The organism is Mixta mediterraneensis (assembly GCF_030283135.1).
Classification (GTDB): domain Bacteria; phylum Pseudomonadota; class Gammaproteobacteria; order Enterobacterales; family Enterobacteriaceae; genus Pantoea; species Pantoea mediterraneensis.
The window spans coordinates 1-57,671 of the sequence record NZ_JASUAZ010000011.1 but is presented as its reverse complement, the minus strand read 5'-3'; the positions used below and the strand labels follow the sequence as shown (position 1 = coordinate 57,671).

General features: G+C 52.0%; 50 protein-coding genes, 2 pseudogenes and 1 riboswitch (1 of these 53 running past the window's edge). Of the genes and pseudogenes, 30 read left to right on the top strand and 22 right to left on the bottom strand.

Annotated features, from left to right (window positions below):
• Positions 1-1,948: the 5' portion of a putative bifunctional diguanylate cyclase/phosphodiesterase gene (locus QRY16_RS09495; protein WP_289776403.1), read on the bottom strand. Its footprint begins 158 nt before the window's first position; only the first 1,948 of its 2,106 coding nucleotides appear in the window; it begins with the start codon at positions 1,946-1,948; the stop codon falls past the left edge of the window.
• Positions 1,949-2,487: 539 nt separating this feature from the next.
• Here QRY16_RS09495 and QRY16_RS09490 point away from each other — a divergent pair.
• The 5 genes and pseudogenes from QRY16_RS09490 to QRY16_RS09470 all read left to right on the top strand — a co-directional run bounded on the left by QRY16_RS09490 (position 2,488) and on the right by QRY16_RS09470 (position 7,696).
• Positions 2,488-3,020 (top strand): annotated as a pseudogene (locus tag QRY16_RS09490) (spore coat protein U domain-containing protein).
• 22 nt (positions 3,021-3,042) lie between these two features.
• The gene (locus tag QRY16_RS09485) at positions 3,043-3,552 is read left to right on the top strand and encodes a Csu type fimbrial protein (protein ID WP_289776402.1); all 510 of its coding nucleotides are present in this window, start codon (positions 3,043-3,045) and stop codon (positions 3,550-3,552) included.
• A gap of 24 nt (positions 3,553-3,576) precedes the next feature.
• Positions 3,577-4,275 (top strand): fimbrial biogenesis chaperone, encoded by a 699-nt coding sequence (locus tag QRY16_RS09480; protein ID WP_289776401.1) that lies wholly within the window; start codon positions 3,577-3,579, stop codon positions 4,273-4,275.
• Positions 4,276-4,286: 11 nt separating this feature from the next.
• Positions 4,287-6,725 carry a fimbria/pilus outer membrane usher protein gene (locus QRY16_RS09475; RefSeq protein WP_289776400.1) on the top strand — a complete coding sequence of 813 codons (2,439 nt, stop codon included), beginning with the start codon at positions 4,287-4,289 and terminating at the stop codon, positions 6,723-6,725.
• Complete coding sequence (locus tag QRY16_RS09470) at positions 6,722-7,696, top strand: Csu type fimbrial protein (protein ID WP_289776399.1); 975 nt, start codon at positions 6,722-6,724, stop codon at positions 7,694-7,696. Before QRY16_RS09475 ends, QRY16_RS09470 begins: the two co-directional genes overlap by 4 nt.
• Here the strand turns inward: QRY16_RS09470 and tcuC are convergent.
• The 3 genes and pseudogenes from tcuC to exbB form a co-directional block, all read right to left on the bottom strand.
• A pseudogene (gene tcuC / locus QRY16_RS09465) lies at positions 7,693-8,996 on the bottom strand (tricarballylate/proton symporter TcuC). The gene QRY16_RS09470 and the pseudogene tcuC sit on opposite strands and share 4 nt — an antisense overlap.
• 200 nt (positions 8,997-9,196) lie before the next feature.
• A complete protein-coding gene (gene exbD, locus QRY16_RS09460; RefSeq protein ID WP_193406405.1) occupies positions 9,197-9,619 on the bottom strand; it encodes a TonB system transport protein ExbD in 423 nt (140 codons plus the stop codon).
• A 6-nt stretch (positions 9,620-9,625) separates the two neighbouring features.
• Positions 9,626-10,354, bottom strand: coding sequence for a tol-pal system-associated acyl-CoA thioesterase (exbB, locus tag QRY16_RS09455; protein WP_289776425.1), 729 nt, complete (start codon positions 10,352-10,354; stop codon positions 9,626-9,628).
• 360 nt (positions 10,355-10,714) lie between these two features.
• Between exbB and QRY16_RS09450 the strand changes: the two genes are divergently transcribed.
• From QRY16_RS09450 to QRY16_RS09430, 5 genes are all read left to right on the top strand, one after another.
• Positions 10,715-11,692 carry a TRAP transporter substrate-binding protein gene (locus QRY16_RS09450; RefSeq protein WP_289776398.1) on the top strand — a complete coding sequence of 326 codons (978 nt, stop codon included), beginning with the start codon at positions 10,715-10,717 and terminating at the stop codon, positions 11,690-11,692.
• A 49-nt stretch (positions 11,693-11,741) separates the two neighbouring features.
• A complete protein-coding gene (locus QRY16_RS09445; RefSeq protein ID WP_193406403.1) occupies positions 11,742-12,248 on the top strand; it encodes a TRAP transporter small permease in 507 nt (168 codons plus the stop codon).
• Positions 12,249-12,260: 12 nt separating this feature from the next.
• Positions 12,261-13,544: a TRAP transporter large permease gene (locus QRY16_RS09440; protein ID WP_289776397.1), complete on the top strand. Its 1,284-nt coding sequence runs from the start codon at positions 12,261-12,263 to the stop codon at positions 13,542-13,544.
• A gap of 132 nt (positions 13,545-13,676) precedes the next feature.
• Positions 13,677-14,867, top strand: a complete 1,191-nt coding sequence (gene metC / locus QRY16_RS09435) for a cystathionine beta-lyase (protein WP_289776396.1) — start codon at positions 13,677-13,679, stop codon at positions 14,865-14,867.
• A 106-nt stretch (positions 14,868-14,973) separates the two neighbouring features.
• On the top strand, positions 14,974-15,636 hold the full coding sequence (locus QRY16_RS09430) for a DedA family protein (protein ID WP_193406400.1): 663 nt from the start codon (positions 14,974-14,976) through the stop codon (positions 15,634-15,636).
• 21 nt (positions 15,637-15,657) lie between these two features.
• Here the strand turns inward: QRY16_RS09430 and QRY16_RS09425 are convergent, their stop codons facing one another.
• Positions 15,658-16,566 carry an AraC family transcriptional regulator gene (locus tag QRY16_RS09425; protein WP_289776395.1) on the bottom strand — a complete coding sequence of 303 codons (909 nt, stop codon included), beginning with the start codon at positions 16,564-16,566 and terminating at the stop codon, positions 15,658-15,660.
• 204 nt (positions 16,567-16,770) lie between these two features.
• On the opposite strand from QRY16_RS09425, the gene dkgA reads away from it, so the two are divergent.
• A complete protein-coding gene (gene dkgA / locus QRY16_RS09420) occupies positions 16,771-17,598 on the top strand; it encodes a 2,5-didehydrogluconate reductase DkgA (RefSeq protein WP_289776394.1) in 828 nt (275 codons plus the stop codon).
• Between the two features lie 36 nt (positions 17,599-17,634).
• Here the strand turns inward: dkgA and ftsP are convergent, their stop codons facing one another.
• From ftsP to parC, 3 genes are all read right to left on the bottom strand, one after another.
• Positions 17,635-19,065: a cell division protein FtsP gene (gene ftsP / locus QRY16_RS09415; RefSeq protein WP_289776393.1), complete on the bottom strand. Its 1,431-nt coding sequence runs from the start codon at positions 19,063-19,065 to the stop codon at positions 17,635-17,637.
• A 141-nt stretch (positions 19,066-19,206) separates the two neighbouring features.
• Complete coding sequence (locus QRY16_RS09410; RefSeq protein ID WP_289776392.1) at positions 19,207-19,944, bottom strand: 1-acylglycerol-3-phosphate O-acyltransferase; 738 nt, start codon at positions 19,942-19,944, stop codon at positions 19,207-19,209.
• A 46-nt stretch (positions 19,945-19,990) separates the two neighbouring features.
• Entirely contained in the window at positions 19,991-22,264 is a 2,274-nt protein-coding gene (parC, locus tag QRY16_RS09405) for a DNA topoisomerase IV subunit A (protein ID WP_193406396.1), read from the bottom strand.
• Positions 22,265-22,688: 424 nt separating this feature from the next.
• Between parC and QRY16_RS09400 the strand changes: the two genes are divergently transcribed.
• The 8 genes from QRY16_RS09400 to QRY16_RS09365 all read left to right on the top strand — a co-directional run bounded on the left by QRY16_RS09400 (position 22,689) and on the right by QRY16_RS09365 (position 29,081).
• Positions 22,689-24,251 carry a BglG family transcription antiterminator gene (locus QRY16_RS09400; protein WP_289776391.1) on the top strand — a complete coding sequence of 521 codons (1,563 nt, stop codon included), beginning with the start codon at positions 22,689-22,691 and terminating at the stop codon, positions 24,249-24,251.
• A gap of 18 nt (positions 24,252-24,269) precedes the next feature.
• Positions 24,270-24,740: a PTS sugar transporter subunit IIA gene (locus QRY16_RS09395; RefSeq protein WP_289776390.1), complete on the top strand. Its 471-nt coding sequence runs from the start codon at positions 24,270-24,272 to the stop codon at positions 24,738-24,740.
• Positions 24,741-24,761: 21 nt separating this feature from the next.
• Positions 24,762-25,076 (top strand): PTS fructose transporter subunit IIB, encoded by a 315-nt coding sequence (locus tag QRY16_RS09390; RefSeq protein WP_289776389.1) that lies wholly within the window; start codon positions 24,762-24,764, stop codon positions 25,074-25,076.
• An 11-nt stretch (positions 25,077-25,087) separates the two neighbouring features.
• Positions 25,088-26,179: a PTS fructose transporter subunit IIC gene (locus QRY16_RS09385; protein ID WP_289776388.1), complete on the top strand. Its 1,092-nt coding sequence runs from the start codon at positions 25,088-25,090 to the stop codon at positions 26,177-26,179.
• A gap of 8 nt (positions 26,180-26,187) precedes the next feature.
• Entirely contained in the window at positions 26,188-27,039 is an 852-nt protein-coding gene (locus tag QRY16_RS09380) for a class II fructose-bisphosphate aldolase (RefSeq protein ID WP_193406392.1), read from the top strand.
• 86 nt (positions 27,040-27,125) lie between these two features.
• Positions 27,126-27,986 carry a ketose-bisphosphate aldolase gene (locus QRY16_RS09375; protein WP_289776387.1) on the top strand — a complete coding sequence of 287 codons (861 nt, stop codon included), beginning with the start codon at positions 27,126-27,128 and terminating at the stop codon, positions 27,984-27,986.
• A 173-nt stretch (positions 27,987-28,159) separates the two neighbouring features.
• Positions 28,160-28,741, top strand: a complete 582-nt coding sequence (locus tag QRY16_RS09370; RefSeq protein WP_193406390.1) for an NAD(P)H-dependent oxidoreductase — start codon at positions 28,160-28,162, stop codon at positions 28,739-28,741.
• A gap of 31 nt (positions 28,742-28,772) precedes the next feature.
• The gene (locus tag QRY16_RS09365; RefSeq protein WP_193406389.1) at positions 28,773-29,081 is read left to right on the top strand and encodes a putative quinol monooxygenase; all 309 of its coding nucleotides are present in this window, start codon (positions 28,773-28,775) and stop codon (positions 29,079-29,081) included.
• A 97-nt stretch (positions 29,082-29,178) separates the two neighbouring features.
• On the opposite strand, the gene QRY16_RS09360 is transcribed toward QRY16_RS09365, so the two are convergent.
• The 6 genes from QRY16_RS09360 to nudF all read right to left on the bottom strand — a co-directional run bounded on the left by QRY16_RS09360 (position 29,179) and on the right by nudF (position 34,709).
• The gene (locus QRY16_RS09360; protein WP_289776386.1) at positions 29,179-30,078 is read right to left on the bottom strand and encodes a LysR substrate-binding domain-containing protein; all 900 of its coding nucleotides are present in this window, start codon (positions 30,076-30,078) and stop codon (positions 29,179-29,181) included.
• A 173-nt stretch (positions 30,079-30,251) separates the two neighbouring features.
• Positions 30,252-32,147 (bottom strand): DNA topoisomerase IV subunit B, encoded by a 1,896-nt coding sequence (gene parE, locus QRY16_RS09355; protein ID WP_193406387.1) that lies wholly within the window; start codon positions 32,145-32,147, stop codon positions 30,252-30,254.
• A gap of 48 nt (positions 32,148-32,195) precedes the next feature.
• Positions 32,196-32,777 carry an esterase YqiA gene (yqiA, locus tag QRY16_RS09350; RefSeq protein WP_289776385.1) on the bottom strand — a complete coding sequence of 194 codons (582 nt, stop codon included), beginning with the start codon at positions 32,775-32,777 and terminating at the stop codon, positions 32,196-32,198.
• 3 nt (positions 32,778-32,780) lie between these two features.
• Positions 32,781-33,608: a 3',5'-cyclic-AMP phosphodiesterase gene (cpdA, locus tag QRY16_RS09345; RefSeq protein WP_289776384.1), complete on the bottom strand. Its 828-nt coding sequence runs from the start codon at positions 33,606-33,608 to the stop codon at positions 32,781-32,783.
• Between the two features lie 43 nt (positions 33,609-33,651).
• Positions 33,652-34,077 (bottom strand): DUF1249 family protein, encoded by a 426-nt coding sequence (locus QRY16_RS09340; protein ID WP_289776383.1) that lies wholly within the window; start codon positions 34,075-34,077, stop codon positions 33,652-33,654.
• The gene (gene nudF, locus QRY16_RS09335; RefSeq protein ID WP_289776382.1) at positions 34,074-34,709 is read right to left on the bottom strand and encodes an ADP-ribose diphosphatase; all 636 of its coding nucleotides are present in this window, start codon (positions 34,707-34,709) and stop codon (positions 34,074-34,076) included. Before nudF ends, QRY16_RS09340 begins: the two co-directional genes overlap by 4 nt.
• A 214-nt stretch (positions 34,710-34,923) precedes the next feature.
• On the opposite strand from nudF, the gene tolC reads away from it, so the two are divergent.
• The 3 genes from tolC to QRY16_RS09320 all read left to right on the top strand — a co-directional run bounded on the left by tolC (position 34,924) and on the right by QRY16_RS09320 (position 38,371).
• A complete protein-coding gene (gene tolC / locus QRY16_RS09330; RefSeq protein WP_289776381.1) occupies positions 34,924-36,390 on the top strand; it encodes an outer membrane channel protein TolC in 1,467 nt (488 codons plus the stop codon).
• Between the two features lie 142 nt (positions 36,391-36,532).
• Positions 36,533-37,201 (top strand): DUF1190 family protein, encoded by a 669-nt coding sequence (locus tag QRY16_RS09325; RefSeq protein ID WP_289776380.1) that lies wholly within the window; start codon positions 36,533-36,535, stop codon positions 37,199-37,201.
• A 9-nt stretch (positions 37,202-37,210) separates the two neighbouring features.
• Positions 37,211-38,371: a glutathionylspermidine synthase family protein gene (locus QRY16_RS09320; RefSeq protein ID WP_289776379.1), complete on the top strand. Its 1,161-nt coding sequence runs from the start codon at positions 37,211-37,213 to the stop codon at positions 38,369-38,371.
• 31 nt (positions 38,372-38,402) lie between these two features.
• Here QRY16_RS09320 and ygiD read toward each other — a convergent pair whose 3' ends face one another.
• Positions 38,403-39,188: a 4,5-DOPA-extradiol-dioxygenase gene (gene ygiD / locus QRY16_RS09315; RefSeq protein ID WP_289776378.1), complete on the bottom strand. Its 786-nt coding sequence runs from the start codon at positions 39,186-39,188 to the stop codon at positions 38,403-38,405.
• Between the two features lie 194 nt (positions 39,189-39,382).
• On the opposite strand from ygiD, the gene zupT reads away from it, so the two are divergent.
• Positions 39,383-40,150, top strand: a complete 768-nt coding sequence (gene zupT / locus QRY16_RS09310) for a zinc transporter ZupT (protein WP_289776377.1) — start codon at positions 39,383-39,385, stop codon at positions 40,148-40,150.
• A gap of 223 nt (positions 40,151-40,373) precedes the next feature.
• Here the strand turns inward: zupT and ribB are convergent, their stop codons facing one another.
• Positions 40,374-41,030: a 3,4-dihydroxy-2-butanone-4-phosphate synthase gene (gene ribB, locus QRY16_RS09305; protein ID WP_289776376.1), complete on the bottom strand. Its 657-nt coding sequence runs from the start codon at positions 41,028-41,030 to the stop codon at positions 40,374-40,376.
• Positions 41,031-41,138: 108 nt separating this feature from the next.
• A riboswitch (FMN riboswitch) is annotated at positions 41,139-41,288 on the bottom strand.
• A gap of 183 nt (positions 41,289-41,471) precedes the next feature.
• On the opposite strand from ribB, the gene ubiK reads away from it, so the two are divergent.
• Positions 41,472-41,780 (top strand): ubiquinone biosynthesis accessory factor UbiK, encoded by a 309-nt coding sequence (ubiK, locus tag QRY16_RS09300; protein ID WP_289776375.1) that lies wholly within the window; start codon positions 41,472-41,474, stop codon positions 41,778-41,780.
• A gap of 40 nt (positions 41,781-41,820) precedes the next feature.
• Here ubiK and hldE read toward each other — a convergent pair whose 3' ends face one another.
• The 3 genes from hldE to QRY16_RS09285 form a co-directional block, all read right to left on the bottom strand.
• Positions 41,821-43,245 carry a bifunctional D-glycero-beta-D-manno-heptose-7-phosphate kinase/D-glycero-beta-D-manno-heptose 1-phosphate adenylyltransferase HldE gene (hldE, locus tag QRY16_RS09295; protein ID WP_289776374.1) on the bottom strand — a complete coding sequence of 475 codons (1,425 nt, stop codon included), beginning with the start codon at positions 43,243-43,245 and terminating at the stop codon, positions 41,821-41,823.
• A gap of 76 nt (positions 43,246-43,321) precedes the next feature.
• Entirely contained in the window at positions 43,322-46,168 is a 2,847-nt protein-coding gene (gene glnE, locus QRY16_RS09290) for a bifunctional [glutamate--ammonia ligase]-adenylyl-L-tyrosine phosphorylase/[glutamate--ammonia-ligase] adenylyltransferase (protein ID WP_289776373.1), read from the bottom strand.
• Positions 46,169-46,193: 25 nt separating this feature from the next.
• A complete protein-coding gene (locus tag QRY16_RS09285) occupies positions 46,194-47,504 on the bottom strand; it encodes a CYTH domain-containing protein (RefSeq protein WP_289776372.1) in 1,311 nt (436 codons plus the stop codon).
• Between the two features lie 271 nt (positions 47,505-47,775).
• Here QRY16_RS09285 and QRY16_RS09280 point away from each other — a divergent pair, with 271 nt between their 5' ends.
• A complete protein-coding gene (locus QRY16_RS09280; protein WP_289776371.1) occupies positions 47,776-48,396 on the top strand; it encodes a TIGR04211 family SH3 domain-containing protein in 621 nt (206 codons plus the stop codon).
• 160 nt (positions 48,397-48,556) lie between these two features.
• Positions 48,557-49,789, top strand: coding sequence for a multifunctional CCA addition/repair protein (locus tag QRY16_RS09275; RefSeq protein WP_289776370.1), 1,233 nt, complete (start codon positions 48,557-48,559; stop codon positions 49,787-49,789).
• A 16-nt stretch (positions 49,790-49,805) separates the two neighbouring features.
• Here QRY16_RS09275 and bacA read toward each other — a convergent pair whose 3' ends face one another.
• Both bacA and folB read right to left on the bottom strand, forming a co-directional pair.
• On the bottom strand, positions 49,806-50,624 hold the full coding sequence (gene bacA / locus QRY16_RS09270; protein WP_193406370.1) for an undecaprenyl-diphosphate phosphatase: 819 nt from the start codon (positions 50,622-50,624) through the stop codon (positions 49,806-49,808).
• 192 nt (positions 50,625-50,816) lie between these two features.
• Positions 50,817-51,176 (bottom strand): bifunctional dihydroneopterin aldolase/7,8-dihydroneopterin epimerase, encoded by a 360-nt coding sequence (folB, locus tag QRY16_RS09265; RefSeq protein ID WP_193406369.1) that lies wholly within the window; start codon positions 51,174-51,176, stop codon positions 50,817-50,819.
• Positions 51,177-51,284: 108 nt separating this feature from the next.
• Here folB and plsY point away from each other — a divergent pair, with 108 nt between their 5' ends.
• Positions 51,285-51,890 (top strand): glycerol-3-phosphate 1-O-acyltransferase PlsY, encoded by a 606-nt coding sequence (plsY, locus tag QRY16_RS09260; protein WP_289776369.1) that lies wholly within the window; start codon positions 51,285-51,287, stop codon positions 51,888-51,890.
• Between the two features lie 28 nt (positions 51,891-51,918).
• Here plsY and tsaD read toward each other — a convergent pair whose 3' ends face one another.
• On the bottom strand, positions 51,919-52,932 hold the full coding sequence (tsaD, locus tag QRY16_RS09255) for a tRNA (adenosine(37)-N6)-threonylcarbamoyltransferase complex transferase subunit TsaD (protein WP_193406367.1): 1,014 nt from the start codon (positions 52,930-52,932) through the stop codon (positions 51,919-51,921).
• A 278-nt stretch (positions 52,933-53,210) separates the two neighbouring features.
• Here tsaD and rpsU point away from each other — a divergent pair, with 278 nt between their 5' ends.
• The 3 genes from rpsU to rpoD all read left to right on the top strand — a co-directional run bounded on the left by rpsU (position 53,211) and on the right by rpoD (position 57,502).
• Complete coding sequence (gene rpsU / locus QRY16_RS09250; RefSeq protein WP_001144069.1) at positions 53,211-53,426, top strand: 30S ribosomal protein S21; 216 nt, start codon at positions 53,211-53,213, stop codon at positions 53,424-53,426.
• A gap of 118 nt (positions 53,427-53,544) precedes the next feature.
• A complete protein-coding gene (gene dnaG, locus QRY16_RS09245) occupies positions 53,545-55,290 on the top strand; it encodes a DNA primase (RefSeq protein ID WP_289776368.1) in 1,746 nt (581 codons plus the stop codon).
• Positions 55,291-55,660: 370 nt separating this feature from the next.
• On the top strand, positions 55,661-57,502 hold the full coding sequence (gene rpoD, locus QRY16_RS09240) for an RNA polymerase sigma factor RpoD (protein ID WP_289776367.1): 1,842 nt from the start codon (positions 55,661-55,663) through the stop codon (positions 57,500-57,502).
• Positions 57,503-57,671: the final 169 nt, after the last annotated feature.

Genomic DNA, 57,671 nt, shown 5'->3' with positions numbered 1-57,671 from the left:
CTTCGGTTTCGACACCTTCTGCCACCATGCGCAAATTCAGGCTCTGCGCCAGCGTGAGCATTGCGCTGACTACGGTGGCATCCTCGCTATCCGCCCGCAGACAGTTAATAAAGTTGCGATCGATTTTTAGTTCGCTGGCTTCGAGATGTTTCAGGTGCAGCAGGTTGGCGTAGCCGATACCAAAATTATCAATGGCTATTTTGACGCCCAGCTGTTGCAGCTCACGGATGCGTTGCTGGCTAAACTGCGGATCGCGCATCACGATGGCTTCGGTGATTTCCATCATAAGCGCGCCACGCGGCAAATGATGATGCGCCAGAGTCTGCGTTACGGTATCGAGCAGATCGCGTTGATGAAACTGCAGCGCCGACAGATTTACCGATACCGTCCAGTTGCTGTTGCCCTCATTGTGCCATTGTCTGAGCTGACGACAGGCTTCATTAATTACCCAGTTGCCCAGCGCCACAATCTGGCCGGTTTTCTCGGCTCTTGGCAGAAACAGATCCGGCATTAGCAACCCACGCGTCGGATGCTGCCAGCGCAGCAACGCTTCAAAACCGATCAGCTCGCTGCCGCTGGCACGAAACTTCGGTTGATAAAACAGGCGCATTTCCTGGCGTTCAATCGCTTTCCACAGATCGTTCGCCAGCTCCAGCTGATGCTGCGCGCTGGTGCTCATTGCGGGCTCAAACAGGCTCCAGCCGTTGCGGCCTCTGTGTTTAGTGTGATACATCGCGGAGTCAGCATTGAACATCAGCTCTTGCCTGTTGCGGCCGTGCTGTGGGAATACGGCAATGCCGACACTCAACGAAACGTTCAGCAAATAGCAGTCCAGCTCAAACGATGCCTCAATCACTTTCACAAGTTTCTGCGCCAGTTCGCTGGCACGTTGTTCATTACCGTTCTCGAACATCAGTACAAATTCATCGCTGCCTAATCGCGCCAGCATCATCCTGTCCGTGAGCTGACTGCATAGACGTTCTGCCACCGCAATCAATAAACGGTCGCCGACATGATGTCCCCACGTGTCGTTTACCGCCTTAAACCCATCGAGATCCATGTACATCACTGCAAAGTTGCCATCGTGCAGCGTTGCCTGTTTAATCGCGTTCTGCAGTTGCTGCTCAAGCATTACGCGATTGGGTAAAGCAGTAAGGTTGTCGTGCATTGCCAGCTGGTGAAGTTCGCGATTAGCCCGATTAAGTTTGGCTGCAAGGCGGGCAGCCCGCAGTTGCGCATCCAGCATTGAACTCAATAAGGTCACGCCGAGAATCGAGAGCGTAATGACGGTCACCCATACTGCCAGCCCCTCGTTGCTGACGCCGTGCCTGTGCATACTGCTGGCGCTATTAAATTCTGCCGCCGCCATGCCGACGTAATGCATTCCGGCAATAGCCACGCCCATCACCAGCGATGCCAGCCCACGCATCAGGAACAGATTTTTTTCTCCCTGACGTAGATGAAAAGCCAGCCACAGCGCCGCGCCCGAAGCGATAAATGCAATCAATACGGATAACGCCACCAGCGAATAATTCCAGTGCGGAGCGGGATCGATTAATAGCGCATGCATGCCAAGGTAATGCATTGTTACCACGCCTGTGCCAAGGATCAGGCTGCCACGCAGTTGACGACGGCGCGTTAAGTGATTTCCATTAACCGTCTGGCCGAAAGCCAGTATCGAGGCCACAATAGCTATCGCCAGCGAAATTGCCGTAAGCCGCACGTCATAGTGCATATCCATGGGCATCATCATCGCCAGCATACCAATGAAGTGCATTGCCCAGATGCCAATCCCCATTGCCGTACCACTCACCACCAGCCATAAGCGCGCCAGCCAACCGCGCGAAACGGCTACGCGTCCCGCCGTATCAAGGGCTGTAAAAGAGGCAATAAAAGCGACGATCAGCGAAACGCAAATCAGAACGCCGTCCCAGGTGACTAACAACATATGCAACTCCTCACCACCTGCTACGCGCAGGTGCTGTGTGTGTCTTAAACGGTCAAACTAAAAAAACACCGCGAAGGTGAAAATGTTTCGCTTCCGGGTGATAAGCGCTTACAGGCCAGTCAAAGCTGTCCTTCGATTGCAGGACTTTTTATTTACATTGCTTATGGCCACTCAGGCAAATTGTAAAAATGTCTGATAGGTATACGAACATATCACCGAAGCCGTCAGGGCGGTAGTAGGCTAAATAATTCTGACTTTACTTTTCTTTCCTCCTTGCAATACCCTGTGATTACTGAGTTATCAGCGGCAACGCGTAAGAGATTAACGAAAAAGCCTCACTGAATTTCACATGTGCGATTTCACTGATATATAGTTAATAAAATTGATGTAAACTAATCAACCCATGACTAAGAATTTTCTTATCACAACAGCGCCATTCAGGAAAGTTAACACGGATTTCTCATTTTCTTTTGGTTTTTATTATTAAGCAGCACAGGGTAAAAAAATCATCGGCACTGGATAATCAATAAGGACTAATGATGAAATTCAAGCGCTTTCTACTGGCTGCTACTCTGGCCACAGCCACTCCGTCGGTGGCATTAGCGGCCACCACTACCGGCACCATCAACGCTACGCTGACTTTAACCACCGGTTGCCTGGTGAATGGCCAGTCGGCCACCACTGGCGTTAACTTCGGTACGTTAGACTTCGGGAGTAGGGCGGCCACCTTTGATACGCTGAATGCCACCCTGGTTGGTGCATCGGGAAACGGTAAGTTCAGGTAACCAGCAGCAATAATGCGCCGGATACTGTGTATGGCACGGTTTCAGCATCGCCCCGCTATCTACTACTCGGGTCGGATAATACCCAGGGCATCGCTTACACTTTGTACAGCGATGCCGCGCTCAGCACCGCTATCGCTGATAATACTGACATCGCTCCCAGCGGAACCACCGATGCCACGCTTGGCACGAATTATGCCATTTACGGACAGGTGGTCGGCGGCGACTTTAACCCGGTTATTCCAGCGGGAACCTATACCGATACGATTAATGTCGCTGTGAATTACTGAGCCGCACTTTGAGTATGGTTAGGTGACCGCCTTTGCGATCGCACGTGGTTTGTCGCTGTTGTTGTGGAGTGCTGGAGCCTGGGGCATTACCACCAGCTCAACCACGTTTCAGGTCTCTGCGTCTATTGTGGCAGGCTGCGTGATTTCTGGTACGACGACCGGCGAATTTGGCACGCTTGATTTCGGTACGCAACCCGGCGTAGCGACCAACAGCGTTAGCGCCAGTTATGTTCAAAGTAGTACCCTTAAACTTGCCTGTACGCCGGGTACCGCGCTGAGTATGTCCCTCAATGGCGGCAACAATTACACCTCTACACGTAACATGAAGCTCACCAACAGCACCAGTACCGTGCCCTATTACCTCTACACCAATGCGGCTCATACCAATGCCATTCCGGTTGGGCAAGCCGTGGCACTGACCTATGACGACGCCAACAACATAATCTTACCGATTTACGGCTTACTGCAATTGCCTGGCCCGACGCGCGCCGGGTTGTATACCGATACGCTCACCGTCACGCTGACCTGGTGATGCAAAGTGCTAAGGAGCTTTATCATGCGTTTACCACGCGCCCTGTTTTTGTTATTCACCTTAATGCTGATCCCACAAACGCAGGCAGCCAATTCAGTGATGATTTGGCCAATCGATCCCACGATCAATCCCGATGATAAAGCCAGTGAGCTGTGGCTGGAAAATCGCGGCAACGCCACCACGCTGATGCAGGTCCGTATCTTCGAATGGCAGCAAGTCAATCATAAGGAACAGTATCAAACCCAGCAGCAGGTCGTTGCCAGTCCACCGCTGGTGCGCATTGAGCCAGGGCAAAGGCAGTTAATTCGCCTGATCAAACAAACGCCTCCTGCCGCCGGTAAAGAGCAGGCATATCGCGTGGTGTTAGATGAAATTCCCACCCCGCGCTCCGCAGGGGATAACCAGGCCGGGCTGAATTTTCAAATGCGCTATTCAGTGCCCCTTTTTGTGTATGGTAATGGCGTAGACCGCGACAGTACCAAACCAGACCTTAGCTGGCAGGTGGTGACTGTGGGTAAAGAGCGCTATCTGCAATTAACCAATCGCGGCAACGGCCACGCGCGGCTCAGTAATCTGGCTATTGGTGGACGCAAACTCGGTCACGGCTTGTTTGGTTATGTACTCGCGAACAGCAGTAACCGCTGGCCGCTTAACACAGCTGTCAGCGGCGAACTGACAGCCGGGATGAATAAAGGCCAATGGCGTAGCGCTGCCAGCCGCTAAAAAAGCTGACAATGCGTTTTTCACCTCATCCGCTCGCGCTGGCTATTAGCCTGTTTTATCTGACACCCGGTTCACTTCGGGCGGAGACGTTTTCGTCGCTACCGCCGCCGCCCAGCCTGAATAACAGCGCCAGCGGTCAGCAGTACATGCTGGAATTAATCGTTAATCAGCAAGCACGCGAGGATATTGTGCCGGTTGAACAGCGTAACAATCATTTCTATTTGCGGGCCGGGGACTTACAGCGCGCGGGCATTCCCGCTGAAAAATTCCGGGGCCAGCAACAGATCGATGTGAATCAGATGACAGAGGTGAAAGTCGAATACGACGCAAACCGCCAGCGCCTGCTGCTCAGCGTACCGCCCGGTTGGCTACCGAGTCAGACTCTTGGCGAATCCCGTAATAGCCCACGTTATCCGGGCCGCACCAGCACCGGCGCGCTAATGAATTACGATCTCTACGTCACACGCACGGATTCCTCCGGCACGCGGCTTTCCGCCTGGAACGAATGGCGTTTTTTTGGCAGCGCTGGCCAGTTTTCCAGCAACGGCGTCTGGCAACAGCAGATTGAAGGTGGGAAGCGCTATCAGAATGACGGTTATATCCGCTACGACACCTGGTGGAGCAACGAATATGAAAACGCCATTGTGAGCTGGCGGGCAGGCGATTTGGTAACCGACGCGCTGTCGTGGAGCAGCAGCGTGCGTCTTGGCGGATTGCAGGCTGGTCGTGATTTCAGCGTGCGCCCCGACTTAATCACCTATCCGCTACCCGCCTTTTCCGGTCAGGCGGCAGTGCCTTCCACCGTCGATCTGTTCGTGAACGGTTATCGCTCCAGCCAGGCCAATGTCCAGCCGGGTCCATGGTCACTGACTAATGTACCTTTTGTGAATGGTGCAGGCGATGCGGTCATTACCACCACCGACGCCGTAGGCCGCCAGGTTGTCACTACCCTGCCTTTTTATGTCTCCAGCAGCCTTTTGAAATCGGGCCTGACTGATTATTCGTTCTCGGCGGGTGCGGTGCGTGAAAACTACGGTATCAAAAATTTCGATTATGGCGCAGCGGCGGCAAGCGGCTCATATCGCTACGGTTTGACTGACTGGCTGACACTGGAAAGCCACGCCGAAGGCGGTGACAATCTGGCGATGGGCGGCATAGGTACGCTGTTTAAAACCGGTAGCTGGGGCGTGGTAAACAGTGCGGTTGCACAAAGCCAGTATGAAGGCAGGCCGGGCACACAATATAGCTGGGGGTATCAGTACAACAACCGCTGGTTTAGCCTCGGCACCCAGCACATCATTCGCAATGCAGACTTCGGGAATCTGGCGTTATTAAGTAATCAGAGCGGTAGCAATACGCAAACCCGTTACAGCCTGGCCCGCCGCACTTCACAATACAGCGCCAGCCTGTCGCTCAAACGCTATGGCAGCATTGGGGCGGCTTATATCGACATCGCCAGTGGCGATGATGAACGCACGCGCCTGTGGAATCTGTCGTGGAGTAAAACCTTGTGGGAAAACGCCAGCCTGTATGTTTCGGCCAGCCGCGATCAGGAGCAAGGCGAATGGAGCGGCGCGGTATCGCTGGTGATCCCGTTTGGTGAGCACAGCAGTGCTTCGGTCAGTATGGAGCGCGATCAGCAAGGGCAAAACAGCCAGCGCGTTTATCTGTCACGTGCGATGCCGAGCGATGGAGGAATGGCATGGGATGCCTCCTGGGCTAATCAGGGCGTTGACAGCGGCGATTATCGTCAGGGCAGCCTGCGCTATCGCAACAATAAAATCGATACCTCCGCTGGGTTTTATGGCGATGAGGACAACACGACGCAATGGGCAGATTTAACGGGCTCGCTGGTGTTAATGGATAAGCAGGTCTTTGCCGCAAACACCATTAATGATGCCTTTGTGGTGGTGAAAACCAATTATCCTGACGTCAACGTGCGTTATGAAAATCAGTCAATGGGACGCACCGACAAAAATGGCTATCTGCTGGTGCCCTCAATCAGCAGTTATTACCCGGCCAAATATGACATCGACACCCTGGATTTACCTGCCGATATGACCACGCCAAAAGTAGAACAACGCTTTGCCGTGAAGCGTCAGAGCGGCTTTGTGCTCGATTTTCCTGTTGAGCGTTTACGCGCCGCCAGCGTGATCCTCCATGACAGCGCGGGTAATGCTATTCCTGTATCCAGCCAGGTGCTACGCAAAGGGCAAGCCACGGGCTATGTCGGTTTTGACGGCATCGCGTGGATGGAAAATTTAACCGCTAATAATCCTGTCCGTATTGAAACACCCGATGGCCGCACCTGTGATACCAACCTGATTATTGCTGACGGACAACCGCAGGCGTTGAAAACTTATGGCCCGCTGACCTGTCCGCTCCCCCCTGCGCCATCGGGTACGCCGGTGGCTAATCCTGATAACGCTACCTCTGGAATTACGCCATGAAAAAAATACTGTTACTGCTGGGATGGCTGCTGTTTCCCTGGTGGGGATACGCAGCCTGTAATTTGCCCGCCTCTTCTGCCAGTTTTGGTTCGGTAACAACGTTTGTAGCAAACACCACGGTGAGCTCGACCTCGACTAACGCTAACGTTAACTGCGGCGCCGGTGCGGCACTGTCGTTGTTATCCGGTAACCAAATCACTTTTCAGCTAACCGGCGCGAGCAACAACAATGGTACACGCGGCACGTTGAAGCGCAGCGGTGACGCCGGCACCGATAACATCCCTGTACGTCTGTGTACCGATAGCGCCTGTGCCAGTGAGTTAACCCTTGGTGGCGCCGCTTATGCTTATAACTCTACCACCCTGATTAACCTGGCGGGTTTGCTGGGAAGTTTAAACTTCGCTATTCCGGTTTATCTGCGCACCGTGGCTGGACAAACGGTTGCTGCCGGAACCTACACGCTGACGCTGAACATGGCGGTAACCTATAATGTTTGTACCAGCATTGGGTTGCTTGGCGCCTGTCTGACGCCGCAAACTGGCAGTGGCGTCATCCCCATCACCGTAACGGCGATTCTGAGCAACGACTGTACCGCCATCACCGCGCCAAATATCAGTTTCGGCAGCGCACCGCTGGTAGGCAGTTTCTCCGCCGTATCTCAGACGATTAATGTGCTTTGCAGCAAAGGCAGTACCTATACGGTAGGATTAAGCAATGGCAACTACGCATCAGGTAGCGTAAGGAATATGGCGAGTGGCACTCAACGGCTGAGCTATGAGATTTATAAAGGTTCCACCAGCGATCGCTGGGGACCGAGTGGCTCTGAACGCTGGAGCAGTGACGCTTCAACCAGCGTGACGAGCGATGGATTAACGCGCGGTTTCAATTACACCGCGCGCGTTTTAACTACGCAAAGCACGCCGCCAGCGGGCGACTACACCGACAGCGTGGTGGTGGATCTCGCCTTCTAAGCGTTAACGGGCGCGCCGCTGTGGCGCGTCTGATATTGCTTCACCATCCGCCCAATCAGCAATGTCCCGATCAATCCGCACACTGCCGCAAACGTCAGCCAAACGCCGGGCATGGCTTTATTGCCAGTTGCGTGGATCAGGTAGCTGGAAACCGCGGGCGTGAAGCCACCAAACAGCGCGGTCGCCAGACTGTACGCCAGCGAGAAACCCGCCGCGCGTACCTCAGCAGGCATGATTTCTGCCAGATAAACCACCATCGCCCCGTTATAGCTGGCATACAGAAACGACAGCCACAGTTCGGTTTCCAGTAAATGGGCGAAGCTGGCAGAACCCACTAACCAATGCAGCACTGGCCAGGTTGTCACAATCATCAAAATAGTGAAAAGGATTAACAAAGGGCGACGGCCTACCCGGTCCGACAGCGCCCCCATCAGCGGCAGCCAAATCAGGTTAGAAATGCCGACGCACAGCGTCACGAGGAAGCTCTGCTTGTCAGTCATCATTAATACGGTTTTACCGAAAGTTGGGGTAAAAGCGGTAATCATGTAAAACATCACGGTCGTGGTCACGACCATGAGCATCCCGGCCAATACCAGCGCCCAGTTACTGGCGACCGAACGCATAATTTCGCTCATGCTGGGATGGTGTTTGCGCTGGCTGAAAGCTTCAGTTTCTTCCAGCATACGACGAATCCAGAACAGGAACGGCACGATCATACAGCCTATAACGAACGGGATACGCCAGCCCCATTCGGTTACGACCTCTTTGCCAAACAGATGATTAAGCAGCAAACCAAGCAGCGCAGCAAAGATCACCGCCACCTGCTGACTGCCGGATTGCCAACTGACAAAGAAGCCTTTGCGCCCTTTTGGCGCCACTTCCGCCAGATAAACCGACACACCACCCAGCTCGACCCCCGCCGAGAAGCCCTGCAATAAGCGCCCCAGCAAAATGAGTACCGGAGATAGCGCGCCTAACGTGGCATATCCCGGCACCAGCGCGTACCGAACGCCATCAGACCCAGCGTCAACAGTAAACCTTTACGGCGTCCATGATGGTCAATGTAAGCGCCGAGAATAATTGCGCCAAGTGGACGCATCAGAAAACCCGCGCCAAACGTCATTAGCGTGAGCATTAATGAGGTAAAGGGGTTATCGCCAGGAAAGAAGGTTTTGGCGATCGCGCTAGCATAGTAGCCGAAAACCATAAAATCATACATTTCGAGGAAATTACCGCTGGTCACGGTAAAGATGGTGTGTGCTGCACCTTTAGGTTTTTGTAAAGACTGGCTCCGACTCATTATTCGCTCCCTAGGTTTTTTATCCCTTTTTAGCGCAGTTACCGGCTATTTAACGTGACCTAACTCACCATTCCAATTTACAAAAGTGTGTTTATAAGTAACAAAAAATTAACACGAAAAAATTTATGCCGATGAATCGCCGCGTTGGATTAAAACAAAAAAGGGTGCCCAGCGGCACCCTTTCCTTACGTTTCGAAACGTTACTTCTTCATAGTTTCCATACCCATTAAGCCAATCTTCAAATAACCCGCGGTACGCAATTGATCCATCACGCTCATCAGTGTCTCGTAATCCACGCTTTTATCGGCCTGGAAGAAGATGGTGGTCTCCTTGTTACCTTCCGTCTGGCTGGTCAATACGCTCACCAAATTTTCTGGCGTGACCTGATCGTTACCGACATACAGCTGTTTATCCGCTTTAATTGACAGGTAAACGGGTTTCTCCGGACGCGGCTGCGGGGCACTGGTGGAAGCAGGCAAATTGACCCGCACATCCACGGTTGCCAGCGGCGCGGCGACCATAAAGATAATCAACAAAACCAGCATCACGTCGATAAACGGCGTCACGTTGATTTCATGCATTTCACCGTCGGTGTCCAGGTCGTCATTTAATCGCATCGCCATAAGAACTTATCCTAAGCGCAGTTTCTGAGCAGCAGCAGGACGAGCAACCTCAGGCTGAGTAGTCACGTTTCCCAGATCAATAGCGCGGCTTTGCAACAGCAGGATTTGTGCAGCAACGTCACCCAGCGAGGCTTTATAGCTGGCAATCATACGCGCAAAGACGTTATAGATCACAACGGCAGGAATAGCGGCGATCAGGCCAATTGCCGTTGCCAGCAGCGCTTCTGCGATGCCCGGCGCAACCACCGCCAGATTAGTCGTTTGAGTTTTAGCAATGCCGATGAAACTGTTCATAATGCCCCAGACGGTACCGAACAGGCCGATAAACGGCGATACCGAACCGATAGTGGCGAGGAATCCATTACCGCGTCCCGCGTGACGGCTGAAGGCGGCAACGCGACGCTCCAGGCGAAAGCTGGTGCGATCTTTAATACCGTTGGTATCATCGGTGCCGGCGGAAAGCGCTAATTCGTTTTGCGCATCATTCAGCAACACGCCGCTGTGGCTGTTGCTATTGAACTGTTGAGCTGCCTGCGCGGCGTCATGAAGATTCCGGGCTTCGCCCAGCGCTAATTGTTCGCGTTTCAGACGACGTTTTGCAGCGCTCAGTTCGGCGAATTTACCGAAGAAGATAGCCCACGTCACAACTGAGGCCAACAACAGGCCGATCATCACTACCTTTACCACGACATCGGCATGTTGATACATGCCCCAAACGGAGAGATCCGTTTGCATCAAATCACTGGCTACCACGCTGCTTCTCCAACTCATGTGCACGGATGCGGAACAAGGGCGAATAATAGCAAAAAACAAGCGAATTGATAGTAGTTCTCATTACTATTTACAAATGAGAGGAGATTTTTTTCATTTCAGGCTGTTCGCTTTCACACCGGTTTAGGCAATTGTTTTAAAATTGTGATATTGGATATGAATTTATTAAAACAACATTTTAAAATGTGAGCTAATTCATTCAATCGTAATCGTTTCGTTTTCCCCCGCCGCAATTTCTCTATGCTGGCTCCACGCGGCCACTTCTTCCTGCCCCTGATAATCAATGCGCCGCCCCTTCCTGCCCCTATTTGCTGGAGAAACAGAATGACGCTGAAAAAATTACTACTCGCAGTTTCGTTATCTTCCGCTGCGGCTTTTTGCCCTGCGGTGGTTTCCGCCAAAGTGATTAAAGTGGCTGAAGTTCAGCCAGCAGGTTATCCCACTGTAGTTGCGCTTGAAAATATGGGCGAGAAACTTAAAAAAGCAACCGACGGGCGCTTAGAGATGAAAGTTTATGCGGGCGGGGTGCTGGGCGATGAAGATCAAACCCTACAGCAAGTCCAGCTCGGCGCGATCGATATGATCCGCGTCTCGCTCGCTCCCGTCACCACTATCGCGCCAGAGACCAGCGTTTTAACTTTACCGTATGTGTTCCGCGACGAAGATCATATGCATAAAGTTCTGGACGGCGCTATTGGCAAGCAGATCGTCAATAACTTCGACAACGATCCCAACGCGCGCATGATCTTCCTGGGCTGGACCGATGCGGGTGTGCGCAACATGATTACCAAAAAGCCCATTAAGAAACCTGAAGATCTGAAAGGCATGAAGATCCGCGTACAAAACAGCGCGATTTCACTGGCCACGCTAAAAGCGATGGGAGCAAATCCGGTCGCGATGGGCGTGAGCGAAGTATTCAGCGCCATGCAAACCGGCGTGGTTGATGGCACCGAAAACAACCCGCCAACCTTTGTCGCCCATAACTATCTGCCGGTTGCTAAAAATTACACGTTGACGGGCCACTTCATTCAGCCGGAAATGATCCTGTATTCCAAACCGTTATGGGATCGTCTGTCTGCTGATGATCAGGCGCTGCTGAAAAAGTTAGGTAAAGAGGCGCAGGATGAAGAGCGTCAGCTATGGGCAACTTATACCCAGCAGTCGATAGAAAAAATGAAAGCGGGCGGCGTGACGTTTCAGGAAACCGATCGTGATTACTTTATCAAAGCCACGCAGCCGGTACGTGATCAGTTTGCCGGTAAGTATCAGGATCTGATGAAGCAGATCGCCGATGTGAAATAACCCTTCCCGCGTCATGCTGAACCATGACGCCTTAATTCAGGTATCGATAATGACTGCATATTCTCGTCTGATGGATGGGCTCTATCTGCTGTGCATGACAATCGCCGCCATCGCGCTGATGATCATGGTGACGGTGATCCCAATCGGCATTTTTGCCCGCTACGTATTAAATAGCGCCCTTTCCTGGCCCGAACCGGTGGCCATCATTTGCATGATTATTTTTACCTTTATTGGGGCGCCGGTTGGTTTTCGCGCGGGGACGCATATCTGCGTATCGATGATGACCGATCGCCTGTCGCCTGCAGCGCAGCGCCTGCTGTTACGGGTTTGCGATCTGCTGATGATCGCGACTTGCGTCATCATCTTCCGCGCCAGCTACAACCTGTGTGAAGCGATGTGGGTGCAATCGCTCGCCTCTTTTCCCACAGTGACTTACGGCGAAATGTATCTGCCCATTCCCATTGGCGCGATCTTCACGTTGTTATTTGTGGTGGAGCGACTGATTAATGGCGATCAACGTCAGCGCCCTATCGTGATCCTTGGCGGCACACACTAAGCGGAGCATAAAATGGATGCACTGATTTTAATCGGCAGCCTGGTGGCGTTGCTGTTGCTGGGCTTTCCGGTGGCGTTTGCCGTCGGCCTGAGCGCATTTATCGGCGCATGGTGGATCGATCTGCCACTGGAAGCCGTAGTGATTCAAATCACCAATGGCATTAATAAATTTTCTCTGCTGACCATTCCGTTCTTTATTCTTGCGGGAGCGATTATGGCGGAAGGCGGCATCGCCCGACGGCTGGTGAATTTCGCCTATATTTTTGTGGGCTTTATTCGCGGTGGCTTGTCGCTGGTGAATATTGTCGCTTCAACCTTTTTTGGCGCAATTTCGGGATCGTCGGTCGCCGACACGGCCTCCATTGGTTCGGTGATGGTTCCGCAGATGGAGGAGAAAGGCTATCCGCGTGATTTTGCCGCCGCCGTGACGGCCAGCGGTTCGGTGCAGGCAGTATTAATCCCGCCAAGCCACAACTCGGTAATTTATTCGTTAGCCACTGGCGGCGTGGTGACCATTTCGTCATTGTTTGTCGCCGGTATCATTCCGGCTCTGATGCTGGGTTTGTGCCTGATGATCATGTGCCTCTGCTTTGCACATAAACGGGGCTACCCCAAAGGCGAGCGTATTGCTTTTAAACAGGCGCTAAGCATTTTCTTCGACGCATTCTGGGGCCTGTTTACCATTGTCATTATTCTTGGCGGCATTTTATCGGGTATTTTTACCGCTTCGGAATCGGCGGCCATTGCCTGCTTATGGGCGTTCTTCGTCACCATGTTTATTTACCGCGACTTTAAATGGAGTCAGTTACATATCCTGCTGTTCCGTACCATCAAAACAGTGACCATCGTTATGGTGCTGATTGCTTTTGCTGCCGGATTTGGTGCGGTAATGACCTTTATGCAATTACCGACCCTTATCACTGAAGCTTTTACCAGCTTCTCCAGTAATAAATACGTCATCCTGATGTGCGTTAATTTTCTGCTGCTGGTGGTTGGCACGCTGATGGATATGGCCCCCCTGATTCTGATCCTGACGCCGGTGCTGCCAGTGGCAACCGAGTTAGGCATTAATCCGATACATTTCGGTATGATCATGCTAACCAACCTTGGCATCGGCTTAATCACACCGCCGGTTGGCACAGTATTATTCGTTGCCAGTGCGGTCAGTAAACAGAAGATTGAACAAGTGGTCAGCGCCATGCTGCCGTTCTACGGCATGCTGTTTGTGGTGCTGATGTTAATCACCTATATCCCGGCAATATCACTTTGGTTACCGCGACTGATGGGCATGATGTAGTGCGATAAAAAACAGGCTGGGCGGGCCTGTTTTTTGCTATACCGCCTGCTGATAATCATTATTCAGGCTCAACCTTGCAGACAGTTTCATGTTAACGTGAAACCTTTGTTGGACGCGGCAAGGCAGACCTTAATGACAACCAAAAAGATTGATACCACGCTGGTTAGCGCAGGACGCAGCAAGCGGTACACTCAAGGCGCGGTAAACAGCGTCATTCAACGTGCTTCTTCATTGGTTTTTGACACTGTAGCGGATAAGAAAAACGCCACCGCCGGACGTGCCAAAGGCGAGCTGTTTTATGGCCGTCGCGGCACCCTGACGCATTTCGTGTTACAGGATGCGATGACCGAACTGGAAGGCGGCGCAGGATGTGCACTGTATCCGTGCGGCGCGGCCGCCGTTTCAAACGCTATTCTGGCATTTGTCGAAGCCGGTGATCATGTATTGATGAGCGGCGCGGTGTACGAGCCGACACAAGATTTTTGCGACAAAATTCTCAGTAAGCTCCAGGTATCTACTACCTATTTTGATCACTGCATCGGCAGAGAAATAGGCGCGTTAGTGCAGCCTAATACACGCGTGGTGTTCCTCGAATCTCCGGCCTCGATCACCATGGAAGTGCAAGATGTTCCTTCAATCGTTGCTGCGGTTCGCGCCAAAGCACCCGACGCTATTATCATCATCGACAATACCTGGGCGGCGGGAATTTTGTTTAACGCGCTGGCGCACGGTGTGGATATATCTATTCAGGCGGGGACTAAATATCTTATTGGTCACAGCGACGCGATGATTGGTACGGCAGTCGCCAATGCACGCTGCTGGGATCAGCTGCGTGAGAATTCATATTTAATGGGCCAGATGATTGATGCAGATACCGCTTATCTGGCTAGCCGCGGACTGCGTACGCTGGGTACGCGTTTGCGCCAGCATGAGGACAGCGGCATTCAGGTGGCTGAATGGCTGGCGGCGCGCCCTGAAGTAGCACGCGTTAATCATCCGGCGCTGGCACAATGCAAAGGCCATGAATTCTGGCAACGTGATTTTACCGGCAGTAGCGGACTGTTTTCGTTTGTAATGAAAGAGAAACTGAGCAGAGAGCAGCTGGCGCGTTATCTCGATCACTTCCATCATTTCAGCATGGCGTATTCATGGGGCGGCTATGAATCGCTGATTCTGGCGAACCAGCCCGAAGAGCTGGCTGCGATTCGCCCGGCTGGTGGCGTGGATTTTGCTGGCACGCTGGTGCGTCTACATATTGGTCTGGAACATGTCGATGACTTGTTTGCCGACCTTGCGGCGGGCTTTGCGCGCCTGGCGCGATAATTAACCTCAACAAAAACTAAACCACGCGGTGGCAACCGGCTGAGATAAACCTTGTCCGGCGGGTTAACCGCTAAAATAGAAGCCTTGTGACTCGATGGGATAGCAGATGGGTGTTTTACACGAGATTGTCCACGCGCTCTGGCATCAGGACTTTGCCGCGCTGGCTAATCCAGATGTGGTATGGGTAGTTTACGGCGTGATGTTTCTGACGCTGTTTTTGGAAAATGGTCTGTTACCCGCTTCGTTTCTTCCGGGCGATAGCCTGCTGCTGTTGGCTGGGGCTATGGTCGCCAAAGGCGTGATGGATTTTGTGCCTACTCTGGTGATTTTAACCACCGCCGCCAGTCTTGGCTGCTGGCTGAGTTATCTCCAGGGCCGCTGGCTGGGAAACACCAGAATTGTTAAAAGCTGGTTATTGCATCTACCCGCCCAGTATCACCAGCGCGCCTGGAATATGTTTAATCGTCACGGTCTGATGGCATTGCTGGTTGGTCGTTTTCTCGCTTTCGTTCGTACCATTTTACCTACCATGGCGGGCATTTCCGGCCTGAAAAATGGGCGTTTTCAACTATTTAACTGGCTGAGCGGGGTACTGTGGGTGGGCATCGTAGTAGCGTTCGGTTATGGTATTAGCCAGGTACCGTTTATAAAGCGTCATGAAGATCAGGTCATGGCCGTTTTGATGATTTTGCCAATGGTTTTGTTGTTTCTTGGCCTGGCGGGCAGCATTGTGGTTATCTGGAAAAAACGCCGCCAGAGCAAAGCCTGACATCCTGTCAGGCAGGATGCGTCAGACAGACGGTTCTGCCACCGTCTGGCGCACACGATTTACCTCTTCCCCCGGCGTCACGCCAAAATAGCGCTTAAACTCCCGCGAAAACTGTGAGGGGCTTTCATAGCCAACCCGCACCGCCGCCACGCTGGCCTTCAGGCCATCGTGCAACATCAATAAGCGCGCCTGATGTAGCCGATAGCGTTTCAGATACTGCAAAGGTGAAGTCTGTGTTACCGCCTTGAAGTTGTGGTGAAACGCCGACACGCTCATATTTACTTCGGCCGCCAGGGTGTCAACGCTGAGGTTATCGGCGTAATGATTTTCGATGCGGCGCAGCGCCCGCGCAATCTGGCTGAACTGCGTCTGACGACTGACCAGCGACAGCAGCGCGCCGCCACACGGGCCGGTCAGCACGTAATAAATGATTTCTCGCACAATTTGCGGGCCGAGCACCCTGGCGTCTCGCGGCTGCACCATAATATCCAGCAGGCGTTCTGCGGCGCACAGCATCGGCTCGGTCAGCCACGCTGAATGGATGCCAGAGGTTTGCGGCTGCGGCTGGAAACTCTCATCGTCGCCAATTTCAATCAACAGATCCTGTAGGCTGGCAGTATCAACATTCAGGCAAATGCCAGCTATCGGCTGTTCAGGCGAGGCCCAGGTTTCGCATTCTACCGGTAGCGGCACGGTCAGCATCAAATATTTCGTTGCGTCGTACTGAAAAACGGTGCTGCCGAGGTAGCCGGTTTTACTGCCCTGAAACAAGATAACGATGCCGGGCTGGTACATCATCGGTGTACGCGGGCGATACTGACTGGCATAGATCAGAGAAACATTTTCCACCGGGCACAAACGGTTGCGATTGTGCGTCATTAACGCCACCACCTGTTGCGCCAGCTGATGGCAAAGAGCGTCGTGCGCCATACACTTGCCTTAATCATAAAAGCATTTAGTCTGCCGCCAGTCTGCCTGAATCGCCAGCAAAAAAGAGGATCAGGCAAGAAGCAAACAGAATCAGGCAGTGCAAAAGCGCTATTTACCTGGCAGGCTAAAAAGCAGCCTCTAAATTGTTGGCTAGACTTAAGCACATTGAAAGACACAGGTTAACTGCAACAGATAGGAGCGTTTATGGCAGATCAACCCATTATCAAACTGCACGACGGTAGCATGATGCCGCAACTGGGACTCGGCGTGTGGCAGGCCAGCATGGAAGATGCACGCAAAGCGGTGCTTAAAGCGCTGGATGTCGGCTACCGCTCCATTGATACCGCCGCCGCCTATAAAAATGAAGAAGCCATTGGGCAGGCGTTGCAGGAAACTGACGTGCCGCGTGAGGACATTTTTGTCACCACCAAGCTGTGGAATGACGATCAACAAAACGTACAGCAGGCGATAGAAACCAGCCTTAAAAAGCTTCAGTTAGATCAGGTTGATCTCTATTTGATGCACTGGCCGTGCCCGGAAAAAGATCACTATGTTGATGCCTGGAAACAGATGATCGAACTGCAACAGCAAGGCCTGACCACGAGCATCGGCGTATGTAATTTTCATGAGGCTCATCTTAAACGCTTGCTGGATGAAACGGGCGTGACGCCGGTGGTGAACCAGATTGAGCTGCATCCGATGCTGCAACAGCGCACGCTGCATGCATGGAACGCCATGCATCAAATTCAGACTGAATCCTGGAGCCCGCTGGCACAGGGCGGTAAAGGCGTATTTGATCAAGCGATTATTAAAGAGCTGGCGAAGAAGTACGGAAAAACGGCGGCACAAATTGTGATTCGCTGGCATCTCGACAGCGGTCTGGTGGTGATCCCGAAATCCGTGACGCCTGAACGTATCGAAGAGAACTTTAAGGTGTTTGATTTCCGGCTGGACAAGCATGAAGTGAGCGAGATTGCCAGACTGGACAGCGGCAATCGTTTGGGTCCGAACCCCGACTCTTTCAACGGCTAAATCTGACGCCCCGGCTTATATTTTGCCGGGGCGGATTTAATTTGTTGCCTGTACCAGCAACTGCCCCGCTGTACCGCGATCGGCAAGTTCCAGCGTCTGGCTGTAATAGACAAACGGAAAGTGCTCTGACGAACTTTGCGGGAAACTCACCATCAGTTCCACTTCGCCATCTACCCAGACCGTATCTTTCCAGCCACGATCTTCGCCCATCGGCTGTGCGCCGTTGACGCGTTTAATCAGAAACATCACGCCCTGAATATGTAACGCCTGTGGACGATCGGCATGCAGAATCCAGCGCTCAAAGGTGCCCTGCTGCGTGGTGGTATTGATGCGGTTCATGTCCCATATCGCGCCATTAATACCGGGCATGCTGTCGCCAAGGCGGAATTCACGCGTGCGTACCGCAACCCCATCAATAATTTGGTCAGCCAGCAGCCGCATCGGCAGATTATCGGTGACTAGCGGCAATAAACCGGTTGGACGTAGCGTTAAAATCAGCGTTGAGGTCAGGATCGAGGAAGGTTCAAAGAAACCCCGCAGTCGGTCCATAATACCCGCCGCCGCGCCTGCCGTGATCGACACGTCATCGCCTTGTGACATATCTACCAATACTTCACGCCGTTCACCCGGCGCAAGCGTCAACCGTTGCACCGCCACCGGAGCAGGCAAGAAACCCTGATCACTGGCAATTACGGTAAAGGGGCGATTATCACTCAGGCTCATGTCATAACGGCGCGCATTAGAGGCATTGAGTAAACGCAGGCGTACCCAGCCACGCGACACCTCCACAAACGGATTGCGCACCCCATTCACTAACAGCGTATCCCCCAGGAAACCACCCTCCTGCGGCGGATCGTAAACGGGCGTAGCGAAGTTATCGAGGCGCTTGTCCTGAATAATCACCGGAAAATCATCCACGCCGTAATGCTTCGGCAACGGTAATTGCTTACTCAGCTCGTCTTCGATCAGCCACATGCCCGCTAAGCCGTTATACACATGCGCTGCCATATGATTTGGCGTGTTGGCGTGATACCAGCAGGTTGCAGCCCCCTGACGAACTGGCAATACCGGCGCCCAGTCAGCACCCGCCGACATCATGCGCGGTGCGCCTCCCATCAGTGCGCCCGGTAATTGCAAGCCACTCACGGTCATTGCCACCGGTTCGTTGAGGCGGTTGCTGTAAATCAGCTTGACGTCATCGCCACTGTAAACGCGCACCGTCGGCCCGAGATACATGCCGTTAATGCCCCATACTGGCGCTTTATTATTGTTGCCGTTAAATGACCAATGACTGCGCTGCAAAGTCAGAAACAGCGGCTGACCACGACGCGATTCAATCAACGGTGGAACAGGGAGGGGTGTTTCTCCACTGTCATTTGAGGCGGCACGAGCCGCGTGAGGTATAGCACCGGCGCTAAGCGCCACTCCAGCAGAAAGCTGGATGAACTGACGTCTGCTGAAAGACATAAAACTTCTGACCTTTTACGCGTGGCGCTAAAACGCCAACCCTGTTTTTATTGCTGTATTTGCTGTGCTGCATTCATGGCAGCGGGAACAATCGCGCTGCCGTTGGCATCCCTGCAGGATAGTCGGCAATTGATGCGCCGGTCAGATTTTACCGTTTTTTTCGCGTTCTTCGACTTCGGCGTTAAGCTCTTCCAGCTTCGCCGCCATCAATTCACGGCAATGCGTTGCCAGCTTGCGCACCGACGTGGCTTCAAATTGCTTCACATCGACCGGCGGCAGCATTTCAACGATCACCAGACCGTTTTTCAGACGGTTGAGGTTAATCTTTCCATGCGTGTTGGAAACCACAATCGGAATGACTGGCACGCCTGCGGCAACGGCTGCATGAAACGCCCCCGTTTTAAACGGCAGCAGACCGCGCCCCCGGCTACGGGTTCCTTCCGGGAACATCCAGAACGAAATACGCTTTTTGTTAAACTGATCCACCAGCTTTCCGATGGTGCCGTGCGCTTTGGCGCGGTTGTCACGATCGATAAGCAGGTTACCGGCCAGCCAGTAAAGCAGGCCAAAAAACGGCACCCACAGCAGGCTTTTTTTGCCTACCGTTACCGTCGTTGGCTGCACAATTTTGGCGGCAGTAATCATGTCGTAGTTATTCTGATGGTTGGCGATGTAAATCGCGTTACCGTAATTTTCCGCTCCCTGCGGCTTTCTTAATTCAACTTTAACACCAAATACTGTCGACAATTTGCCGAACAGATGACCAAAGGTGGCGACATGGCGCGGATTGCGTGGCGAAAACAGGCACCAGATACAACCGAAAACACACACCAGTATTGAGTAAATAACCACGAAAATAGTACGCAGTATTAGTAACATAGCTTCCTCATTGTCCCGTAACTGACGCCAGTGTCAGTCCGGTTGCTTATTCTTCGCTATCCGTATTACCCGGACGCGCCGGGGTATCCAGCTCCACGCGATCAATTTTTTGCAGGCCGCGTGGCAACAGCGTGCCCCGGCGACCGCGATCGGCGCGGAATTTTTGCAGTTCTGCACTGCGCAACGGCAATTTACGCTTACCAACATACAGCGTGACGTTGCTGCCTGGCGGCAAAATCATTAGCCACGCCAGCCTGTCCTGACCCGCTGCGGCTTCTGCTGACGGAATTGAGATAATCTTGTTGCCTTTGCCTTTCGACATTTGCGGCAGCTCGCCGACCGGGAACATCAGCATCCGTCCCGCCTGGGTGATCGCCAGCAGCATGTCATCTTCATGATGAACCGCCATAGGCGTCATCACACGCGCATTATCTGGCAGCGTCAGTAACGCTTTACCGGCACGATTACGCGACACCAGATCGCTGAAAGTACAGATGAAACCGTAGCCCGCATCTGACGCCATTAACAATTTTTGATCGTCGGGCTCCATCAGCACCTGCTCCACCACCGCGCCCGGCGGCGGCGTCAGCTTGCCCGTTAACGGCTCGCCCTGACCGCGTGCGGAAGGCAACGATGTCGGATCCAGCGTGTAACTGCGGCCAGTTGAATCGATAAACGCCACGGGCTGATTGCTCTTGCCGCGCGCCGCTGCCAGATAACTGTCGCCCGCTTTGTAACTCAAACCATTAGGATCGATGTCATGACCTTTGGCGCTGCGTACCCAGCCCATCTGCGACAGCACAATGGTGACAGGCTCAGACGGCACCAGCTCCGTTTCGCTCAATGCTTTGGCTTCTGCACGCTCACGCAGCGGTGAACGGCGATCGTCGCCGTAACGGGCGCTGTCGGCCTGCAACTCTTTCTTCAGTAGCGTATTCATCTTACGTTCGGAAGCCAGAATCGCCTGCAGCTGATCGCGCTCTTTTTCCAGCTCGCTCTGCTCGCCACGAATCTTCGTCTCTTCTAACTTCGCCAAATGGCGCAGTTTCAGCTCAAGGATCGCTTCGGCCTGCGTTTCGCTAATATCAAAACGTGACATCAATACCGGTTTCGGCTCATCCTCGCTACGAATAATATGGATGACTTCATCAATATTGAGGAACGCGACCAGCAAACCTTCAAGGATATGCAAACGACGCAGCACACGCTCTAAACGATGATTCAGACGACGGCGCACGGTATCGCGGCGGAACACCAGCCATTCGGAGAGGATTTCCAGCAGGTTTTTCACCGCCGGACGGTTATCCAGCCCGATCATGTTTAGGTTAACGCGATAACTTTTTTCCAGATCGGTAGTGGCGAACAGATGGTTCATTACCTGATCAAGATCGACACGATTGGATCGCGGCACGATCACCAGACGCGTTGGGTTCTCATGATCGGATTCGTCACGAAGATCCTCAACCATCGGCAGCTTTTTGTTGCGCATCTGACTGGCAATCTGTTCCAGCACGCGCGCCCCTGAAACCTGATGCGGCAGGGCGCTGATCACAACTTCGCCCTCTTCTTTCTTATACACGGCACGCTGACGAATGGAACCACGACCGTTCTGGTAAATTTTACGGATTTCGTCGCGCGGGGTGATGATCTCCGCTTCGGTCGGAAAATCAGGCCCCTGTACAATACCCAGCAGCTCGTCAAGCGTGGTTTTGGGGTTATCAATCAGGGTGATGGCCGCCTGGGCGACTTCTCGTAAATTATGTGGCGGGATGTCGGTCGCCATGCCGACAGCAATGCCGGTGGTGCCGTTTAACAGGATATTTGGCAGACGCGCCGGCAACATTTTCGGCTCTTGCATCGTGCCGTCAAAGTTAGGCGTGTAATCTACCGTGCCCTGACCTAGCTCACTTAGCAGTACTTCGGCATATTTCGACAGGCGCGATTCGGTATAACGCATCGCGGCGAATGATTTAGGATCGTCCGGTGCGCCCCAGTTACCTTGCCCATCCACCAGCGGATAGCGATAAGAGAACGGCTGCGCCATTAATACCATCGCTTCATAGCAGGCGCTGTCGCCGTGCGGATGGTATTTACCCAGCACGTCACCCACGGTACGCGCGGATTTTTTAAACTTCGCGCTGGCGTTCAGCCCCAGTTCCGACATGGCGTAAACAATGCGCCGCTGCACCGGCTTTAAACCGTCACCAATATAAGGTAAGGCGCGGTCCATAATGACGTACATCGAATAGTTTAAGTACGCATTCTCGGTAAACGTGTGCAAGGCAAGACGCTCTGCACCATCCTGCGTCAATTCACTCATTAAGCTCTCATCCTCACATCGTGTCTTACAACGGCAAGACACCCAGCGGTTGTTTGGCGAGGATAGTACCTTATTCGTCAGATTTAGTCACAGGGGAAGCATGATGCAGCACGCTAAGAATTAACATCTGCTTTTATGTGACACACTTCGAAAATAAAAAACAGAATGAGACAACGTTCACACAATAATTTCCGCTGTTAATTGTGATCGCGTTCGCAATTAAACCTCCACAAGCGTTCATCGTATTAAACCTGTCCCATTAGCCGGACAACATTTAGTATTGTTGTCATTCCCATCCCCGCCTAAGTTTAAATCCAGCCACGACGAAAAATTTTTATTTCATGCTTTTCTTCAGATTTATTTTACCCACGCTAAAGCAGCGTTAAAGGAATAAATCGCTCTGTTTTAAAGATAAGGTGATTCAATGCAAAAATTGACGTCAAGACAATATCGCCTGCTGAAATTATTGCTACAGCACAGTGCGCCACTGGCCTTGCCTCAGCTGGCGCACCAGTTGGATGTATCCGAGAAAAGTATTTATCGCGATCTGCAAAACATCGAGCCCTGGCTGACGGACTGGCACATTGTGCTGGAAAAATTACCGGGTCGAAGCCTGCGTTTGCACATCGGCGACATGCAGCAAAGAACGCAGCTGGAGCAGCGTTTAACCAGCGAAGAGAACTGGTCAGAAGGTTTCAGTAATAATGCCCGGCGGGTGAAAATTGCCTCTCAGCTATTAAGTGAAGCACCGCGCGAAACCTCCATCAGCAAGCTTTCTGAACGCTATTTTATCAGCCATGCCTCAATCGTGAATGATTTGAAAGTGATTGAGGAGTGGCTGCAACCGCTGGATTTGCTGCTTGTGCGCAGCCAGAGCGGCACGCATGTTGAGGGCAGCGAACAGGCGCTTCGTCAGGCAATGGTTTCGCTAATTAATGATGTGATGCAGCATCATGTTGCCAGCAATACGCTTGAGCCACGCCTCGATCCCGGCAGTTATCAGGCGTTAATTCATTACTTTGGTGAGCAGGATGTCGCTTTTGTCCAGGCATTGCTGCAACAGATGGAGCAGCAACTAAGTTATCCCCTGAGCGATGCGTATTACATCAATCTCTGTATGCATATACTGATCATGATGCACCGCATGGCACAGGGCAATGCCCTGTCGCTGCCCGCGGCGCTGAGTTCACAGGAGCTGGACAGCCGTATTTTGCTGATTGCCCGTCAAATGGTGACGCGCATTGAACAGCGTATTCAGGCCGCCTTGCCCGCAGATGAAGTTGGTTTTATTTATCAATATATCGTTTCTTCTGGCATTGTGATGGAAGAACACGGAAATGAAACGCCAACACAATATCAATTTTCCAGTAAAGAGTCGTTAAAAATAACGAACGAATTAATTCACTGCTTTTCAGAATTAATTCAACGTGACCTGTCCCAGGACCGGTTATTATTTGAAGGCTTGCTGATTCATATTAAACCGCTTATTAATCGCCTTAAATACCACATCCATATCCGTAATCCTTTACTTGATGATATTAAAAATGAACTAAGCGAGATATTTTCGCTGACACAACGCGCCATGTGCCTGACTGCTAAACGCTTCCAGCTGTCGCCGGTCGCAGACGACGAAGTGGGGTATCTCTGCGTTCATTTCCAGGCTGCACTGGAGCGGCAAATTGCCCACAAGCGCATCCTTGTGGTGTGCTCCAGCGGAGTCGGCACCTCGCACCTGCTCAAAAGCCGCATTCTGCGCGCCTTCCCGGACTGGATTATCGTCGGTGTGGTTTCTGCCAGCAATATGAGCCGCTTTTGCCAACAGGAAACGGTGGATTTAGTCATTACCACTATTCATCTCGAAGCTAACGCTTTACCGATGGTTTACGTTACCGCCTTTTTCAACGATGACGATATTCGGCGGGTGACAGAAGCAATGATTGGCAGCCAGCTGCCGCACTCTGCGCATTGCGCTATGGCAGAACATTAATTGAATGAGGTCTGACTGATGGATATTTCCCGCATTCTCAACCCGCGTCGCGTAAATCTTGCGCTGCAAGCCACCAGCAAAGAAGAAGCCATTACTGAATTAACCGAGCTGCTTTATCAGGACGGAGCCATCAGCGACAAGCAGACGTTTATGGATGATGTCTGGCTGCGTGAGGCAGAAGGTTCTACCGGTTTTGAAAATCATATTGCAATTCCACACGGTAAGTCAGCCGCCGTACTGCAAACCACACTGGCGATTGGCCGCACACAGCACGACATTCCATGGGAAACGCTGGATGACAGTGAAGTGCGCTGCATTATTTTGTTTGCAGTGCGGCTCGAAGATCAGAACACCACCCATATTCGCCTGTTGTCGCAGGTGGCCAGCGCGCTGGCCGATGATGAGGTGATAACCCAGCTGCTGGCTGAAAGCGACCCCAGCAAAATTATCCGGCTGTTTAGTCAGTACGCCGAAACCGACCTCTGTTAACCCTGAATATCGAGGTACACCATGAATATCGTCTGTGTTGCCGCCTGCACGGCGGGCATCGCGCATACCTATATTGCGCGCGAAAAACTGATTAAAGGTGCGCATGCGCTCGGTCATACCATTCACGTCGAAACTCAAGGCACCATCGGCACCGAAAATGCCCTGAGTCACGAGGACATTGCCGCAGCCGACGCGGTGATCCTCGCCGTTGACGTGAAGATCAAGGGGGAAGAACGCTTCCGTGGCAAACCTGTTGTCAGGGTGAAAACCGAAGTGGTGATCAAATCACCGGTGAAATTCCTTGAGAAAGTGGCGGATTCACTGGCGCGCGCGTGAGGAGAACCAGCATGACGACTATCAAACGGCAATATGGCCAGGAGATCAAAGGACACCTACTGACCGGCATTTCATGGATGATCCCGCTGATTGTTGCCGCCGGGATCTGTATCGCGCTCGGTCAGGTGATCGGTGGGCCTGACGTTGGTAAGCAAACCGGCAGTATTGCCTGGATGCTGAATCAGATCGGCGGATGGGGTATGGGCCTGATCGTGCCGCTGATCAGCGCGGCGATCGCTTACTCAATTGCCGATCGCCCCGGCTTTGCGCCCGGTCTGATCGTTGGCTTTATCTGCGGGCAGATCGGTACGGGCTTTATTGGCGGTATCCTCGGCGGTTTTCTGGTGGGCTACACGGTCTTGTTGCTGCGCCGCACCATCAAACTGCCGCAATCAATGCAGGGATTAATGCCGATTATGGTGTTGCCATTGCTCAGCACCATCATTGCCGGACTGCTGATGATGACGTTTATCGGGCAACCGATTGTCTGGTTGCAGAAAGCCCTGGTTGCTCTGCTGGAATCCATGCAGGGAGGCTCAAAATTTGTTATGGGCGCGATTCTTGGCGCGATGGCCACGTTTGACTTTGGCGGGCCCATTAACAAAACCATGTCGCTCTTTGCCGATGGCATGCTGGTTGATGGCATTTATGGCCCGGAAGCGGTGAAATTTATCGGTTCGATAATTCCACCGTTTGGCATCACCCTTTCCTGTCTGTTGACGCGACATAAATACACTCAGGCGGAAAAAGAGGCGCTGAAGGCGGCGTTTCCCATGGGCATATGCATGATCACTGAAGGCGTAATCCCCATCGCTGCTCGCGACCTGTTCCGTGTGGTGGGCAGTTGTGTGGTGGCATCGTCAATTGCCGGAGGCTTGGTCATGGTATGGGGCGTGGAAGCGCCGGTGCCGCATGGCGGTATGTTTGTAGTGCCGCTATTCACTAAGCCGTGGCTGTTCTGTGTCGCGCTTGGCATTGGCACAGCGATCTGCGGCGTAATGCTGTCCGTCCTGAAAAAAACCGTTACTCAGGCAGATGAAGAGTTTGACGATGTGGAAGATCACAACGTCCGTGACGACGACATTAAATTTACTCTGGAATAAGGGGTACTATGTACGCGGCAATGAACGAACTGATTACTCAGGCAGCCCGCAAAAAATACGCGGTGCTGGCCATTAACTGCTTCAATCTTGAAACCGCCCGTGCCGCCATCCAGGCTGCCGGGCAGCAGCATGCGCCGCTGATCCTCAATGTTTATCAAGGCCACAGCACACATTTTCCGCCAGCCGTTGCAGTCCCGCTGATTCAGGCGCTGGCAGCGGAGGCCAGCGTCCCGATTGCGCTAGCGCTTGACCATGGCAAGGCATTTCCGCTGATTGGCCAGGCATTTCGTGCCGGTTTTACCGGCTTGATGATTGACGCTTCCTCTGAACCGCTGGCGGAAAATATTCGCCAGACGACACAGGTAGTGAATATGGCGCATACCGCAGGCGTTTGCGTTGAGGGCGAACTCGGCCATATTGCCGATGCTCCTACCTACGAACTGGCGGATGCGGCAGTCAAAATGACTCAGGTTGCTGACGTCATACCTTTTGTAACGCAGACCGGGGTTGACTTGCTGGCGGTGTCGGTTGGCACCGCGCATGGGCTTTATCCCGCTGGCGTTAAGCCACACATTGATTTTCAGCGCCTGGCTGAACTGCATGCTATATCACCGGTTCCCCTGGCGTTACACGGCGGTAGCGGCACACCCGCCGATGCTATTCGTCGCGTGAGTCAGTATGGTGTTGCCAAGATGAATGTTGGCGCGGCGGTATTTGATGCCGGAAAGCTGGCGCTACAGCAGGCACTCAAACAGCATCCCAGCGCCGAACTGGCAGATCTACAGGCGTTCATGGAATCCGCCTGCCGGGAAGTCATCACCGAATATCTGAGCTGGTCAGGCGCGGCTAATCAGGCCTGACATAACTTCATTACACCTTAAAAAAGCCTGTGTCTGCACAGGCGCGAGATCCCTTTGTCGTAAAACCTAGCTAAGGAAGCATTAACATGTTGATTTCAATGAAAAAGATGTTAAACCCTACGCGTAAACACCGCTTTGCTATTGGCGCATTTAACGTTGCTGACAGCTGTTTTATTCGTGCCGTAGTAGAAGAAGCTGAAGCCACTCACACACCGGCGATTATCTCCATTCATCCCAGTGAACTGGCATTCGTGACCGATGAATTCTTTGGCTACGTGCGTGAACGCACGCTAAAAAGCAAAATTCCCTTTACGCTGCATCTCGACCATGGTGCTTCAGTGGCGCAGGTATTGCGGGCTATTCAATGCGGTTTCACCTCGGTAATGATCGACGGCTCGTTACTGCCATATGAAGAGAACGTGGCGCTAACTAAAGAAGTGGTAAAACTGGCGCATGCGGTAGGTGTGTCGGTAGAAGGTGAACTTGGTACGATCGGTGACACCGGCACCACGGTAGAAGGCGGCGTCAGCAAAGTAATCTATACCGATCCAGCCCAGGCCGAAGATTACGTACAGCGCACCGGCGTGGATACGCTGGCGGTGGCAATTGGTACGGCCCATGGCATTTATCCCAAAGATATGAAGCCTGAATTACAGATGCATATCCTTAAAGCGATCTCGCAGCGGTTGACTATCCCGCTGGTGCTGCATGGCGGCTCGGCCAATCCCGATACGGAAATTGCAGAAGCGGTAACGCTGGGCGTGGGCAAAATCAATATTTCCAGTGATATGAAATTTGCTTACTTCCAAAAAGTGCGCGACGTTCTGACGCGTGAAACCTGGTGGGATCCAAACGTCATTTACCCTGAAGCAATTGATGCTGCCAAAGCGGTGATTCGTTACAAGATGAACCTGTTCGGCGGCTTAGGAAAAGCGAATTTATACTGAATGAGAAAGCCGGATTGTTCCGGCTTTTTTTGCGTTTAATTTGGCGGTTAATAATGCCATGACTGCTTTGATTATTGCTTAATGCGCAAAAGTATTGTGATCAATTACCCATTTTTAACTTACCGCTTCGCGCGTAAGCTGTGCTCCATATTCGAGAAACGGAGCAAAAAATAATGAGCAAGATTCTTATCATCGACGGCGGAAAAACGTTTGCCCACTCCAAAGGCGAGCTCAATCATACCTTAACCGATGCCGCCGCCAGCCAGCTGCGTGACCTGGGACACGACGTTACCGTGACTGTTGCTGACAGCGATTATGTGGTCGCTGAAGAAGTACAGAAATACCTCGACAGTGATGTAGTGATTTATCAAATGCCGGGCTGGTGGATGGGCGAACCCTGGACGGTTAAGCGTTATATCGATGAGGTTTTTACCGAAGGCCACGGTTCTTTGTATGCCAGCGATGGCCGTACTCGCTCCGATAGCACAAAAAAATACGGTTCCGGTGGACTGATCCAGGGGAAAAAATATATGTTGTCCCTGACCTGGAACGCGCCGCTGGAAGCCTTTGTCGAGCCTGAGCAATTCTTTGAAGGCGTTGGCGTTGACGGCCTGTATCTGCATTTCCATAAAGCCAATCAGTTCCTCGGTATGGAAGCGTTGCCGACCTTTATTTGCAATGACGTAATTAAACAGCCCGATATTCCACGCGATATTGCGCGTTATCGGACTCATCTCAGCCAGATCTTTGCTTAAATAAACGTTCGCTGCGAAAGAGGAAACGCGCATGTTAACTGTTGTTGCTGAAATTTGTGTGAAACCAGGCCGCCGCCAGGTGGTGCTGGATGCTATCCAGCAATTGATTCCCACCGTGCTAGATGAAGAAGGCTGTCACCAATATGATGCGCTGGTTGATCATCAGGCACAGGTGCCATGGAAACACAATTTGCCGGATTCAATCTTCATGCTGGAGAAGTGGGAGTCGCTGCGCCATCTGGAGCAGCATCAGCAAATGCTGCATATGGAAGAGCATCGGGGACGGATTAAAGACGATGTGGTGGATGTGAAAATTTTAGTGCTGGAACCCACCGCGTAATTCCCTTTTGCTGGGAACGAGAGCGACAAAACCTTGCCAACTGGCAAGGTTTTTTACATCAAACTGATATGGTTCCGCCGTTCATGCGCCAGGCCTGTCAAAAAAGCTGCTGCTCCTGTATTTGTTCGCGCAAAAAGTCTAAAAAACAGGTAATACGAGAGGAAAGCGTGGCGTTGCGATAATACACGGCGTGAACCGGTAGACGTAATTCGCGCGTTTCATCTGGCAATATTTGCACTAACCGACCAGCAGCGCGATCCGCCCGGCTGACAAAGTCAGACAAACGAGCAATACCTTGCCCCGCCAGCGCTAGCTGACGAATAGTTTCGCCGCTAGACGCAGCAAGTGTGGGTTTAATCCGTAAGAATTCATCTTTTTGCTGCCAGACAGGCCAGACGTTATGCGCATCCAGTTGGCTAAAGCCAATTAACTGATGTGCCTCCAGCGAGGCAACGCTGTCTGGCGTGCCGTGTCTCGACAAATATTCAGGGCTGGCAACTAAACGTATCAGGCTGCTGCCTAACACGCGCGCACGCATGGTCGAGTCGCGCAGATCGCCAATGCGAATGGCTATATCGGTTTGCTGTTCTAACAGATCGATCAGCATATCGTCGGTATTGAGTTCCAGCTGAATCAGCGGGTATCGTTTTCGAAACTCGCCCACCAGCGGCACGATGACGTGCAGCATAAAGGGAGCCGCTGCGTTGATGCGTAATCGCCCCGAGGGTATTTCTCGCCGATGGGCGATATGCTCTTCCGCTTGCTCTACCGAAGCAAGAATCTGGCGGGCATGTTCGAGGAAAACCTGTCCCTCTTCAGTCAACGCCAGCCGGCGCGTTGTGCGGAGCAGTAAGGTGGTTTGCAGCTTACTTTCAAGACGACTCAACGCGCGACTAATACCAGAACTGGATTGTTCTAGCTGTTCCGCCGCTGCGGTAATCGAGCCGGTATCAACGACTGCAACCCAGGCGCGCAGCTCCTCCAGCGTTATTTTCACTCTCCGTTTTCCTTAAACAGTCACCCGTTCGCGGCCAGTTTTAGCATATACGCCCAGATGCCCTCTCGCCCCTGGCCCCGCCTGTCAGCACCGCTCCCGCGTTTATCGCAGGTAGAGTTTCATCGATGGGTTAAAGCCAGAAATAATCAGGGACGCCTTAGCGTCCCGGTGAATTACACTTCGATGTCGGCCATATCGCCTTTTTCCTGCAACCAGTTGCGTCGATCTTCTGAACGCTTTTTGGCCAGCAGCATATCCATCATCCGCAACGTCTGTTCGACGTTTTCTTCGCTGATAGTCAGTTGCACCAGCCGTCGTGTATTGGGATCAAGCGTGGTTTCACGTAGCTGCAGCGGGTTCATTTCACCAAGGCCTTTAAAGCGCTGAACGTTAGGCTTGCCCTTCTTACGCTTTAATTGATCCAGCACGCCCTCTTTCTCATCTTCATCCAGCGCATAGTAAACTTCTTTGCCCAGATCGATACGGTAAAGCGGCGGCATGGCGACATAAACATGGCCGTTTTTTACCAGCGAACGGAAATGTTTGACGAACAGCGCGCAAAGCAGGGTGGCAATATGCAAACCATCGGAGTCGGCATCAGCGAGAATGCAGATTTTTCCGTAACGCAGCTGGCTGAGATCTTCGCTGTCTGGATCGATCCCGATCGCTACCGAAATATCATGCACTTCCTGCGACGCCAGCACCTCATCGGAAGAGACCTCCCAGGTGTTCAGGATCTTACCTTTCAGGGGCATGATTGCCTGATATTCACGATCGCGTGCCTGCTTAGCGGATCCACCTGCTGAATCCCCTTCCACCAAAAAAAGCTCGGTTTTATTGAGATCCTGCGCGGTGCAATCTGCCAGCTTACCGGGTAATGCCGGGCCGCTGGTAAGTTTTTTACGCACGACTTTTTTGGCTGCGCGCATACGACGCTGAGCGCTGGAAATCGCCAACTCCGCCAGCTGTTCCGCTGCCTGCACGTTCTGGTTCAGCCACAGGCTAAATGCATCTTTTACGACACCCGAGACAAAGGCCGCACACTGGCGGGAAGAGAGGCGCTCTTTTGTTTGTCCGGCAAACTGCGGATCCTGCATTTTGACCGATAACACATAAGCGCAACGATCCCAAATATCTTCAGCTGAAAGCTTTACGCCGCGTGGCAGAATATTGCGGTATTCACAAAACTCGCGCATCGCATCCAGTAATCCCTGGCGCAGGCCATTCACATGGGTGCCGCCCTGCATGGTGGGGATTAGGTTGACGTAGCTTTCTGTCAGCAGCTCGCCGCCTTCTGGCAGCCACAACAGCGCCCAATCCACGGCTTCGACATCACCGGAAAAGGTGCCAACAAACGGATGCTCTGGCAGTGTCGGTAAACCGTTTACCGCTTCGCAGAGATAATCCGTTAAACCATCTTCGTAAAACCAGCGTTGTTCGGTGTTATTAAGTTTGTCTTTAAAGACAATTTCGACGCCGGGACATAATACGGCTTTAGCTTTCAGCAGATGCGTTAAGCGTGAAACTGAAAAACGTGGGCTGTCGAAGAAGCTTTCATCTGGCCAAAAATGCACGCGCGTGCCGGTATTGCGCTTTCCTACAGTGCCGGTCACCGTAAGGTCCTGCACCTTGTCACCGTTTTCGAACGCCATGTCATAGATTTCGCCATTGCGACGAACAGTAACTTCTACACGTTTAGACAGGGCGTTAACCACGGAAATCCCCACGCCATGCAGGCCGCCGGAAAACTGATAGTTTTTGTTGGAGAATTTACCGCCCGCATGTAGGCGACACAGGATCAGTTCAACCGCAGGCACGCCTTCCTCGGGATGTATATCCACCGGCATGCCGCGTCCGTCATCAATCACTTCCAGTGACTGATCGGCGTGCAGAATCACCTCAACCCGCTTTGCGTGACCTGCCAGCGCTTCGTCAACGCTGTTATCAATCACTTCCTGACCCAAATGGTTTGGTCGCGTCGTATCGGTGTACATTCCCGGACGACGGCGAACTGGCTCAAGGCCAGTCAGGACCTCAATGGCATCCGCGTTATAGTTTGATTGACTCATGGTAAATGTCTGATTAGAAGGGTGAAATAGTTGCGATTTCCGCATCACTCAAGGGTGATTCAAGCCCAGAAAATCCAGAATTTGCGGGAAATGGCGTTCGAATCCGATAAAAGCATGATTGCCGCCCTCTTCTACCGTGTGACGACATGCGCTGTAATAGTCGAGCGCCTGACGGTAATCGAGCACTTCATCGCCGGTTTGTTGCAGCAGCCACAGTAGATCCGGTGCTTCCAGCGGGTCAATCTGCATAACTTTCAGATCGTAAATGTGCCGAGACTCTAACACATATTGCTGACCGGTGTAGGGATTCTGATTGTCGCCCAGAAAATCCACCAGCAACTCAAAAGGCCGCACGGCAGGGTTTACCACCACCGCTGGCAGCATAAAACATTGCGATAGCCAGGTTGCGTAATAGCCGCCTAACGAGGAGCCAACCAGGCCGAGCATCTCTCCGCTACGACTCATCACAATCTCTTCCAGCATGACGGCCGCTTCAGCAGGAAAGGTGGGAAGCTGCGGAACAATCATTTCAATATCAGGATGATGCTTCGCCAGCCAGTGGTGAAACTGGGTCGCTTTTGCCGATCGCGGCGAGCTGTTAAAACCGTGTAGATAAAGCAGCGCCGCCATTCATCAATATCCTTCTGAATCTAAATCGGGGCGAAACGCGTCAGTTTGCAGCCGCTCAACTTCAGTTTCCGCTTTGCCTTCTGGATGCAGCGTAAACCAGCGCCAGCCGGGCGCGACCGTATCGATAGTGAAATTAGTACAGTGCGGTTTGAACTGCACGCAGGTGGAAGGGGTGGCTAATACCCGACGCCCGTGCCAGTCAACATCCATCTCCTGATGAATATGACCACACACTAATGTCTGCGCCAGCGGATAGTTTTGCAGTATGGCATCCAGTTGGTGTGGGTTACGCAAGCTGTGCTGATCAAGCCAGGTACAGCCAGACGCCAGCGGATGATGATGAAGCAATATTAACGTGTGACGTTCAGGGTAGCGTGCCAGCGTTTTCTCTAGCCATTCCAGCTGATAGTCGCTCAGCATACCGTGCGGGACGCCAAACACCTGACTATCCAGCAGCACGAGTTGCCAGTTTTCACCCAACAACACGTGCTTAGCAGGATTAATTTTCGTTTCTGCCAGAGTGTTGACCATCGCTGGCTGAAAGTCATGATTTCCAGGCAGCCAGACGCAAGGGCCTGGCAAACGTGCAATACCCTCAGCAAAGTGCTGATAGGCTTCAACGGAGTGATCCTGAGCGAGATCGCCGGTCGCAATAACAAGGTCATAGTCGCGTTGCTGTTCGGTGATCGCCGCTAAAACGGCATCAAAGCTTGCCCAGGTATTCACGCCCAGTAGCGATTCGTGTTTTCCTGCGAAAAGATGGGTATCCGTAATTTGTAATATCCTGATTTCGGACCCTTTTGCCGCCGGAATTGTTAGCAGGCTATCCAAAGCGTTTCCTTCGTCTCCACGCTATTTAACGCATTATATGCATTCAGCAAACCGGTACTGCCATTGCGCCACGTGCCAGACAGTAGCGCAACCAGTCCGCGAGGAACTGATTTATTTGGTGTTTCTCGTCGCGCTGATGCAGTTTTTTATTAGGATAATCATAGCGCGCTTTAAAACGATAGATCTGCTGAGTAGAACACACTTCAGCGACCATCGCGTCATGGTACAACCTTACCGACATAGAAGGCAGGCTCCAGTAGCTGACTGACGGCGCGATCTGCCGTATTTCCACCAGCGTGGTGTAGCGCGTCGACTCTTCAATGGTCAGCTGGTAACGGGCGTCACTCACCTGATAAACCACCGATGCACCCGCCTCGTCACTACGCGGCAGCAGGCGACGCAACTGAGCGAAATTGGTTTCGCACAGCCGCATCATTTCTGGGAAATCAGGGGTATAACGCTGTCTCATTTTTGTGCCCATTCTTCTCTTAATTTCTCATGGTGCAACGCCAGCCATTGCAGCGCGATGACAGACGCGGCGTTATCAATAATCCCCTGTTCCACCCAGCGATAAGCCTGTTCGCGGCTTACCACATGGACGAGAATATCCTCATTCTCTTCCTCCAGACCATGGCATCCTTGTGCCTGGCTGGCATCCACTTCGCCGACCAAAATCGACAACCTTTCGCTGGTGCCGCCGGGGCTGGAAAAATAATTGAGCATGGGCTTTACCCGCCCAACCTGTAAACCAGCCTCTTCGACCGCTTCACGACGCACCACCTGCTCTACGCTTTCCCCTGGCTCGATAATCCCGGCCACCATTTCCAGCAACCATGGCGTAGAACCGACATCATAAGCAGGGATGCGGATCTGTTCGATCAGCACCACTTCATCACGTAAGGGATCATAAGGTAGCAGGACGGCGGCATGTCCGCGCTCAAAAACTTCGCGCTGCACTTCCGCACTCATCTCGCCATTAAAACGACGATGGCGAAAGCGATAGCGTACAACCGAAAAAAAACCATCGTAGGCTATTTCGCGTGCAATAATTTCTACATCGTTTTTTGTGAAAGTCACAGGGGATTTTTTTTCTTCCGTCATCGTCTGGTTCCTTATGCAGATTGGGATGGAGCCAATAAAAGCCAACCCTTGTGCTCCATACGAGTGGTTGTTTCTGAATTATTTAAGTAAATTAGGGGCAGAAGGCACGTTCAGCCAACTTATCATACAGTTGCACTCTGCTAGAATCGGCGATAATTTTTTGGCTTACCCGGCAGCGCGACCACTGTAATTTGCTGCAACAAAAGGAATGCAAATGAAAAAACTGCTCCCATTTTTTATTGGGCTGAGCCTGGGCGGTTTCAGCTTCGCCAGCCAGGCAGAAGATCTGCTTCAGGTTTATCAACAAGCGCGACTGAGCAACCCGGACCTACGCAGCGCTGCGGCGGATCGTGATTCAGCTTTCGAGAAAATCAACGAAGCACGTAGCCCATTATTACCACAACTCGGTTTGGGTGCAGATTACACCTACACTAACGGCTACCGTGACAGCAGCGGCGTTCACTCCAACACCACCAGCGGATCACTGCAATTAACGCAGACCATCTTTGACATGTCAAAATGGCGCGCCCTGACGTTACAGGAAAAAACCGCTGGCATTCAGGACGTCACTTATCAGGTTGCCCAGCAGGATCTGATTCTGAACACCGCTACCGCCTACTTCAATGTATTGAAAGCGATTGATACCCTTTCTTACACCGAAGCGCAGAAACAGTCGATTTATCGTGAATTAGATCAAACTACGCAACGTTTTAATGTTGGCCTGGTTGCGATTACTGACGTGCAAAACGCCCGCGCGCAATATGACAGCGTGTTAGCAAGCGAAGTTACCGCGCGTAACAACCTCGACAATATGGTTGAAGCGCTGCGTCAAATCACCGGCATGGATTACCTGTCTCTGGCGTCACTGAATATTGATCGCTTTAAAACCAGCAAAACCGAAGCCGTTAGTACGCTGTTAAAACAAGCGGAAAGCCGTAACCTGACCTTACTGTCTGCGCGCCTGAATCAGGATTTAGCGCGTGAACAGATCCGTTATGCTGAAACCGGCCACATGCCAACGCTGGATTTAACGGCGTCAACCGGCATGTCTAACAGCAAATACGGCGGCAGCCGCGCGAACCAGTCTACCTCTTCAACCGACTCCATCACCGGTTCGAATCAGGTTGGTTTAAGTTTCTCTTTGCCGTTGTATAGCGGTGGTTCGGTCACTTCACAGGTTAAGCAGGCGCAATACAACTTTGTTAGCGCCAGTGAGCAGTTAGAAAGCGCTCACCGTTCTGCTGTGCAAACCGTGCGTTCTTCTTATAATAATGTGAATGCCTCGGTCAGTAGTATCGCCGCTTATCAACAAGCGGTTGTTTCTGCGCAAAGCTCACTGGATGCGTCGGAAGCCGGTTACCAGGTAGGAACACGTACTATCGTTGACGTGTTAGATGCGACCACCACCTTGTATAACGCCAAGCAGCAGCTTTCGGATGCGCGTTACAGTTATCTCATCAACCAACTGAATATCAGCTATGCGCTGGGTACGCTTAATGAGCAAAACCTGCAAATGCTGAACAGCCAGCTGGGCAAAGAGATTTCGACCTCGCCTGAAACCGTTGCCCCTGAAAATTCGCAGCAAACGGCACGCGTGGATAATGGTCCGTCAACCAACGCATCGCCAGCGACAGCGCGCTCTGCTGGCGCCAGAAATACCAGAAATCCATTCAGTAATTAACCTTGATTCGGGTCGCTTTGCGGCCCGCTTCTCTATTAAACGTATAGCTACGTAAATATCCCTTTAGCATCAGGCCCTCCGCTTCAATTTTCACCACTCATCCCCTATCCTAAGCGCTAACTTTGGGTACAGGATCACAATAATGAAACGGACTAAATCCATTCGCTATGCCGCCTTTCGTAAGAGCTGGCAAGCAAGACATTTAACGCCGGTAGCTATTGCCGTTACGGCAGTATTTATGCTGGCTGGCTGCGAACAGAATGACGAAACCGTGTCGCTCTACCAAAATGCCGATGATTGTGCGAAAGCCAATCCAGGCCAGAGCGCGCAATGCACCACGGCTTACAACAATGCCCGAAAAGAAGCTGAACGCACAGCACCGAAATATGCAACCCGTGAAGATTGCGTAGCGGAATTTGGTGAAAACCAGTGCCAGCAAACGCCGGCTCAGGCGGGCGCTGGCACCAGTAACGCAGAATCACACCAGGGCGGCAGCTTCTGGATGCCACTGATGGCGGGCTACATGATGGGCCGCATGATGGGCGGCGGCGCAGGCTTTGCGCAGCAACCCCTTTTCTCGCCAAAATCAGCTAACAGTCCGGCGAGAGGCCAGTTTGTTGATGCTTCTGGCCGCAATTATGGTTCTGCTACCTCCGGCCGTACCATGAACGTGCCAAAAACAGCGTTAGCACCAAAACCTGCAACAACCTCGACCATTACGCGTGGTGGCTTCGGCGAAACCGTCGCTAAACAAAGTTCAATGCAGCGCAGCAGCGCTACCGGTACATCAAGCCGCTCGCTGGGAGGTTAACGCAGTCATATGCAACGCATTGCTATTTCCGAACGCCCAGGCTGGCGAGAAAAAGCCACCGAATTTGGTTTCCGCTTTCATACTATGCATGGCGAGCCTTACTGGTGTGAAGATGCTTATTATCAATTCACGCTGGCGCAAATCGAACAGCTCGAAGAGACCACGGCAGAACTGCATCAAATGTGTTTGCAGGTGGTAGAGAAAGTGGTGAACAGCGAGGCGTTGCTCACTAAGTTTCGCATTCCTAAACATACCTGGGATTTTGTTCGCGATTCATGGCAACAGCGCCAGCCCTCGCTTTATTCACGTCTCGATCTGGCCTGGGATGGTAAAGGCGATGCCATGCTGCTGGAAAACAATGCCGATACGCCCACTTCGCTATATGAAGCGGCATTTTTTCAGTGGCTTTGGCTGGAAGATCAGCTAAACGCCGGCCAGTTACCACCAGGCAGCGATCAGTTTAATAGCTTGCAGGAGAAGCTGATTGAGCGCTTCGCCAGTCTTCATCAGCAGCACGGATTTAACTGGCTACATTTCGCCTGCTGTCGCGACACTGACGAAGATCGCGGCACTGTGCAATACTTACAGGATTGCGCCACAGAAGCTGGTTTACCGAGCGAATTCCTCTTTATTGATGAGATTGGCCTGGGTGAGAAAGGCGAATTTACGGATGCCCACGATCAGGTTATCAGTAATCTGTTTAAGCTCTACCCCTGGGAATTTATGCTGCGTGAGATGTTTTCTACCAAGCTGGCGGACGCGGGCGTGCGCTGGTTAGAACCCGCCTGGAAAAGTATTCTGTCGAACAAAGCGTTGCTACCTATGCTATGGCAGATGTTCCCGAACCATCCGAATCTGTTGCCCGCCTACTTTGCTGAGGATGAAGTGCCGCCAATGGCGAAATACGTGGTTAAGCCCCTTTTCTCACGCGAAGGAGCCAATATCCGTATTGTGGAAAACGGAACGGAAATCGCGCGCGTTGACGGCCCGTACGGCGAAGAAGGCATGATCGTGCAGGCGTTTCATCCGCTGCCGAAATTTGGTGACAGCTACACGCTGATTGGTAGCTGGTTAATTGACGATCAACCTGCCGGGATTGGCTTACGTGAAGATCGCGATTTGATCACTCAGGATCTTTCCCGCTTCTATCCGCACGCATTTATTGAGTAGCTTTTAACAGGCCAGCTCGCTGGCCATATTTTTAACCAACCTGAACAGACAGCATGCTGATAGCGCCTAATTCCATACCATCAATTGGGATGGTGATCGGCTCATCAGGTTGCCGCGCACCTAAAACATACAGCAGCGGTAGATAGTGTTCTGGTGTCGGGTTCGACAATGTTGCCCCTTCATGCTGCATAAAATTCACCAGTGGATGCGTTTCAGCATGGCTTTGTACATCAATATTATCCCGCACAAACTGGTTAAAGCTGTTTGCCCAGGGATAAACATCGTCGCCCCCGCCCCAGCGCACCATTCGCAGATTATGGACCACATTGCCGCTCGCCACGATCATTACTCCTTGATCGCGCAATATCGCCAGCTTACGTCCCAGCTCAAAATGCCAGGCTGTGGGTTTCGTCTTGTCCACGCTCAGCTGAACCACCGGTATATCCGCTTCGGGATACATTTTGATCAATACGCTCCAGGCGCCATGATCCAGTCCCCACTCCTGGTCAAGTTGCACCGGCATGGGAGCCAGCAATTCGGCGATTTCTTCTGCCAGCTTCGGCGAGCCTGGGGCTGGATAGCGGGTATCAAACAGGGCCTGCGGAAAGCCGCCAAAATCGTGAATAGTGCGCGGAGATGCCATTGCTGTAACCAGGGTTCCGCGCGTGTACCAGTGTGCAGAAATAGTAAGAATGGCACGCGGGCGCGGCAACGTTTTTCCTGCCTTGCGCCAGAACGCGGTATAACGATTTTCTTCCAGCACGTTCATCGGGCTGCCATGACCCAAAAACAGGGCGGGCATACGTAACGGACTCATAAATTTTCTCCACCAAAGCCGCTTTCATGGTGGATACGATACGCCGTTTAAGCGGCTAATCACGCGGATAAGCATGATGATGATCATCAGAGAATTTGAATAAGCGAGCCCGACAATTCTTTACCTGACAAAACTCGATATTGAGTAAGTTTAACAGTAGTTTATTGGGAATAATTATCATTAAGAAGAGCACAATGCCATTACCTTTACTGCTTACCATACTGGCAGGCGGCGCCACCTTTATCGGTGCTTTATTGGGTATGATGGGACAAAAACCTTCCAACCGCGTATTGGCATTTTCCCTTGGGTTTGCTGCTGGCATCATGCTTTTGATCGCTTTAATGGAAATGCTGCCAGCCGCACTTCATGCGCAGGGCATGTCGCCATTACTGGGTTATGGCATGTTTATGCTGGGCTTGCTGGGCTATTTTGCTTTGGATCGCCTGTTACCGCACCAGCACCCGCAAGATTTAACAACAGGTCGCCACCACCCGAAAAACCTGCGTCGTTCCGCGATTTTACTTACGTTAGGCATTAGCCTGCATAACTTCCCTGAAGGTATTGCAACCTATGTCACAGCCAGCAGCGACAGGGAGCTCGGCATGGGCATTGCGCTGGCGGTAGCCATTCACAACATTCCTGAAGGGCTGGCAGTGGCGGGTCCAATGTATGCGGCCACAGGCTCAAAAATGAAAGCGATCTTCTGGGCCTGCGTATCGGGTATGGCGGAAATTTTAGGTGGGGTGATCGCCTTTATGTTGCTGGGGCCATTAGTCTCGCCAGTGATGATTGCCGCCGTCATGGCAGCCGTTGCTGGCATTATGGTTGCCTTATCAATAGATGAGTTGATGCCGCTGGCACGTGAAATCGATCCACATAACAATCCAGGCTACGGTGTACTCTGCGGTATGTCGGTGATGGGTTTAAGCCTGACGTTGTTGCAAACCGCTGGCATCGGCTGAACAAAGCAACGTTTGTTCAGCAAGGCGCTGTTATTTTTTCATGCCAGGCTGTCGCGCCCTACTGCGAAGGATGGAAGGGATCAGCGGCTTACTGCCACACATTTATGCATAATGCGCTACTCCTCACCTGTCATAGGTAAATTTTTTGATAACTATATTTTTTCGCTAGTCGGTAAAAAAACAGGCCGGAAAACCGGCCTGTTTTATGGATGGAAAATGCTGCTTAGCTGGCCTGACGGGCCTCTTGATCGCGGCGGTAAGCCACTAAACCTTCAATAGTTACCACTGGCATATCATGCTGTTTCGCAAACAGGATGGCTTCCGGCGCATGTGCCATAGAGCCATCATCATTCGTCAGCTCGCACAATACGCCTGCGGGTTTAAAACCTGCCAGCGTCACCAAATCAATAGTCGCCTCGGTGTGTCCACCACGCGTTAATACGCCACCGTCACGCGCACGCAACGGGAATACATGGCCGGGGCGATTCAAATCGCTGGGCTTCGCATGATCAGCAACAGCCGCGCGAATAGTCGTGATGCGATCTTTAGCTGAAACACCGGTTGTAACGCCTTCCGCTGCTTCAATAGTGACGGTAAAACCGGTGCCGTAAGCGCTGGTGTTGTTCTCCACCATCATGGGCAAATCAAGCTGCCGACGGCGTTCTTCCGTCAGGCACAGGCAAACAATCCCGCTTCCATGACGAATAGTCAGCGCCATTTGTTCAACTGTCATGGTTTCGGCGGCGAAGATCATATCGCCTTCGTTTTCACGATTTTCATCGTCCAGTACCATCACCCCGCGTCTGTCACGCAGTGCTGCAATGGCTCGTTCTACACGCTGTTCCGGCGTGCCAAATTCAGAAAGTAGCGTCTGATTCATGGTAATAAAACCTTTTAAATGTATTGGGTTACCAGAATCAGGGCGTGCTTAGGAGTGACGTCAACAGACGTAGCAATAACGTGGCGTGGGCAAAAGCCCTGCAAATATCGTTACCCTCTCCCATCCGGACTTTAACCGTCGGCCCCGGAATTACACCGGATCTGCTGACCTTCATAATGGATTATGAAGCGCTCGCGGGCTTTCAGCTTACGCTGATTTACCGCCGGTGGGGAATTTCGCCCCGCCCTGAGAATAAGCGAATTTACTATAGCGCCGATCATCTGGAGCGGCAATCAACAAAACTGCAAATGCTTTGGCATTTCCTGCGTTACCGATTTCAGGTTTAACCTTTTCATTTCTGGCATTACACTTAGCAGATATTGAGCAGATATTAAGTGCGCACAACTGCTGTCCTCAGCAACCCGTAACCAGGAAATAATCATGATCGACACGAAAAAAATTGAACAAATTGCACGCCAGGTCCATGAATCGATGCCAAAAGGAATTCGTGAGTTTGGTGACGATGTCGAAAAGAAAATTCGTCAGGCACTGACGGCACAATTGACGCGTATGGATTTGGTCAACCGTGAAGAGTTTGATGTGCAAACGCAGGTACTGCTACGCACGCGAGAAAAACTGGCCGCGCTGGAGCAACGTCTGGCGCAACTGGAAAGTCAAAACGCCCCGGTTCCAGCGGTTACGACGACACCAGACTCAACCGTTACGAAAACAGAAAATACGTCAGAGTAAATAGAAAGCGGGAGGGGACTGCTCCCGCTTGTTACAACACTTAGTTGCCGCGAATGGTCTTAATGATGTTGGTCGTAGAGATGCCATCTTCAAAATTCAGCACCTGCACGTCACCGCCATTAGCCCAGACTTCTTTGCTTCCTGCAATATCTTCAGGTTTGTAATCGCCACCTTTTACCAGTAGATCGGGCAGCACACCGGCAATTAAACGCTGCGGCGTATCTTCTTCGAATGCCACAACCCAATCCACCGCTTCCAACGCACCTAACACAATCATGCGATTTTCCAGTGGATTGACCGGACGACTATCGCCTTTCAAACGCCGGGTTGACGCGTCGCTGTTTACCGCAACAATCAGGCGGTCGCCCAGTTTACGTGCATTGGCAAGGTAGGAAACGTGGCCAGCATGAAGAATGTCGAACACGCCATTGGTCATTACCACTTTTTCACCGCGCTGGCGTGCCATTTCGATAGCGACTTTGAGCTCCGCTTCGCTCATGATGCCGAAACCTTGCTCCGGACGCGCATGAATAGCATTCTCAAGCTCGACCGTGCTTACCGTTGAGGTGCCCAGTTTGCCTACCACCACGCCTGCGGCGGCGTTGGCAAGAAAACAGGCCTCTTCCAGCGAATCACCTGCGGCTAAGGCTGCCGCCAGCACACCAATAACCGTGTCACCCGCGCCAGTTACGTCATACACTTCTTGCGCCTGGGTGGGTAAGTGCAGCGGTGTTTTGCCTGGCTGCAGCAACGTCATGCCATTTTCAGAACGCGTTATCAGTAGCGCCGACAAGTCATAATCTGCAATCAACTGCATGCCGCGCGTGACAATTTCATCTTCGCTTTTACACTTCCCCACTACCGCTTCAAATTCTGAAAAATTTGGCGTCAGTAATGTCGCGCCACGATAGCGTGAAAAATCAGTGCCTTTCGGATCGATTAATACCGGCACTTTCGCTTCACGTGCAAGAGTAATCATGGTCTGCACGCTGCTTAACACGCCTTTCGCGTAATCAGACAGTACCAGCGCCCCCGCAGCCGCTAAGGACTGACGCATACGTTGATGAATGGGCTCAGGATCGGCCTGCTCAAATCCCTCTTCAAAATCCAGACGGATAAGTTGTTGATTACGGGAAAGTACCCGCAGTTTAGTAATGGTAGGATGGCTTTTAACTGCCACGAAGTCACAGTTAACGTTGACGTCTTTAAGCGTATTACTTAATACGCGTGCCGCATCGTCCTCACCCGTCAGGCCGATCAAGCGTGATGTCGCGCCGAGAGCAGCGATATTCATCGCCACGTTCGCCGCACCGCCAGGGCGCTCTTCAACCGTATCCACTTTGACCACCGGGACCGGTGCTTCAGGCGAAATACGGCTGGTTGGGCCATACCAGTAACGGTCTAACATCACATCGCCAACGACCAGCACCGAGGCTTGACCGAATGCGGGCAGAGTCACTTTCATTCCAGACACTCCAGACTGCTGTAAAAATAGTGCGCGGATAATATCACAGTTGTGAATGGCGCTATCAGCCACGCGCTCAGAGAGAAACTGGCGAGACCAGCCAGTATTGCCAGCTGTGTTTCACCGTTTGCCGTTCAGCCACAAACGCTTCAGGATCAACGTGGCCAGGCAACGCCTGTAATGCCAGGTGATGCAACGCATCACGCAGCGTAACGTATGCCTGCGTCAGCGCTTGTGCTTCAGCCTCTGGCATTATTTGATACGTTGCCATTAGCTCGAAAATCCGCACGTTATCCGACCAGCGTGATAATGCAGGTTGTTGTGCGGCGTAGCGTAAGACAAGATATTGCGCAATGAATTCAATATCGGTAATACCACCTTCATCGGCCTTAATATCCCAGCGCCCTTTGTGCTTATTGCTGAGGTGCGTTCGCATTTTTTCGCGCATTTCCCGCACTTCGGTTTGCAGTTTACTGGCTTCACGCGGTAGACATAGCACTCCGCGGCGAATGTCGTTGAAGCGTGCCCCGGAAGATGATTCGCCGAAAACAACGCGAGCGCGTACTAACGCCTGATGCTCCCATGTCCAGGCCTCATGATGCTGATAATCATTAAAGGCCGTAAAAGTACTAACGAGCATGCCGGCCGCGCCAGACGGACGCAGGCGAGCATCAACCTCGTACAGAACGCCGGATGGAGTACGGGTACTGAACAAATGCATTACCCGCTGCGCCAGACGCAGGTAAAACTGGCGGCCATCAATGCTACGCGCACCGTTGGTTACTGCATTCAACGGACAATCGTGCAGGAACACCAAATCGAGATCGGAGCTGTAACCCAGTTCCCAGCCACCCAACTTGCCGTAGCCTAATACCGCAAAACCGCGTTCGTTATCATCCTTAAGATGCGAAGGACGTCCGTAACGTTGCAGCATCATATTCCACGCCTGCTGGACCACCGACTCGATGATAGCTTCTGCAAGCCAGGTTAAGTGATCGCTCACTTTCATCACCGGCAATGTCTCAGCGATGTCTGCCGCTGCAATACGCAAAAGCTGCGCCTGCTTAAACTGACGTAACGCTTCAAGCTGTTGCTCTTCGTCATCAGTGGGAATGCGCATCAGATACTGACGTAACTCATCGCGATACGCATCGGTCGCGGTGGGCTGATACAGCGTGGCGGGGTCAAGCAGTTCGTCCAGTAGTAAAGGATGACGAGCCAGCTGACTGGCAACCATGGGTGAAGCGGCACAAAGGCGAATTAAATGGCGAAGCGCACCATGATATTCGGTTAACAATTCAAGGTAAGTGCTGCGTGTTATCACACCCAGTAGCAATGGCGTTAAACGACTAAAGGTTATCGCTGCATCCTGGCGTGGACACACTTCACTCAGCAAACGCGGCATAAGCTGATCAAGTGCCTGACGTCCACGTGGTCCAATGGTGCGACGGTTTATATCCTGACGAAACGCGTCCAGTGTTTGCTGTAGCGATCGCCGCTGTTCGTCATTCAGTTGCGGCATGAGTGCCGCCAGTTCGTTATTTTCCAGCGTGTCCTGCCATAACACGGTGAATTCAGCCAGTTCGCGCTGATCGCCAATCTCCGGCGTATCTTCGCCAATTAATTCATCAAATATGGCGCGTACGGCAGACATATGCCTGTCCAGCTGCTCAATTAATGTCGCCCAGCTGTCCGTGTTCATCGCCCATGCCAGACGTACACGATGAAGTTCTTCGTCAGGTAAGGTTTGGGTTTGCTCATCGGCAAGACTTTGCAGCAAGTTTTCCAGGCGGCGTAAAAACCGATAAGCGTTGCGGAGGGTATCTACCTGCTCTGTGGGTAATAACGCCAGCTCTTGTATTGCTGAAAGCGTGGGCATCAGGGCGCGTAACTGAAGTGAGCGTTCACGTCCGCCCCGGATTAACTGAAAGACCTGCACAATAAATTCGGTTTCACGGATACCACCTGCACCGAGTTTGATATTGTTTTTCAGGCCACGCCGCCGTACTTCACGCGTAATCATACTTTTCATATTACGCAGCGCCTGAATCACGCTGAAGTCGATATAGCGCCGATAAACAAAGGGCCGCAGCATCTGCTGTAATTCCTGGCTCCAGCGATCCTGGTTATCCCCCATCAGACGTGCCTTGACCATGGCATAACGTTCCCAGTCACGGCCTTGCTCCTGATAGTAATCCTCCAGCGCGGCAAAGCTCAGCACCAAAGGTCCGCTGTCGCCAAACGGGCGCAGGCGCATATCAACGCGATAAACGAAACCATCCATGGTGGGCTGGTCGAGTACTTTGATTAGCCGCTGTCCCATACGGGTGAAGAACTGGGCGTTATCAAGCTCCCGACGTCCTCCGCGCGTCACGCCGTTTTCGGGCCAGGCAAAGATGAGATCAATGTCAGATGAGAAGTTGAGTTCTCCCCCACCAAGCTTGCCCATGCCGAGGATTAACATCGGCTGAGCCTCGCCTTTCGCATTGCATGGCGTGCCGAAGTCCTGACAACAATCCCGATACACCCAGTCGCGCGCCTGGCCGATAAGCACTTCGGCTAATACGCTCAACTGTTGCAGAGTCTGTTCAGTTGTTGCGTGCTGCAAACTCTGCATCCATGCAATGCGAACCAGCATGCGGCGGCGAAACAGACGCAGCACCCGCATCAATGCTGCTTCGCTATCTACTCCCTGCATATCCAGCGCCAGCCAGTCAGCATAATGTTGCCACTCATCAGCCTGCGGTGGCTGTTGCTGGATAGCCTGCCACCAGTCAGGATGCTGTTGCAAATTTTCTACGACAAAATCGCTGAACGCGAGGCCAGCGGCCTGCTCTGTGCTTAACGAAGCAGAAGGCACGTTCAACTGCCCGGCGGCCTTTTCAGCCTGCGAGAGTAACAATGCGGGTAATGCTGGCAACATATTCTCTCCCTGCTTGTGTGCAAAGTTAGCGTGGCGCGCTACTGCTCTTCCAAAAAACAGGCTGCTTAATGGCCTGCCCGGCCAGCCACGGTAAATCGTTTTTCGCCTGTGACTGAATCGCAAGTTGCAACTGTTGCCATCGACCCAGCCAAATCGCCACCGCCTCTGATGAATACGCACCAGCCAGCAAGTGAACCGTTAATAGCTGGCGCGCAAGGCGCGTCGCTTTGTCATTAAATTCGTTGGGCTGCTTAACCGAAAGAAATGTCTCTTTTAGATCGGCGTTGATACGCGCCAGCATAATATCGCTGAAGCGCTTAAAGGATGCCTGAAGCTTGGCCTGGCCTTTTTCATCACTCCATTGCTGCCACTGAGATTCAGCCAACCAGTGAGTAAGTGCTAACTGGGTATCAACAGAAAGCGCGGAAAAACAGAATGTCTGCGCTTCCACGTCATCGTGAACTAACGTCTCTTCTAACAGGGTGAGTTTCTGGCGCAACTCGCTGCTGGCCTTACGTGGCACGACCGCGCCGAATACAGCAAAGGCCTGACGCAAAGCCTCCAGTGCTTCACGCACCGCATCCTGTGCTGAAGCATCGCCACGCAGCCAGACTTCTTCGTGATATTGCCAGTGGTTAAGCCCGGCGGATAGCGCAGCAACCATCCCCTCTTCTACCGTTGCCTTTGCATCGGTTTTCAGCACCGGGAAAGCGCGCACAGGGCGTGGCGGGTTACCTTGCGCCAGGTGATAACCGCGCGCCGCTTTGCTCAGGCTACCGAGTCGTAGCCCGCCCATCGTCACCAGCTGTTGCGCAAAAAGCAGTATATCGCTACGCTGCCCTTGCTTTAGTTCCAGCTCGACTTCAAATAACGATTCGCTGAGTTGTTCAGTCGCGACTTCACCGCGATCAAATGCAATTTCGATTTCGCTGCCGCCAAACGTAATCAGCCAAATTTCGCGCTGGAAATGCGTACTGAAAAGCGGGTGCAAACGCTGCTGTAATGCAACTACATCGGTTCCCTGTGGCCAGATTTCAGCGGGCAGTTGCGCTATATCCAGTTTCGCCTTATCCAGTGCGACGTTATATTCCCGACGCTGATGCAAACCGCCTAATGTTTTGCCGCCGCCTTTGAGCGTCATTTCATAACGTTTATCAACGCCACGGATGCGTAGCCCCATGTCCCAACGACGCAGTTGATTGTCATCCGTTTCGAAATAGACATTGGTTAACTCGCGTGGAGCCTGATACTGATGCGGCCATGCCGCGAGCGTTGCTGCCAATTTTTCAACAGCATTTGATGTCGCAATGAACTTTAGTTCTGTTTCAATGGTCATAATTTTTTATTCAATACGCCGCTGGCACTTGAGAGGGTTTAACCCGCATATTCCACGTCACAATCAGTAAATTACTCTGATTGCAGTCTGAGTCTAAAGGGTATACCAGGCGAAGAGTAATGCACAGAAGCCAGGCTGTCTCTGCTTTCTTTGCACTTTCGCAGCCCTTTTTGCAGGTAAATGAGACCAGGATAGTTCCCATTCAGATTTATGCGATGCCTCTCCAGACTGTGCCAGTAAATTTTTAGTCATCAAGCAAATACGAAATTTAATGAAAAAAATCACACTCGCTGGAATTACTTTGCTGGCTCTCAGTGCCCTTGCTCCTGCCCACGCCGACGAAAAACGCTATATCTCTGACGAATTATCAACCTGGGTTCGCAGCGGACCTGGCGATCAGTATCGCCTGCTCGGTAAGCTGAACGCGGGTGAAGAAGTGCAGTTGCTGCAGACCAATAACGATACAAATTATGGGCAGATCCGTGATGCGGAAGGCCGTACCACCTGGATTCCCTTATCGCAGCTGAGCGCGAGTCCAAGCCTGCGCACGCGCGTGCCGCAGCTTGAGCAGCAGGTTAAAGATCTCACTGATAAGCTGGGTAATATCGATAACAGCTGGAATCAACGCACCTCAGAGATGCAGAACAAAGTCGCGAAGAGCGATAGCGTGATCGCTGGGCTAAAAGATGAAAATCAAAAACTGAAAAACGAGCTGATCGTCGCGCAGAAAAAAGTCAGTGCGGCTAACGTCCAGCTAGATGACAAGCAGCGCACCATTATTATGCAGTGGTTTATGTATGGCGGCGGCGTACTTGGCGTTGGACTGCTGTTGGGCCTGTTATTACCGCATATGATTCCCAGCCGTAAGAAAAAAGATCGCTGGATGAACTAATGCTTATCTGATTGTTTTAGAAAGGGGATCGATAGATGCCCTTTTTCGCATGCCTGCAATCTGATGAATATGTGCAACAATAGAGCAACATGCACGCCGGGATTCAGGAGCAGGATGCCCACAGGCGCGCAAGTCACTTATTTACCTCTGGAGTTGTTGAGTGAAGACGTTTCTTGTAGGCGGCGCGGTACGTGATGCACTGTTGAACCTGCCGGTTAAAGACAAAGACTGGGTGGTGGTTGGCGCCACGCCTGAGGCCATGCTTGAGCAGGGCTATCAGCAGGTTGGCCGCGATTTCCCGGTTTTTCTGCATCCGAAAAGCCGTGAAGAATATGCACTGGCCCGTACTGAGCGGAAAAACGGAAAAGGCTATACCGGCTTTGTGACCTGGTCAGCCCCCGATGTGACGCTGGAGCAAGATCTGCAGCGACGCGATTTGACGATTAATGCCATCGCACAAACCGAAGAAGGGCAGCTTTTCGATCCTTATCACGGCCAACGCGATATTGCTGAACGCACATTGCGCCATGTTTCTGCGGCTTTTAATGAAGATCCGCTGCGCGTGTTACGTGTGGCGCGGTTTGCTGCCCGTTTCGCCCACCTTAATTTCCGCATTGCTGATGAAACACAGTCTTTAATGCGGACGATGGTGGAAAGTGGCGAACTGGCTGCGTTAACCCCCGAACGTGTATGGAAAGAAACCGAAAAAGCCCTTACATCGCATAATCCCCAGGTGTATTTTCAGGTGCTGCGTGATTGCGGCGCGCTTAACGTATTGTTCCCGGAGATTGATAACCTGTTCGGAATTCCGGCACCAGCGAAATGGCACCCAGAAATTGATACTGGCGTACATACTCTAATGACCCTGGCGATGGCTGCAGCCTTATCTGATTCGATTGAAGTGCGGTTTGCCACGCTATTCCATGACATTGGTAAGGCCCTGACTCCGCCTGAAAAATGGCCAAGCCATCACGGCCATGGTCCGGCTGGCGTGCCGATGGTGGCAGCCTTGTGCCAGCGCCTGCGCGTGCCCAATGCCATTCGCGATCTGGCATTGGTAGTCACCGAGTTTCATGACATTGTGCACACCATTGAGCGTCAGTCAGCGGATTCGTTAATTTCATTATTTGATCGCATTGATGCCTGGCGCAAACCACAGCGCGTGGAGCAAATGGCGCTCACCAGCGAAGCCGATGCGCGTGGTCGGGCGGGGTTAGAGAGCTTGGCCTATCCACAGGGTGATTATTTGCGTCGCGCTTTTGCCCTGGCGCAGGCCGTACCAACCAAAGCAGTTATTGATGCGGGATTTAAAGGAATCGAAGTGCGGGAAGAACTGACGCGTCGGCGTATTACCGCCGTCGCGGAAGGGATTGCGGCTTCGCGGCCAGTCTGACTGGCCGCGATAGGCTTTACATAAATACCGCGTAAACCGCAGCGGCAACGATGAAACGATAAACTGCAAATGAAACGAACGAGATTCGTTTGATCAGCTCAAGAAAAACTTTGATGGCAATCATCGCGACCACGAAAGCGGTAAGAAAACCGACCGTAAACATCGGCAAATCGTTCATGGTCAGGAAGCCAATGCTCTTGTAAAGATCCAAGCCGGTTGCGCCAATCATCATCGGTACAGCCAGGATGAACGAGAACTCAGAGGCCGCATAGCGACTCACGCCCATCAGCATCCCGCCAGAGATAGTCGCGCCCGAACGCGAAAAGCCAGGCCACAGCGCCAGACACTGGAAGCAGCCAATCATAAACGCCTGACGATAAGTGATGTCGTCAATTCCCACCGACTTTGGCTGTTTGGGTTTAAGGTACTCTGCGGCCAGTAGCAGCACACCGCCCACCACTAACGCATACATTACGTTTATGGGATTAAATAATGTTTTGATTTGGTCATGCAGGGCCAGGCCTATCACTACCGCCGGCACCATACCGAGCAGAATGTGAATTAATGTTAAATGTCCGCTGCCAATACCTTCATGCTTTACTTCACCAAAGCGAATGCCGATTAAGCCAAACAGACGACGCCAGAACATCACCACTACCGCCAGAATCGATCCTAGCTGAATCACGACTTCAAACGTCTCAGCCGTTTCCCCTTCAAAGCCCAGCAGGTGGCCCACTATAATCATGTGCCCTGTGGAAGATACCGGTAAAAACTCCGTTAGCCCTTCCACAACGCCCAGGATTGCAGCTACCCAAAGCTGATGAATGTCTGCCATCAAATTTTCCCTCTGTCCGTATGAAACCTACTAAAAAGACGGTAATCCAAAGCTATCGTCTTAAATTTTGCCGGCTTTCGTCTGAATAAAACCTTCAGGTTTTTGTTTATTTCACGCTAAACAACGAAACGGCACTTGCTATGACAAACAATAATTTGGTTTGGTTTCACTGTGATGGCAATCACATCGAATTTATTTAGGAATAGTCCCGCGCTCAATTCGCACGCCAACCTGCGCCGCCTGCGCTACAGCCCCCGGTTTGGCTACCTTTATGCGCACGCCCGGCGAATTGAAACGGTTCATCAACAGATCCGCAATTTCTTCAGCCACCCGTTCGACAAGCGCAAAACGGCTGCCGGTTAAATGCGTCAGGATAGCTTCGGACACGTCGGCATAGCTCAGACACGCTTTTACATCATCGCTGATTGCCGCGAGTCGGTTGTCCCATGCCATTTCGACATCGAGCACCAGCTTCTGCTGAATGCCCTGTTCCCAGTCGTAAACGCCAATGGTGGTGAACACCGTGAGTTGTTCTATAAATACAATATCCATGATGTCAGTCTCTGTTTTTGGCTAAGCCGGATACCACTTCCGACAGATTATGCGTATTATCCACGGTTGAAGTGAACAAAACGACCCTAAAGGAAACGGTACTTTGTTATGAGTGCTATCGCGCTTGGTATGATTATTTTCGCGTATCTTTGCGGTTCGATTTCCAGTGCGATTCTGGTTTGCAAACTCGCTGGTCTGCCCGATCCCCGCGCACACGGTTCAGGTAATCCTGGCGCGACCAATGTATTACGCATTGGCGGCAAAGCAGCGGCTGCCTGCGTGCTGATCTTCGATGTGCTGAAAGGTATGGTGCCGGTTTGGCTGGCCTATGAGTTACACATCACGCCGCTTTATTTAGGCTTAACGGCAATTGCCGCCTGCCTTGGCCACATTTATCCGGTATTTTTTCGTTTTCGTGGCGGTAAAGGGGTGGCGACAGCATTTGGTGCGATCGCGCCGATTGGCTGGGATTTAACAGGATTGATGACCGGCACCTGGCTGTTGACTGTGCTGTTGAGCGGCTATTCATCGCTAGGGCCGATTGTCAGCGCGCTGATTGCTCCGTTCTACGTTTGGTGGTTCAAACCGCAGTTTACTTTTCCGGTTTCGATGCTTTCTTGTCTTATATTGTTGCGACATCACGACAATATTCAGCGCTTATGGCGCGGGCAGGAAACCCGGGTCTGGAAGCGTAAGAAGAAACGCAAACCGTAAAAAAGCCGGCGAACCGGCTTTTCTCACATCAGATAGCGGGTAATTCGGCCAGCGGCCAACGCGGACGAACGCTCACCCCCAATGCGCCGCGCGTTCCGCCTTTCAGACGCACCATGCCTGCATAAGCAATCATTGCGCCATTATCGGTGCAAAACTCAGGACGCGCGTAGAAAACTTCTCCCCCACGTTTTTGCATCATAAGGGCCATCTGTTCGCGCAACGTGCGATTGGCGCTGACTCCCCCTGCAATCACCAGCCGCTTAAAGCCCGTTTGATCTAAGGCTCGTTTGCACTTAATTGACAAGGTATCAACGACTGCATCTTCAAACGCGCGCGCAATATCTGCACGCGTTTGAGCATCATCATTGTTGTCGCGAATAGTATTGGCTGCAAAGGTTTTCAGGCCGGAGAAACTAAAGTCCAGACCTGGGCGATCGGTCATTGGACGTGGAAACGTAAAACGCCCGCTCGTGCCTTGCTGCGCCATTTTTGACAACATCGGACCGCCGGGATAATCAAGGCCCAGTAGTTTAGCGGTTTTATCAAAAGCTTCGCCTGCGGCATCATCAATTGACTCGCCCAGCAGTTCGTATTCACCGATGCCGGTTACGCTAATCAGCTGCGTATGGCCGCCAGAAACTAACAGTGCAACAAACGGGAACGAGGGTGGATTATCTTCCAGCATCGGTGCCAGCAAATGTCCTTCCATATGATGTACCGGCACCGCCGGAACTTTCCAGGCAAAAGCCAGCGCGCGACCAACAGTCGCGCCAACCAGCAGCGCCCCGACCAGGCCTGGCCCTGCGGTATACGCCACTGCATCAATTTGTTGCGGCTGTAAATTAGCCTGTTTCAGCGCGGCCTGAATCAGCGGAACCGTTTTACGCACGTGATCGCGTGAGGCCAGTTCCGGCACCACGCCGCCGTAATCGGCGTGCAGTTTCACCTGGCTATAAAGCTGATTAGCCAGCAACCCGGCCTCGTCATCATAAATTGCGATGCCGGTTTCATCGCACGACGTTTCAATACCCAGAATTCGCATTTGTCACCTCTTTCTTGCGGCGCGCAGTTTAGCACAGCAAATGTGCAGACAGAGCGGCCACTCCTTGCAAAAAGTGATTTTCTGCCGCCTGAGTAGTGCGCTATACTCTCGCTCCTGAAAAAAACTGGCAGCCGCAAAGGCAAACGCTCCTGTTGGTTTCAAATTATACATGGTGCTTTACAAACCAACGCGAGTTGGAGTAACATGCTGCACCATTTTGAAATGTGCTGGCGCCGCAGTCAGCAGCAAAAACCGAATTTTATTGAGGTGAGAGTTACATGCCGGTAATTAAAGTACGTGAAAACGAGCCGTTCGACGTAGCACTGCGTCGCTTTAAGCGTTCCTGCGAAAAAGCAGGCGTTCTGGCTGAAGTTCGTCGTCGTGAATTCTATGAAAAACCGACTACCGAACGTAAGCGCGCTAAAGCGTCTGCTGTTAAACGTCACGCCAAGAAACTGGCTCGCGAAAACGCACGCCGCACTCGTCTGTACTAAGTTCTCCTGGAGGTTCGCCTCCACCGTGTGATACACGCAGACCGAGTCAAGTAAAAGGCCGTGCTTTCCGAAAGGAAGCGCGGCTTGTTGTCGTTTATGAGCTAAAAATTTGGGGCATATGGCTGGACGAATTCCACGCGTATTTATCAATGATTTGCTTGCCCGCACGGACATCGTGGATCTTATCGATGCCCGCGTTAAGCTGAAAAAGCAGGGTAAGAACTTCCACGCGTGTTGTCCTTTCCATAACGAAAAAACGCCCTCTTTTACCGTAAACGGCGAAAAACAGTTTTATCACTGTTTCGGCTGTGGTGCTCACGGCAACGCTATCGATTTTTTGATGAATTATGATCGTCTCGAGTTTGTTGAAAGTATCGAAGAGTTAGCCACTTCCCATGGTCTGGAAGTGCCTTATGAAGCTGGCAGCGGGCCAACGCCGATGGAACGTCATCAGCGGCAAAGTCTTTATCAACTGATGGATAACCTGAATGGTTTTTATCAGCAAGGCCTGCAGCAGTCCAGTGCACAGCCTGCACGCGATTATCTGGATCGCCGCGGTCTGAGTCCCGCTATCATTAATCATTTCGCGATTGGCTATGCGCCGGCCGGTTGGGACAATGTTCTCAAACGTTTCGGTAAGCAACCAGACGATCGTGAATCGTTAATGGAAGCCGGCATGTTAGTGACCAATGATAAAGGCCGGACCTATGACCGCTTTCGCGAGCGTGTGATGTTTCCGATTCGCGATAAGCGAGGCCGTGTCATTGGTTTTGGTGGACGCGTATTAGGTAACGACACGCCTAAATACCTTAACTCGCCAGAAACACCGATTTTTCATAAAGGCCGTCAGCTTTATGGCCTGTATGAAGCGCTGAAAAATCATCCTGAGCCGGCCCGCCTGTTGGTGGTTGAAGGCTATATGGATGTCGTCGCACTGGCGCAGTTTGGGGTTGATTACGCCGTAGCTTCGCTTGGCACATCAACTACCGCCGAACATATTCAACTGCTGTTTCGCAGTACCGACAATGTCATTTGTTGTTATGACGGCGATCGAGCGGGTCGCGAAGCAGCATGGCGTGCGCTCGAAACAGCATTGCCTTATATGAATGATGGTCGTCAGCTACGCTTTATGTTCTTGCCGGATGGTGAAGATCCCGACACGTTGATACGCCAAGAGGGTAAAAACGCATTTGAAGCGCGTATGGATCAGGCAATGCCGCTCTCCTCTTTTTTGTTTGATTCTTTGCTGCCGCAGGTTGATCTCAGCTCACGCGACGGTAAAGCGCGTTTAAGCACGCTGGCGCTGCCATTGATTTCGCAGATCCCCGGTGAAACCTTGCGTATTTATATGCGCCAGGAACTGGGTAATAAGCTCGGTATTTTGGATGACAATCAGCTCGAAAAGCTGATGCCCAGGCTGGCTGCAAGCGGAGCGGCACCGGTTGCCCCCCCGCTTAAACGCACGACCATGCGCGTGCTGGTCGCTTTGCTGATACAAAATCCGCAGCTGGCGAACGGGGTTCCATCACTTGACGGGCTGGCCGAATCGAAAATGGCCGGTTTACCGTTGTTTGTCGAGTTAGTCAGCCGGTGTAACGAGAATCCTGGCTTGACCACCGGGCAGCTACTAGAGTTATATCGCGGAACAAATTTTAGCCAGACGCTTGAAACTTTGGCAATCTGGAACCACATGATAGTAGATGAAGAAGCCGAAGCCGTGTTTCAGGATTCGCTGGCCAGTGTTTACGACGCCGCGCTGGAACAACGCCTTGAAGCATTAATCGCACGGGATCGTACCCAAGGTTTAAGCGCTGAGGAGCGCCGCGAATTCTGGGCATTAAGCCAGGCGCTGGCAAAAAAATAACAGTTTTATCTGGCTTGCTTTTCGGAACCACAAAAAAGCGGGCCGGCATGATTTACAGACTTACCTACAATTTAGGGTCGCTGGTGTCGTCGCCAGGCCCGACATAAATATCGTTCCAGAGGCGCCGCCATTGCTGCGCTGCCAGCGCGCAATAACCGGAGCGTGCTGAAGTACGTAAGGGTGATGAGCACTGCAAATGGCAAGTAAGGCAGCCTCGGACAGTAAAAATTTGCGGCTTAAGTGCCGATAACTGATGGGCATAGCCCACGCCGCGATGAGGGCAGCGGCAATAATACAACGCCTTCACTGCTATCGTTGGCTCGCTGCCGACCGACACCAATCTAATTAACAGAAGTGTGGATACCGTCTTATGGAGCAAAACCCGCAGTCACAGCTCAAGCTTCTTGTCACCCGTGGTAAGGAGCAAGGCTATCTGACCTATGCTGAGGTCAATGACCATCTGCCGGAAGATATCGTCGACTCCGATCAGATCGAAGACATCATCCAGATGATTAACGACATGGGCATCCAGGTAGTTGAAGAAGCCCCGGATGCTGACGATCTGATGCTGAACGAAAACAGCTCCGATACTGACGAAGATGCCGCGGAAGCCGCCGCTCAGGTATTATCCAGCGTTGAATCTGAAATTGGTCGCACCACTGACCCGGTGCGCATGTACATGCGCGAAATGGGTACCGTTGAACTTCTGACGCGTGAAGGCGAAATCGACATCGCTAAGCGTATTGAAGATGGTATTAACCAGGTTCAATGCTCCGTTGCTGAATACCCGGAAGCGATCACCTATCTGCTGGATCAGTACGACAAAGTTGAAGCAGGTGAGTCACGCCTGTCCGATTTGATCACTGGTTTCGTCGATCCCAATGCTGAAGAAGATATTGCACCGACCGCAACGCACGTCGGTTCTGAATTGTCCGAAGCAGATCGTGACGATGAAGAAGAAGATGAAGAAGATGACGACGACAGCTCCGATGACGATAACTCAATCGACCCGGAACTGGCGCGTGAGAAGTTTTCTGACCTGCGCATGCAGTACGAAACCACGCGTACCGCCATTAAAAGCAAAGGCCGCAGCCACGCTGATGCCGTCGCCGAAATTCAGAATCTTTCTGACGTATTCAAACAGTTCCGCCTGGTACCGAAGCAGTTCGATTACCTGGTGAACAATATGCGTGAAATGATGGAACGTGTCCGTACTCAGGAACGTTTGATCATGAAGCTGTGTATTGAACTGTGCAAAATGCCGAAGAAAAACTTCATCACCCTGTTCACTGGCAACGAAACCAATGAAAGCTGGTTTAAAGCGGCGCTGGCAATGAATAAGCCGTGGTCTGAGAAGCTGTTAGAAGTGCAGGATGACGTCATGCGCTCCCTGCAGAAGCTGGCACAGATTGAAGAAGAAACCGGCCTGACCATTGAACAAGTAAAAGATATTAACCGTCGCATGTCGATTGGTGAAGCCAAAGCGCGTCGTGCGAAGAAAGAGATGGTGGAAGCCAACTTGCGTCTGGTGATTTCAATCGCCAAAAAATACACCAACCGTGGCCTGCAGTTCCTTGACCTGATTCAGGAAGGTAATATCGGTTTGATGAAAGCGGTTGATAAATTTGAATATCGTCGTGGTTATAAGTTCTCAACTTACGCCACATGGTGGATCCGCCAGGCCATTACCCGTTCTATCGCTGACCAGGCACGTACCATCCGTATTCCGGTGCATATGATTGAGACCATCAACAAGCTCAACCGTATTTCGCGTCAGATGTTACAGGAAATGGGCCGTGAGCCGACGCCTGAAGAACTGGCTGAGCGCATGCTGATGCCGGAAGATAAAATTCGCAAAGTGCTGAAAATTGCTAAAGAGCCAATCTCCATGGAAACGCCGATTGGCGATGATGAAGATTCGCATCTGGGCGATTTTATCGAAGACACCACGTTAGAGTTACCGCTGGATTCGGCTACCTCAGAGAGTCTGCGTTCTGCCACTCACGACGTGTTGGCTGGCCTGACAGCGCGTGAAGCTAAGGTTCTGCGTATGCGTTTCGGTATTGACATGAACACTGACCACACGCTGGAAGAAGTGGGCAAGCAGTTCGATGTTACGCGTGAACGTATTCGTCAGATCGAGGCTAAAGCATTGCGTAAATTGCGCCATCCAAGCCGCTCGGAAGTGCTACGCAGCTTCCTGGATGATTAAGCCGTTAAAACCCCGGTTCGCCGGGGTTTTTTATATCGATGGCTAATATGTACTAGCTCAGACCTGATCTGACAGTTACCGGTTATTTATACAGGTGTCTGTCAGATTAAATCTGGTTCAGATTCTTTTCTGCCCAGACCCGTTTTCCATCAAGTAACGTGGCCATTGG

Excerpts from the sequence above, each read along its gene's own strand:
- QRY16_RS09390 (WP_289776389.1), top strand. The coding sequence starts at position 24,762 with ATGAATATCGTCTGTGTTGCCGCCTGCACGGCGGGCATCGCGCATACC.
- bacA (WP_193406370.1), bottom strand. The coding sequence starts at position 50,624 with ATGGCAGACATTCATCAGCTTTGGGTAGCTGCAATCCTGGGCGTTGTG.
- ubiK (WP_289776375.1), top strand. The coding sequence starts at position 41,472 with ATGATCGACACGAAAAAAATTGAACAAATTGCACGCCAGGTCCATGAA.
- rpsU (WP_001144069.1), top strand. The coding sequence starts at position 53,211 with ATGCCGGTAATTAAAGTACGTGAAAACGAGCCGTTCGACGTAGCACTG.
- rpoD (WP_289776367.1), top strand. The coding sequence starts at position 55,661 with ATGGAGCAAAACCCGCAGTCACAGCTCAAGCTTCTTGTCACCCGTGGT.
- hldE (WP_289776374.1), bottom strand. The coding sequence starts at position 43,245 with ATGAAAGTGACTCTGCCCGCATTCGGTCAAGCCTCGGTGCTGGTCGTT.
- ribB (WP_289776376.1), bottom strand. The coding sequence starts at position 41,030 with ATGAATCAGACGCTACTTTCTGAATTTGGCACGCCGGAACAGCGTGTA.
- QRY16_RS09430 (WP_193406400.1), top strand. The coding sequence starts at position 14,974 with ATGGGTGTTTTACACGAGATTGTCCACGCGCTCTGGCATCAGGACTTT.
- ygiD (WP_289776378.1), bottom strand. The coding sequence starts at position 39,188 with ATGAGTCCGTTACGTATGCCCGCCCTGTTTTTGGGTCATGGCAGCCCG.
- QRY16_RS09475 (WP_289776400.1), top strand. The coding sequence starts at position 4,287 with ATGCGTTTTTCACCTCATCCGCTCGCGCTGGCTATTAGCCTGTTTTAT.
- QRY16_RS09385 (WP_289776388.1), top strand. The coding sequence starts at position 25,088 with ATGACGACTATCAAACGGCAATATGGCCAGGAGATCAAAGGACACCTA.
- QRY16_RS09400 (WP_289776391.1), top strand. The coding sequence starts at position 22,689 with ATGCAAAAATTGACGTCAAGACAATATCGCCTGCTGAAATTATTGCTA.
- zupT (WP_289776377.1), top strand. The coding sequence starts at position 39,383 with ATGCCATTACCTTTACTGCTTACCATACTGGCAGGCGGCGCCACCTTT.
- QRY16_RS09480 (WP_289776401.1), top strand. The coding sequence starts at position 3,577 with ATGCGTTTACCACGCGCCCTGTTTTTGTTATTCACCTTAATGCTGATC.
- QRY16_RS09320 (WP_289776379.1), top strand. The coding sequence starts at position 37,211 with ATGCAACGCATTGCTATTTCCGAACGCCCAGGCTGGCGAGAAAAAGCC.
- QRY16_RS09370 (WP_193406390.1), top strand. The coding sequence starts at position 28,160 with ATGAGCAAGATTCTTATCATCGACGGCGGAAAAACGTTTGCCCACTCC.
- yqiA (WP_289776385.1), bottom strand. The coding sequence starts at position 32,777 with ATGGCGGCGCTGCTTTATCTACACGGTTTTAACAGCTCGCCGCGATCG.
- ftsP (WP_289776393.1), bottom strand. The coding sequence starts at position 19,065 with ATGTCTTTCAGCAGACGTCAGTTCATCCAGCTTTCTGCTGGAGTGGCG.
- exbB (WP_289776425.1), bottom strand. The coding sequence starts at position 10,354 with ATGCAAACGGATCTCTCCGTTTGGGGCATGTATCAACATGCCGATGTC.
- QRY16_RS09325 (WP_289776380.1), top strand. The coding sequence starts at position 36,533 with ATGAAACGGACTAAATCCATTCGCTATGCCGCCTTTCGTAAGAGCTGG.
- metC (WP_289776396.1), top strand. The coding sequence starts at position 13,677 with ATGACAACCAAAAAGATTGATACCACGCTGGTTAGCGCAGGACGCAGC.
- QRY16_RS09425 (WP_289776395.1), bottom strand. The coding sequence starts at position 16,566 with ATGGCGCACGACGCTCTTTGCCATCAGCTGGCGCAACAGGTGGTGGCG.
- dnaG (WP_289776368.1), top strand. The coding sequence starts at position 53,545 with ATGGCTGGACGAATTCCACGCGTATTTATCAATGATTTGCTTGCCCGC.
- parE (WP_193406387.1), bottom strand. The coding sequence starts at position 32,147 with ATGAGTCAATCAAACTATAACGCGGATGCCATTGAGGTCCTGACTGGC.
- QRY16_RS09375 (WP_289776387.1), top strand. The coding sequence starts at position 27,126 with ATGTTGATTTCAATGAAAAAGATGTTAAACCCTACGCGTAAACACCGC.
- tsaD (WP_193406367.1), bottom strand. The coding sequence starts at position 52,932 with ATGCGAATTCTGGGTATTGAAACGTCGTGCGATGAAACCGGCATCGCA.
- QRY16_RS09340 (WP_289776383.1), bottom strand. The coding sequence starts at position 34,077 with ATGAGACAGCGTTATACCCCTGATTTCCCAGAAATGATGCGGCTGTGC.
- glnE (WP_289776373.1), bottom strand. The coding sequence starts at position 46,168 with ATGTTGCCAGCATTACCCGCATTGTTACTCTCGCAGGCTGAAAAGGCC.
- QRY16_RS09440 (WP_289776397.1), top strand. The coding sequence starts at position 12,261 with ATGGATGCACTGATTTTAATCGGCAGCCTGGTGGCGTTGCTGTTGCTG.
- dkgA (WP_289776394.1), top strand. The coding sequence starts at position 16,771 with ATGGCAGATCAACCCATTATCAAACTGCACGACGGTAGCATGATGCCG.
- QRY16_RS09470 (WP_289776399.1), top strand. The coding sequence starts at position 6,722 with ATGAAAAAAATACTGTTACTGCTGGGATGGCTGCTGTTTCCCTGGTGG.
- parC (WP_193406396.1), bottom strand. The coding sequence starts at position 22,264 with ATGAGTGAATTGACGCAGGATGGTGCAGAGCGTCTTGCCTTGCACACG.
- nudF (WP_289776382.1), bottom strand. The coding sequence starts at position 34,709 with ATGACGGAAGAAAAAAAATCCCCTGTGACTTTCACAAAAAACGATGTA.
- exbD (WP_193406405.1), bottom strand. The coding sequence starts at position 9,619 with ATGGCGATGCGATTAAATGACGACCTGGACACCGACGGTGAAATGCAT.
- folB (WP_193406369.1), bottom strand. The coding sequence starts at position 51,176 with ATGGATATTGTATTTATAGAACAACTCACGGTGTTCACCACCATTGGC.
- QRY16_RS09395 (WP_289776390.1), top strand. The coding sequence starts at position 24,270 with ATGGATATTTCCCGCATTCTCAACCCGCGTCGCGTAAATCTTGCGCTG.
- QRY16_RS09280 (WP_289776371.1), top strand. The coding sequence starts at position 47,776 with ATGAAAAAAATCACACTCGCTGGAATTACTTTGCTGGCTCTCAGTGCC.
- QRY16_RS09285 (WP_289776372.1), bottom strand. The coding sequence starts at position 47,504 with ATGACCATTGAAACAGAACTAAAGTTCATTGCGACATCAAATGCTGTT.
- plsY (WP_289776369.1), top strand. The coding sequence starts at position 51,285 with ATGAGTGCTATCGCGCTTGGTATGATTATTTTCGCGTATCTTTGCGGT.
- tolC (WP_289776381.1), top strand. The coding sequence starts at position 34,924 with ATGAAAAAACTGCTCCCATTTTTTATTGGGCTGAGCCTGGGCGGTTTC.
- QRY16_RS09365 (WP_193406389.1), top strand. The coding sequence starts at position 28,773 with ATGTTAACTGTTGTTGCTGAAATTTGTGTGAAACCAGGCCGCCGCCAG.
- QRY16_RS09380 (WP_193406392.1), top strand. The coding sequence starts at position 26,188 with ATGTACGCGGCAATGAACGAACTGATTACTCAGGCAGCCCGCAAAAAA.
- QRY16_RS09410 (WP_289776392.1), bottom strand. The coding sequence starts at position 19,944 with ATGTTACTAATACTGCGTACTATTTTCGTGGTTATTTACTCAATACTG.
- QRY16_RS09450 (WP_289776398.1), top strand. The coding sequence starts at position 10,715 with ATGACGCTGAAAAAATTACTACTCGCAGTTTCGTTATCTTCCGCTGCG.
- QRY16_RS09445 (WP_193406403.1), top strand. The coding sequence starts at position 11,742 with ATGACTGCATATTCTCGTCTGATGGATGGGCTCTATCTGCTGTGCATG.